General features: G+C 45.8%; 44 protein-coding genes. 16 read left to right on the forward strand and 28 right to left on the reverse strand.

The genetic code is table 11. The features are described from left to right. A partial coding sequence (locus tag QUA54_RS22345) for a cyclic nucleotide-binding domain-containing protein (RefSeq protein ID WP_333416339.1) occupies positions 1 to 386 on the forward strand: 386 nt, incomplete at its 5' end. A gap of 72 nt (positions 387 to 458) precedes the next feature. Here QUA54_RS22345 and rimI read toward each other — a convergent pair. Beyond that, positions 459 to 1,136 (reverse strand): ribosomal protein S18-alanine N-acetyltransferase, encoded by a 678-nt coding sequence (gene rimI / locus QUA54_RS22350; protein ID WP_333416340.1) that lies wholly within the window; start codon positions 1,134 to 1,136, stop codon positions 459 to 461. Between the two features lie 185 nt (positions 1,137 to 1,321). Between rimI and lysA the strand changes: the two genes are divergently transcribed. From lysA to QUA54_RS22365, 3 genes are all read left to right on the forward strand, one after another. Next, positions 1,322 to 2,755 carry a diaminopimelate decarboxylase gene (gene lysA / locus QUA54_RS22355; RefSeq protein WP_333416341.1) on the forward strand — a complete coding sequence of 478 codons (1,434 nt, stop codon included), beginning with the start codon at positions 1,322 to 1,324 and terminating at the stop codon, positions 2,753 to 2,755. A 208-nt stretch (positions 2,756 to 2,963) separates the two neighbouring features. Then, a complete protein-coding gene (gene cdaA, locus QUA54_RS22360) occupies positions 2,964 to 3,857 on the forward strand; it encodes a diadenylate cyclase CdaA (RefSeq protein WP_333191352.1) in 894 nt (297 codons plus the stop codon). A 20-nt stretch (positions 3,858 to 3,877) separates the two neighbouring features. Next, entirely contained in the window at positions 3,878 to 4,624 is a 747-nt protein-coding gene (locus QUA54_RS22365; RefSeq protein WP_172185480.1) for an isoprenyl transferase, read from the forward strand. Between the two features lie 112 nt (positions 4,625 to 4,736). Here the strand turns inward: QUA54_RS22365 and QUA54_RS22370 are convergent, their stop codons facing one another. From QUA54_RS22370 to QUA54_RS22405, 8 genes are all read right to left on the reverse strand, one after another. After that, on the reverse strand, positions 4,737 to 5,009 hold the full coding sequence (locus QUA54_RS22370; protein ID WP_333191356.1) for a DUF3143 domain-containing protein: 273 nt from the start codon (positions 5,007 to 5,009) through the stop codon (positions 4,737 to 4,739). A gap of 571 nt (positions 5,010 to 5,580) precedes the next feature. Beyond that, positions 5,581 to 6,060: a J domain-containing protein gene (locus tag QUA54_RS22375; protein ID WP_333416342.1), complete on the reverse strand. Its 480-nt coding sequence runs from the start codon at positions 6,058 to 6,060 to the stop codon at positions 5,581 to 5,583. A 176-nt stretch (positions 6,061 to 6,236) separates the two neighbouring features. Further along, positions 6,237 to 6,818: an HAD family hydrolase gene (locus QUA54_RS22380; protein ID WP_333416343.1), complete on the reverse strand. Its 582-nt coding sequence runs from the start codon at positions 6,816 to 6,818 to the stop codon at positions 6,237 to 6,239. A 57-nt stretch (positions 6,819 to 6,875) separates the two neighbouring features. Then, the gene (locus QUA54_RS22385; protein WP_333416344.1) at positions 6,876 to 7,772 is read right to left on the reverse strand and encodes an Rpn family recombination-promoting nuclease/putative transposase; all 897 of its coding nucleotides are present in this window, start codon (positions 7,770 to 7,772) and stop codon (positions 6,876 to 6,878) included. 62 nt (positions 7,773 to 7,834) lie between these two features. Next, on the reverse strand, positions 7,835 to 9,418 hold the full coding sequence (locus QUA54_RS22390) for a chloride channel protein (RefSeq protein ID WP_333191360.1): 1,584 nt from the start codon (positions 9,416 to 9,418) through the stop codon (positions 7,835 to 7,837). A gap of 402 nt (positions 9,419 to 9,820) precedes the next feature. Continuing rightward, positions 9,821 to 11,257 (reverse strand): hypothetical protein, encoded by a 1,437-nt coding sequence (locus tag QUA54_RS22395; protein ID WP_333416345.1) that lies wholly within the window; start codon positions 11,255 to 11,257, stop codon positions 9,821 to 9,823. Positions 11,258 to 11,316: 59 nt separating this feature from the next. Next, on the reverse strand, positions 11,317 to 11,832 hold the full coding sequence (locus QUA54_RS22400) for an isoprenylcysteine carboxylmethyltransferase family protein (RefSeq protein ID WP_333416346.1): 516 nt from the start codon (positions 11,830 to 11,832) through the stop codon (positions 11,317 to 11,319). Between the two features lie 155 nt (positions 11,833 to 11,987). Continuing rightward, positions 11,988 to 12,932 carry an aldo/keto reductase gene (locus QUA54_RS22405; RefSeq protein ID WP_333416393.1) on the reverse strand — a complete coding sequence of 315 codons (945 nt, stop codon included), beginning with the start codon at positions 12,930 to 12,932 and terminating at the stop codon, positions 11,988 to 11,990. Between the two features lie 150 nt (positions 12,933 to 13,082). Between QUA54_RS22405 and QUA54_RS22410 the strand changes: the two genes are divergently transcribed. The 3 genes from QUA54_RS22410 (at position 13,083) to QUA54_RS22420 (ending at position 15,652) form a co-directional block, all read left to right on the forward strand. Next, complete coding sequence (locus tag QUA54_RS22410; protein WP_333416347.1) at positions 13,083 to 14,516, forward strand: BCD family MFS transporter; 1,434 nt, start codon at positions 13,083 to 13,085, stop codon at positions 14,514 to 14,516. 72 nt (positions 14,517 to 14,588) lie between these two features. Beyond that, positions 14,589 to 15,422: an inositol monophosphatase family protein gene (locus tag QUA54_RS22415; protein WP_333416348.1), complete on the forward strand. Its 834-nt coding sequence runs from the start codon at positions 14,589 to 14,591 to the stop codon at positions 15,420 to 15,422. A gap of 92 nt (positions 15,423 to 15,514) precedes the next feature. Next, complete coding sequence (locus QUA54_RS22420) at positions 15,515 to 15,652, forward strand: hypothetical protein (protein WP_333416349.1); 138 nt, start codon at positions 15,515 to 15,517, stop codon at positions 15,650 to 15,652. Between the two features lie 196 nt (positions 15,653 to 15,848). Here the strand turns inward: QUA54_RS22420 and QUA54_RS22425 are convergent, their stop codons facing one another. The 8 genes from QUA54_RS22425 to QUA54_RS22460 form a co-directional block, all read right to left on the reverse strand. Beyond that, a complete protein-coding gene (locus tag QUA54_RS22425) occupies positions 15,849 to 16,418 on the reverse strand; it encodes a PIN domain-containing protein (RefSeq protein ID WP_333416350.1) in 570 nt (189 codons plus the stop codon). Between the two features lie 3 nt (positions 16,419 to 16,421). Next, a complete protein-coding gene (locus QUA54_RS22430; protein ID WP_333416351.1) occupies positions 16,422 to 16,892 on the reverse strand; it encodes a helix-turn-helix domain-containing protein in 471 nt (156 codons plus the stop codon). A gap of 151 nt (positions 16,893 to 17,043) precedes the next feature. Further along, positions 17,044 to 17,625 carry an NAD(P)H-dependent oxidoreductase gene (locus QUA54_RS22435; RefSeq protein ID WP_333416352.1) on the reverse strand — a complete coding sequence of 194 codons (582 nt, stop codon included), beginning with the start codon at positions 17,623 to 17,625 and terminating at the stop codon, positions 17,044 to 17,046. Positions 17,626 to 17,962: 337 nt separating this feature from the next. Further along, positions 17,963 to 18,598, reverse strand: coding sequence for a retron system putative HNH endonuclease (locus tag QUA54_RS22440; protein WP_333416353.1), 636 nt, complete (start codon positions 18,596 to 18,598; stop codon positions 17,963 to 17,965). Continuing rightward, positions 18,595 to 19,851 carry an AAA family ATPase gene (locus QUA54_RS22445; protein WP_333416354.1) on the reverse strand — a complete coding sequence of 419 codons (1,257 nt, stop codon included), beginning with the start codon at positions 19,849 to 19,851 and terminating at the stop codon, positions 18,595 to 18,597. The genes QUA54_RS22440 and QUA54_RS22445 overlap by 4 nt, the downstream gene beginning before the upstream one ends. Before the next feature lie 52 nt (positions 19,852 to 19,903). Further along, a complete protein-coding gene (locus QUA54_RS22450) occupies positions 19,904 to 20,779 on the reverse strand; it encodes a ChaN family lipoprotein (protein WP_333416355.1) in 876 nt (291 codons plus the stop codon). A 560-nt stretch (positions 20,780 to 21,339) separates the two neighbouring features. After that, the gene (locus tag QUA54_RS22455; protein WP_333416356.1) at positions 21,340 to 21,702 is read right to left on the reverse strand and encodes a cupin domain-containing protein; all 363 of its coding nucleotides are present in this window, start codon (positions 21,700 to 21,702) and stop codon (positions 21,340 to 21,342) included. A gap of 95 nt (positions 21,703 to 21,797) precedes the next feature. Further along, positions 21,798 to 22,073 carry a hypothetical protein gene (locus tag QUA54_RS22460; RefSeq protein ID WP_333416394.1) on the reverse strand — a complete coding sequence of 92 codons (276 nt, stop codon included), beginning with the start codon at positions 22,071 to 22,073 and terminating at the stop codon, positions 21,798 to 21,800. A gap of 159 nt (positions 22,074 to 22,232) precedes the next feature. On the opposite strand from QUA54_RS22460, the gene QUA54_RS22465 reads away from it, so the two are divergent. The 5 genes from QUA54_RS22465 (at position 22,233) to QUA54_RS22485 (ending at position 25,677) form a co-directional block, all read left to right on the forward strand. After that, positions 22,233 to 22,871: a peroxiredoxin gene (locus QUA54_RS22465; protein ID WP_172185516.1), complete on the forward strand. Its 639-nt coding sequence runs from the start codon at positions 22,233 to 22,235 to the stop codon at positions 22,869 to 22,871. A gap of 127 nt (positions 22,872 to 22,998) precedes the next feature. Beyond that, positions 22,999 to 23,583 (forward strand): Uma2 family endonuclease, encoded by a 585-nt coding sequence (locus tag QUA54_RS22470; protein ID WP_333416357.1) that lies wholly within the window; start codon positions 22,999 to 23,001, stop codon positions 23,581 to 23,583. A gap of 35 nt (positions 23,584 to 23,618) precedes the next feature. Continuing rightward, positions 23,619 to 24,203: a Uma2 family endonuclease gene (locus QUA54_RS22475; protein WP_333416358.1), complete on the forward strand. Its 585-nt coding sequence runs from the start codon at positions 23,619 to 23,621 to the stop codon at positions 24,201 to 24,203. Positions 24,204 to 24,268: 65 nt separating this feature from the next. Further along, positions 24,269 to 25,243, forward strand: a complete 975-nt coding sequence (locus QUA54_RS22480) for a cysteine synthase A (protein ID WP_333416359.1) — start codon at positions 24,269 to 24,271, stop codon at positions 25,241 to 25,243. A gap of 134 nt (positions 25,244 to 25,377) precedes the next feature. Next, a complete protein-coding gene (locus tag QUA54_RS22485) occupies positions 25,378 to 25,677 on the forward strand; it encodes a (2Fe-2S) ferredoxin domain-containing protein (RefSeq protein ID WP_333416360.1) in 300 nt (99 codons plus the stop codon). Positions 25,678 to 25,691: 14 nt separating this feature from the next. On the opposite strand, the gene QUA54_RS22490 is transcribed toward QUA54_RS22485, so the two are convergent. The 3 genes from QUA54_RS22490 to QUA54_RS22500 all read right to left on the reverse strand — a co-directional run bounded on the left by QUA54_RS22490 (position 25,692) and on the right by QUA54_RS22500 (position 28,162). Beyond that, on the reverse strand, positions 25,692 to 26,924 hold the full coding sequence (locus QUA54_RS22490; protein WP_333416361.1) for a hypothetical protein: 1,233 nt from the start codon (positions 26,922 to 26,924) through the stop codon (positions 25,692 to 25,694). A gap of 170 nt (positions 26,925 to 27,094) precedes the next feature. Further along, positions 27,095 to 27,376, reverse strand: coding sequence for an HNH endonuclease (locus tag QUA54_RS22495; RefSeq protein WP_333175565.1), 282 nt, complete (start codon positions 27,374 to 27,376; stop codon positions 27,095 to 27,097). Between the two features lie 162 nt (positions 27,377 to 27,538). Further along, on the reverse strand, positions 27,539 to 28,162 hold the full coding sequence (locus QUA54_RS22500) for a heme-copper oxidase subunit III (RefSeq protein ID WP_333416362.1): 624 nt from the start codon (positions 28,160 to 28,162) through the stop codon (positions 27,539 to 27,541). Positions 28,163 to 28,168: 6 nt separating this feature from the next. On the opposite strand from QUA54_RS22500, the gene QUA54_RS22505 reads away from it, so the two are divergent. Continuing rightward, entirely contained in the window at positions 28,169 to 28,378 is a 210-nt protein-coding gene (locus QUA54_RS22505) for a hypothetical protein (RefSeq protein WP_333416363.1), read from the forward strand. A gap of 52 nt (positions 28,379 to 28,430) precedes the next feature. On the opposite strand, the gene ctaD is transcribed toward QUA54_RS22505, so the two are convergent. From ctaD to QUA54_RS22525, 4 genes are all read right to left on the reverse strand, one after another. Next, a complete protein-coding gene (gene ctaD, locus QUA54_RS22510; RefSeq protein WP_333416364.1) occupies positions 28,431 to 30,236 on the reverse strand; it encodes a cytochrome c oxidase subunit I in 1,806 nt (601 codons plus the stop codon). A gap of 78 nt (positions 30,237 to 30,314) precedes the next feature. Beyond that, entirely contained in the window at positions 30,315 to 31,316 is a 1,002-nt protein-coding gene (locus QUA54_RS22515) for a cytochrome c oxidase subunit II (RefSeq protein ID WP_333416365.1), read from the reverse strand. Between the two features lie 222 nt (positions 31,317 to 31,538). Then, entirely contained in the window at positions 31,539 to 32,300 is a 762-nt protein-coding gene (locus tag QUA54_RS22520; RefSeq protein WP_333197935.1) for a class I SAM-dependent methyltransferase, read from the reverse strand. Positions 32,301 to 32,382: 82 nt separating this feature from the next. Next, entirely contained in the window at positions 32,383 to 33,396 is a 1,014-nt protein-coding gene (locus tag QUA54_RS22525) for an LD-carboxypeptidase (protein WP_333416366.1), read from the reverse strand. Positions 33,397 to 33,469: 73 nt separating this feature from the next. On the opposite strand from QUA54_RS22525, the gene QUA54_RS22530 reads away from it, so the two are divergent. The 3 genes from QUA54_RS22530 to QUA54_RS22540 all read left to right on the forward strand — a co-directional run bounded on the left by QUA54_RS22530 (position 33,470) and on the right by QUA54_RS22540 (position 38,336). Continuing rightward, positions 33,470 to 34,903, forward strand: a complete 1,434-nt coding sequence (locus QUA54_RS22530) for a carotenoid oxygenase family protein (protein WP_333416367.1) — start codon at positions 33,470 to 33,472, stop codon at positions 34,901 to 34,903. Positions 34,904 to 35,616: 713 nt separating this feature from the next. Beyond that, entirely contained in the window at positions 35,617 to 36,438 is an 822-nt protein-coding gene (locus QUA54_RS22535; protein WP_333416368.1) for an SDR family NAD(P)-dependent oxidoreductase, read from the forward strand. 143 nt (positions 36,439 to 36,581) lie between these two features. After that, the gene (locus QUA54_RS22540) at positions 36,582 to 38,336 is read left to right on the forward strand and encodes an asparagine synthase-related protein (RefSeq protein ID WP_333416369.1); all 1,755 of its coding nucleotides are present in this window, start codon (positions 36,582 to 36,584) and stop codon (positions 38,334 to 38,336) included. Between the two features lie 139 nt (positions 38,337 to 38,475). On the opposite strand, the gene QUA54_RS22545 is transcribed toward QUA54_RS22540, so the two are convergent. The 4 genes from QUA54_RS22545 to QUA54_RS22560 form a co-directional block, all read right to left on the reverse strand. Further along, a complete protein-coding gene (locus QUA54_RS22545) occupies positions 38,476 to 39,780 on the reverse strand; it encodes a hypothetical protein (RefSeq protein WP_333416370.1) in 1,305 nt (434 codons plus the stop codon). 20 nt (positions 39,781 to 39,800) lie between these two features. Continuing rightward, the gene (locus QUA54_RS22550; RefSeq protein ID WP_333416371.1) at positions 39,801 to 41,030 is read right to left on the reverse strand and encodes a decarboxylase; all 1,230 of its coding nucleotides are present in this window, start codon (positions 41,028 to 41,030) and stop codon (positions 39,801 to 39,803) included. A gap of 138 nt (positions 41,031 to 41,168) precedes the next feature. Next, the gene (locus QUA54_RS22555) at positions 41,169 to 43,028 is read right to left on the reverse strand and encodes an asparagine synthetase B family protein (protein WP_333416372.1); all 1,860 of its coding nucleotides are present in this window, start codon (positions 43,026 to 43,028) and stop codon (positions 41,169 to 41,171) included. 33 nt (positions 43,029 to 43,061) lie between these two features. After that, positions 43,062 to 43,685: a DUF3859 domain-containing protein gene (locus QUA54_RS22560; protein WP_333416373.1), complete on the reverse strand. Its 624-nt coding sequence runs from the start codon at positions 43,683 to 43,685 to the stop codon at positions 43,062 to 43,064. Positions 43,686 to 44,167: the final 482 nt, after the last annotated feature.

The following is a 44,167-nucleotide window of genomic DNA, read 5'->3' on the forward strand; positions in this document are numbered from 1 at the left end:
AGTTAGGAGTTGGGATTCAATCAACTCTCAGCAAAACTTTTCATTATATCATAAAATTATTTTGCAAGAGGTCTATTATCATTGCGGGTCAGGCTAAGGTCACAGTCACAAACAAGTTGGGCAGGGAGTTGGATGTAATCACTATCTTGCGCGGTGAGTTTTTTGGCGAGATGGCACTGTTTAGTGGGGAACCGAGTCCGGTATCGATCGTCGCCGTTGAGGATTTGCAAGTTATTGTCGTCTATTCAGATGCTGTAAATACGATGATTGAACGTCAACCCAGCTTAGGGCGCGAGATCGGTCAAATTATCGAAGCGCGGAGCAAAGCGGTAAGTATGGCCGCGCAGGCAGATGTTTCTTCCCATGCTGAAGTTGATTCCCTATGAGAATTTTGAACTAAATTGATATCGAGCAACCAATTATTGGTCAATGCAAGTTAAAGCCCCAATAAATTACATTCAAAACTCAAAACCATCGATCGCCAAATACCAGTTTTTCTGATGCAGCCGATCGCAAAATTGCACTTTTTCAACCGCTAAATATTGCTGGAATTCTGGTTTCTCTATGTTGTTGCGCCACATTACCAGAGCATCTTCTCCGGTGTCTTCGTAGTATCGTTTCCGCCGTCCAGCCTCTTTAAAACCAAATTTTTGGTAAAGAGACACTGCGGCTAAATTAGATTCACGCACTTCTAAGGTTGCCCGTTCTAATTGTCTGTAGTGAGCCTTTTTTAGTAAATCCCAAAGCAGAGCTTGTCCTAAACCCTGACCTTGAAAGCGAGGATGAATTGCCAAAATTGTAATGTGAGCTTCTTCTAAAATTGCCCACAGGCAACCCAAACCGATGAGAGTTGGGGTAAGTTTTGAGTTGGGAGGTACTGGCGAGGAACTCTCAACACTGAGCGGTTTTGAGTTGAGAATGCTGTTGGGTTCGATCGACTCGAATTCGCTGTCGAATCTTTCTGATTTGCCGACCTCGGTTTTTGATGCCCACAAACCCAGTAAATCACTGTTAGGACTGTCTAACTCGCGTCTGTAGCCTTCGATCGTCCAAAGTCCGCCAAAACAGAGCCGATCGAGTTCTACTGCACTGTTGAGGTGTTCGGCGGCGAGATGTTTAATTTGTAGAAAACGCACGGCTGTAAATTGTACACTGGAAAACACGGTAGCGATTAGCTGTTTGTTGCTAGTTGTGAGTCATGACTCACAAGTCTCCAGACATTAGTCTACTGCCAACGACTGCTGACTGCTGATTAATGACTGCCGACTGCTGACTGCTGATTAATGACTGCTGACTAATAACCTAGGATAGTTATTGCGCGATGGTATCAACTCAATCTTTCGGGGTGGAATCGGGACTTAAGTATCTGTCTGAGTCTCAACAAGCCCTGCAACATCGATCGCCAAATCAAGAACTGTTACCGCTGACAGCCAGTGTTAACAGCAGCGATCGCTTGGAAATCGGAGGCTGCGAGGTGACAGCCTTGGTAGAGCAATTTGGCTCGCCATTGTACATTTTAGACGAAGAAACGCTGCGGGCGGCTTGCACCCAGTACCGGGACGCTTTCGGGCGTTACTATCCGGGCGAATCTCAAGTGATCTATGCTTCTAAAGCTTGGAGTTGTTTGGCAGTTTGCGCGATCGCAGCTTCGGAAGGTTTAGGCATAGATGTCGTATCCGCCGGAGAAATCCACACAGCACTGCAAGCCGGTGTCAGTCCCGACAAAATCTACTTCCACGGTAACAACAAGTCCCGCGAGGAACTCCAGCTAGCTGTCGAAAACGGCTGCATTACCGTAGCCGACAATTGGCGGGATTTAGAGACTCTAGCAGAGTTGGGAAAATTGGGTGTTAGCAGCCTCACAGGTGAGCCGACACGAGTTATGGTGCGGTTTACTCCTGGAATTGAGTGTCACACCCACGAGTACATTCAGACGGGTCAAATCGATAGTAAATTTGGCTTCGATCCCAACTCGCTCGATCGAGTATTTACTTTCATCAGCCAACAGCTGTCATTATTTTGCGTGGGAGTGCACGCTCACATCGGCTCTCAGATTTTTGAACTGCAACCCCATGACGATTTAGCTGAAGTCATAATTCAGGCCTTGACAAAAGCACTTAGTTATGGTTTGCCAGCGACAGAAATTAATATTGGCGGCGGGTTGGGCATTCGCTATACTGAAGCGGACGATCCTCCCAGCATTGAAGATTGGGCTCGTACAATTTGCTCCGCAGTGGTAGCAGCTTGCGAGCGGCAGCAATTGCCATTACCGAAATTGCTTTGCGAACCGGGTCGATCGCTCGTCGGTACAGCCTGCGTCACTGCTTACACTGTTGGCTCTCAAAAAGTCATTCCGGGAATGCGGACGTATTTAGCTGTAGATGGAGGGATGTCGGACAATCCGCGTCCTATTACCTATCAATCAGTTTATCGAGTCCTGGCAGCCGGTAAAATGTCTGCTCCCTTAACGGAAACAGTGACAATTGCTGGGAAACACTGCGAATCAGGCGATGTTCTGATTAAAGATGCCAAATTGCCAGAGTGTCGGGCCGGAGATGTCCTCGCGGTTACGGCTACAGGAGCATACAATTACAGCATGGCTTCTAACTACAACCGAGTACCCCGACCGGCAGCAGTTTTAGTGAGAAATGGGGAAGTTAACACGATTATACAGCGGGAAACTTACCAGGATTTGCTAAGGCTTGACCGCCTTCCTGAACGACTCGGAGCTCAAAAGTTAAAAGTTAAAAGTTAAAAGTTAAAAGAAAGACAATCCATCTTTACTTAATGATGATTGCTTTTTCACTTTTAAATTTTGCCTTGTTCAGTCACGCGATTGGATTGACACTCCCCGGTCTAAAAACACGGGGATTTTCAGCATATTCCTTATAACAACTGTTCATGGTTCACGGGTTCGAGTGCATCACGGTTCGCGGTTCACAGGCGGTAGCGTTCGATGAACCATGAACAATCAACAATCTGGCTTTGACTTGGCCCTGGTTCAGTCCTTATTGATTCAAGGGATCGATATTGGACTGGTTTTTGCCCTTGCGTATTTGGTGCTCGTCATTGTGGGCGAGCGCAGAACGCTGTGGATGGTACGGGGATTTATCATTTTGATGCTGGCGGCGGCGGTGAGCAACTGGGCTGGATTGAGGCTGTTGCACGTTGCCCTCAACAGCTTGGTGACTGGTTCGGCTGTGGCAATGGCGGTAATATTGCAGTCGGAGTTTCGCCGATTTCTGGAACAATTGGGTCGGGGGGAATTTCGGCAATTGTTTGGACGCGATCGCCGACCAAATCCCGAACCGGACAGCGTAATAGATGAAATTGTGGACGCAGTAAAAGAACTTTCGCAAAACCGCACGGGCGCTTTACTAATTATAGAAACAGATTCTCCGATCGACGATCGAGATTTTTCGGTGCCGGGATTAAAGCTAAATGCAGAAGTTTCTAAAGAATTGTTGCAGACAATCTTTCAGCCGCAAACTTTGCTGCACGACGGAGCTGTTTTGATTCGAGGTTCGCGGATCGTGTCGGCGGGGGTAATTTTGCCTTTGTCCGATCGCAGCGCGTCGCGGCAGTTGGGAACCCGCCACCGGGCGGCGATGGGGATTACGGAACGGGTGCAAGCTTGCGTGTGCGTGGTGGTGTCCGAAGAAACGGGTTCTATTTCTTTAGCCCAGATGGGAATGTTAAATCGACCTTTGACTAGCAGCAAACTTAAGGAATTGCTGGAAGCAAAGCTGTTTCCGTCGGAGGGAGAAAGAGCTGTGGCTCCAATTCCGATCGGCAATCTCGGACGCCAGATAGGATTGAAGGGAGTGACGCTATTAAAACGGATACTGCGCCGTTAGTCGGGTAATCGGGAGAAACCATGAGTCAAGGAATTTGCTTGGAAAAGTTGCCGGAGGATCTGCAACAAGAACTACTGCCTAAGCACATAGCAGTGATTATGGACGGGAACGGGCGCTGGGCTAAGAATAAGGGGTTGCCGCGGATTGCGGGACACCGCCGAGGAGCTAGCACTCTGAAGGAACTGCTGCGCTGCTGCAAAGATTGGGGGATTCCTGCTTTAACGGCCTATGCTTTTTCGACGGAGAACTGGGGGCGGCCGGCTGGGGAGGTGGATTTTTTAATGAGTTTGTTTGAGGGTAAGCTGCGCCAAGAATTGCGGGAGATGGTGGACGAGGACGTGCAAATTCAATTTATGGGGAATTTGCAGGCTTTGCCGAAGTCTTTGCAGGCGGAAATCGAGCGTTCTGTGACAGCAACTCAGCACAATCAGGGAATTCTGTTTACGGTGGCGACGAATTACGGGGGGCGTCAGGAGATTGTACAAGCTTGTCGGGCGATCGCCACTCAGGTGAAAGAGGGCAAGTTGCAGCCGGAGGAGATTGATGAGGTTTTATTTAAACGCTATTTGTATACTGCTGATGTTTGTGACCCGGATTTGCTGATCCGGACGAGCGGGGAAATGCGGTTGAGCAATTTTCTGCTATGGCAAATGGCTTATTCGGAAATTTACATTACTGAGACGCTGTGGCCGGATTTCGATCGATCGGAGTTTCACCGCGCTTTGTCTACTTATCAGCAACGCAACCGCCGATTTGGCAAAGTCTAACGATTTTGGATTTTAGATTTTGGATTTTAGATTAATTTTTCACTTTCCAATTAGGTAGATTCTGAAATGTATTTCTCAATCTAAAATCTAAAATCGCCAATCTAAAATTAAATTAGGGGCCGGAGAAAACGGCAGATTCAATGTCCTGACGCGAGAGGGAGTATTTGAACGCTCGCTGAATATCTTGGCCGTCTGCTCCAGCATTGATATAACGGATGGTGAGTTGGTCGATATCGAGGGAGAGTTCTGCTTTCCAGGTAGGTCGATCGATCTGCCAGGAGTGGAGTTCTTGCCGGTCTTGCTGGCAGCCACGGCTGATGAGCCACTGCTCGATTTCCGGGAGCGGATGGTTGTACAAAGGAGTGTCAGCGGAAGGAAGAGTCATGGGATTTTAGATTTTAGATTTGGGATTTGGGATTTTCGAGAATATTTAACAACTGTTTTAGATGATTTACAGCACTTTACGTGATAATAACATACACTTTTAAACCTAAAACGCTTATACGGCAAATGATTTAAGTCGATTAGTGTGTGTGCTATATCAAGGAAGTGCTGTATCTGATTTTGCAGCTTGGTTCACATCAAAGTATTAGGAGTAAACAAAAAAATCTAACGTGGTAAAACCAGAAGGCTGAAATTAACCACATCCAACAATTAGTGCCATAAAGCATGAAAGCATGGTTGAAAAACTGCCTACTATGTCAATAATAATGCTCACAAGATTAAGAATCGCTATACATCCATCGAAAAAATTCATTTCTTCTGGTGTGTGTTGGATATCTATCGTACCTATAGGCTCCCAGTTTTGACATAAGCAAACTTCAGCAATTAGGAATTGACTGAATTGTAGCGAAAGAGACAGAAGCATATTTTTGAATTAGTTTCGATAGTAAAATCTACACCAGAAAATAAACTAATTTGATTGTGACACTGTTTAGATTGGGGGATTTGAGGCTTTAATTGCCGCGAATTAAGCCGATCGCGATCGCCAGTACCAAACATCCGATTAAGCTAGCTCCCATGATAAACAGAGCGAACATTTCTCCGGGGGAAAGAGGTCGATCCGTGGGATCTAGGTAAGCGGAGTTGTAAGTTTTTTTGCCCGAGCCCGAAACCGGAGTATTGAAGCCTGGGGGCGGCGCAATCACGTTCAGGCGAGAATAGCCTATTTTGAGGTCGTAGGCGAGGCGACGTTCTGGGTTGCTGAGGGTGGCGTAGGCGTTGTTGAGCTGATGAAATTTGGCGGTGGCGGCTGCGGGCGACAGGTCGGTGGTATCGGGATGGTAGAGTTTGCTCAGTTCCCGGTACGATCGCCGAATTTCGATCGCAGAGGCTGAAGGATGCAGCCCTAACAAGCTGTAATGAGTGGAACCCAAGGGGGTTTTTTCGGGTATTTTTTGACTTTTGTTTTTTGCAGTTGCCTCGTTTCCTGCCACCGAAGCCCCTCTCTGCCTATTGTTTATAATTTTCTATCTATTTTAGCCCAGAGTTGAGGCTAGCGCCACTGTCTGCGATGTCGAGGGGTTGAGGGTGGGCGATCGGCGACAGCAAGTAACATCAAACTCAGCACCAAGATATTCATGCCGTCCGCTTCATCGATTTGTTATGCGACTTACTGCGTGTTTGAGATATCTGACTCACCGATCGATTGGGTAAGCCGATTTCGCCAGAACCTTTTTTCGACACTGCGGATATTTTCTTCATATCTGAGTTTATCCAAGTAAAGCAGCAAATACTTCAATTCATTATCCGTCTCATCCCCCTCAAAGGGGTTTACTTGCACCAGATTGCCATAGCTGCGCTCCCACTTTTGAGGCGTATCATCTACTGCAATGATTGACTCTAGACAATACCCTTTGCGCTTGACCTTTTTTAGATTTTTGCGATTGTAATATTCAAACCATTCAAGATCGTAAGCAACTGTGCAGCGATCGCTTGCCCACACAAACGATAAAGTTTTGGGATCTTCAAAGATAGCTGACACAATTGCGATCGCATAAGACGGCGTAGAAGATGTCCAAACTGCAACCTCAAACCAGTCTAAGCAATTTTTCAAAAATACATCAAGAAACGGTCGTTTGTAAATGTGATATGGCTCTACTAAAAAGTCAGCTTGCCGATGGAGAGATGCTTCGGTAGCATAAATTAAAGTTTCATCAAGATCGAGGATCAATAGTTTTTTGGGAGCATCCATAATCAAAAATAGTTCATCACTATGTCTGACGCCAATCCTGTACCAAATTACTTTAAGCTATGAATCGCCCCGCAAATTTTGCACATCCTCAACGCTAAGCCCGGTAACTTGGCCGATCGTGGCATTATCTAGCTGTGAAATTAATTGTCTGGCGATCGCGATCGCCTTTTCTCGCATCCCTTGTTCTCGTCCTTGTTCTATGCCTTGTTCTCGTCCTTGTTCTATGCCTTGTTCTATGCCGTCCTGAACAGCTTTAATAATTGCTCCCTGTTGGTCATAAATAAACTGTTCTCTTCTGTCCAAATCTTCCACTTCCTCTCTGCTCAAACTGGCTTGATTCGCAATATTAAAAGCTTCATGTATTTCTGGTATGCTATCCATTGTTTCTGGAACCGATGTCAGACTTCTCGCATTTTTCATAAAATAAATCCATTTGTCTGCTAAAGTTTCAAGTTCCTCCTGTCCTTTGGTAAACTTTGGCAACTCTACAAACACTAAATCCAGCTCGTTTTCGGGATAAGTCAAATTTGTCTTGACTTCTTTGAACACAAATCGGGAAATAAATTCTGGGCTGTTAGGAAACATTTCAAAATCAGTAATTGTCAGAGCAATTACTGGCTTCAGCATTCGATATCCTTGGGCTGCTTCCAATTGAAAAGCGTAAGTCTTCGCTGCATTGTACAAAACTCGTTTCCCAAAAGACTGGACGTTGAGCACTTGCATTTCAATAATTACTAAAGTGCCATCGTTGAGTTTTGCTTTCACATCCAGATAAGTATCTTTCAAACCTTCAAGTTTTGGAGGAAGATTCGGGTTAATAATTTCTAAGTCTTCAATGGTGGGATTGCCTTCATAAATTAGAGCGTTGAGAAAGCTAATTAGAATGTCTTTGCTTTCTGAGGAACCGAATATTTTTTTGAAGGCGTAATCGGTTTTAGGGTTGATAAATATCATAGTTGTCAGATTTAGCTTTGAGATTATTGGTTTTGTGACGAACCAACGCGATTGGATCGGGGTCAAACTGCTGATTTTGTTTCAGGTAATGGTTTGACATTTTCCTGCAAATGTGCATTGGCGATCGCCAGCACAGGCTCATCGTCCCTGTGTTCGTCATCAATGGGAATTTGGCAAGAAATCAGTTCTGTGACGATGCGATCGCCCAGAACATCTTCCCAATCCTGCAACTGTTCTCTGGCTTTGATCGGTGTATTGATAGCTACGTCTACGCCCATTTGCTGAAGGTTGAGGCTGTGGGCTGTCGATCGGCGGTTGACACACTCCACCAGCCAAACGCTCAATCCGACTGCTGCCATCAAAGGCAAGACAATCCGATAATCGCGGGTTAATTCAAACATCAACAGGATGGCTGTCAGCGGTGCTCTGGCACTGCCGGCGAGCACGGCGGCCATTCCCACCATTGCGTAGGCGGGAGGGCCGGCGACTCGATCGCTCATTGCCGGCAGCATTTCCAAAAAGAGTCCGTAAGCCGAACCCAGGGAAGCTCCCAAAAACATCGCCGGAGCGAAGATACCGCCCACTAAACCGCTGCCTAGGCTGATTGCTGTCATCGCCAGTTTGACAAACAGCAGCAGCAGCAGCAAAGGCAAGGAAAATTTAACATCTTGGAGCATTGCTTGGACTGTTTCGTAGCCGACACCCAAAATTTGAGGAAATTGCAGGGCGACTAAGCCGACGCAGGCCCCGCCGATGATGGGCTGAAGCGGCCGGGGCAGTCGTCCGAGCCAAGCAAATCCTCGGATTTTGCCTTGAAAACAGCGATCGGCTAATTGAATTGCTTCTGTGTAGGCTAGAGACACTCCGCTCGCCAAAAGTCCCAATCCCATGTACAGAGGCAGTTCTAGGGGGCTGCGGACATCGTAGATCGGCAAAGAAAAGGCCGGCTGAGCTCCCAAGCAGATTTGAGCGATGAGCGCGGAAACTACCGCCGAGAGCAAGACAACGCTGACTGACGAAGTGGCAAAGGTGCTGCCGAGCACGACTTCTAAGGCAAAGAATACTCCGGCGATGGGAGAGTTAAACCCGGCGGATAAACCTGCTGCTGCTCCGGCGCCGAGGAGCAAGCGCTGCCGTTCTGGGGAGAGCTGCAAAACTTGAGCCAGCAGCATTCCGAAGTTGGCGCCGATTTCGACGCTGGGGGCTTCCGGGCCGAGGGAGGCGCCGGTGCCGAGGGAAACTGAGGCTGCCACCATTTTGGTGATGGGTTTGAGGGGGGAGAGTTCTTGCAGGCCGCGGGTGGCTGCAATTAAGGAAGACATATTCGGGCCAAAGTCCCGAAACCGCCAGCGCATCAGCCCGATGATGACTCCGCCGAGGGTGGGAATGCAGGCTAGCGTCCAAGAGCCTTTCGAGGCGATCGCCCCCATGAAGTCTTCCAGCATCAGGCTGTGGATGAAGTGGATCAGGTAGTGAAAGGTGACGACGCCTGCGCCCGTAACTCCCCCTATGACTAGGGAGAGGATGAGCAGGAGGGTTTCTGGGCTGGGGTGCAGGCGGTTGAATAGCGGGCTTAGGCGGGAGGCTTGGGGAGTTGCTGCGGTTGGCCCGGGTGGCGGCAGATCCACAGGAGGGGTGACTCTCATTTAGCGGTTAATTCTTCTGTGAGAAGTTAGATAAATATTACATTTTATTTCTTTTTTTAATTTTGAGTGATTTTACGGGAATTGACAAGTTAATTAAGGCGTATTTTAGGGGGGGAATTTTTGGGGCTGGCGGCTGGGGTGGAATGACCGATTAAGAGAGTCAGCACATTGGGCGCAATTGTATTCTCAGTTACATTCAAACTTAGATAGACTCTCGCGATCATGCTAATTAAGTATATTTACAGTGTTGGCGCTTAGGGCGATCGCATGAGCGAACTTGCAATATCGTATAACTCAGTGAAACACAACATTCCGATTAAAGAATTGGTGATTTGAGATTTTACCTTAAAACCACTAATTTCAAACCACAAATATCAAATCTCAAATCCCTCGCGCATAATATCAGATCGGTTGTTGAGTGGGCGGGATTCTTGGTCTGGGTTTGGCGATCGACATTAGCGGATCGCCGATGGTAGCGACTTTCCAGGGAGGGGATTCTAGCTGGCGCGCTGCGATTAAAAAGGGTGCCCCTCGCTTCAGGCGATCGACCATTAATTTAGGCGGAATAAATGCAGATAAAAGAGGTTCATTGACACTGCCAATATATGCGTAAGCACCATTTTGTAGCCACCTTCCGGCAACGGTGTTTGTGTCATCTGGGGCTGCTGCTGACCAACTGTGGATCATGTGGATTGCTGCGGGAAATTGGAGTTTTGGTATGTCCTCGACAGAAGCGTCGCCGTTGCCGACTTGAAATGATTTTGGATAGCCTTTGGAATTCATTAATATTAAGTCAAATGTCCACGGTTTTGAAGCTAAACTCCGCCACTTTTCCAAGCTAGATTCTGGTTTCTGCACTACTTCGACATTCAAACCTATGGTTTTTAGTCCGCTAGCTGCTTCCTCCATTTCATATTTTCCCCAATTTCCTTCCTTGGGATAACTGTCGTAAAGCATGGCGGTTTCGGTATCGAGGAATAACGCGCACATGGCTTGATAGATCGATCGTACTTCCGAGCCGTAAATCCAGCCGACAGCCGCCCAGCGTTCGCCGTTGGGGTGCCTTCCCAAACCATCGGTAACGGCTAGTTGTTCGTCTGGTTTTCCAGGAGATTGATATTTGACTGCTAGTTGGCGTACAATGGTTATTGTGTCGATCGGGTCTGCGAGTTGAGAGTAAAAATATCCGGTTGATTCGACAGCTTTTGTAACTGCTGTTTGCAGAGTTTTCCACTGTGTGTTATTAAGGGTATCGTTGGGTTTTCCGAAGTTGCCTTCTAGAAATACTAAAGGTTGACCGTGAGCGGCTGCTAAGGCAACTGCTGCTGAGCGTGCGGGGTCATTTTCTGATGTGATTACTACTCCTGGGGGTTCCCAGCCGAGTTGCGTCCATTTTGTTTTTAAGGTTTGAGTATCGGTGGCATTCCAGGCTGCTGCTGCGGCGTTCCGCATTAATTGTTGGAGTTTTTGACCTTTTGGCAGTTGCTGTTTGATGCTTGGCAAACGCACTATTTCTTCGGGTTGAAAGCGCTGCAAAAACATGGGCGAATATTTTTTGTCTTCGATGAGAATAGGCCAGTTTCCTTTGAGATTCCATTTTTGGATGGCTGCTAAGAATGTGGCTTCGTCGGGTACTAAAACTATGCGGTTGACTGTTGGTATGTTGTCGCGGAGGATGGCTGCTCGGAGGCCTGTTTGAATTGGCCAGGGTTCTTGTTTGGCTGAGGCGGGAAGTTGAAAGGGTTTTGTGAGAAAGCTGCACGCTGTTAATTGCTGTGACAAGCATAAAAATAGTGTTAATACTAGCAGTATAATTTGTAGTCTTTTGTGAAATTTCATTTTTTAACCGCAGATTGAAGCAGATTAACGCGGATTAACGCAGATGCAGAGGGGTTCTGTTAATAGATTCCGGGAAGTAGTTTTTTGACTCGCTGGCTGTATTGTGAATAGTCTGGATATTTTTCGGTTAACCAGGTTTCTTCGCGGCTGGCTTTGATGTCAAAAAATATTATTAATATTGCGCTGGCTATTAAGTGGGATATGCTCATTTGAAAAAGTGTCCAGCCGAGGGCGGCTAAAATTAAGCCACTGTATAATGGATGCCGCACTATTCCGTAAATGCCTGTTTGGACTAATTCTCCGTTTTCTATGGGATAGGGTAAAGGTGTGAGGTTTTTTCCTAAGTCTATCAATGCTTTGCTGATGAAAATTAATGCGGTTAAGCCGAGAATACTTGCTACAATCCAGGTAAGAGCAAGTAATTGAGTTGATTGAATTTTTAATCCTGGCAGTTGATAAACTGGTAAGATTACAAAAGCTGTGAGCAATCCTCCTTGAAGCAAAACTAAATATTCGCCGCGGCTGTTATTGCGCCAGCCTTCGCGCGTGAAGCCCCAGTCAGTTAAGATTTTCATAATTGAAGGAAGAAGGAAGACGGAAGAGGGAAGAAAGGAGAGGGGAGAAGGAAGAGGTGAGAACAAAGTGAACTGTAGGTTGGGTAGAGTGAAGTAAAACCCAACCTACGGCGAACAGCGAACAGTCAACACTCAACACTCAACAATTAACAAATTTATTCTCGCCAAGGACGTGTCATTAATTCTAATTGGTTGACTTCATCTTGGCTCAAATTCCAGCCTAATGCGCCTGCATTTTCTTGGGCTTGTTTGGCGGTTTTGGCGCCGGGAATGGGAATGACTCCGTTTTGGCAGATCAACCAGTTTAGGGCAACTTGGGCGGGAGTTCGATCGCGCTTTTTGCCCATTTTCCGCAGCGTGGACATGACTAATTCAATTTTTTCGAGGCCGCTTTTGCTGAAGCGGGAGTCCATTTTGCGGGCTCCTGTAGGTGGTTCTTGGGCTGTGTATTTGTCGGTGAGCAATCCTTGGGCTAAGGGGCTGTAAGCTAAAATTGTGACCCCCAATTCGCGGGCTGCACTCACAATTCCTTGTTTTTCTACTTGCCGCGACAGCAAGGAGTACCGGACTTGATTTGTTGCTAGGGGAACGCCTCTGGCTGCTAGTATTTTGTGGGCTTGGCGCATCTGTTCTACTGAATAGTTGCTGACTCCTACTGCTTGAATTCTGCCTTGTTTTACTTCGTCGGCTAAGGCGTTCATCAGGGTTTCTTGACTTAGTAAAAAAGCAAACGGCCAGTGCACTTGGTAGAGGGCTATTTGTTCTACTTGCAAGCGTTTTAAACTGGCACTCAAAGCGTCGGAAACTGATTTTCCTGTAATCCGCCAAGGTAGAGGGCCGAATTTGGTGGCTATTTGCACGGGTTGGCTGGTTTTTTTGAGAAACTGCCCCAGTAATTCTTCTGACAAGCCGTTACCGTAGACTTCGGCTGTGTCGAAAAAGTTGACTCCGCTGTCTAGGGATGTTTTGAATGCTGCTTCGACTTCGGCGGCGCCGTAGTTGCTGCCGTAGTTCCAAAATAGTTTGTCGCCCCAAGCCCAAGTTCCGACGCACAGGGGAATGACGGCTGGGCCGTTTTGTCCTAGGGTAATGGTTGTCACGGTTGGTAAATCCACAGTTATTGATTCTCTTTATTTTTATATGAATTTATACGAATAATCGCGATCGAGCTTCTAGCCGGGGGAGGAAACGCGGCTGGTGGCGATATCTCAGTTACTATAAATGCAAATGCTGTGTTTATTTGAATAGTTATGTCGATCGACCGTTTGCCAGATTCAAGATTAACAGATTCCGCGACTCCTGCTATCAAGAGAGTTACCCTGCTGACTATGTTCCGGTTGGGTTTGTTTCAGATGGGATTGGGCATGATGTCGATTTTGACGCTGGGGGTGCTCAATCGCGTGATGATTAAAGAGTTGGCGATTCCGGCTACTGTGGTGGCTGGTACGCTGGCCATGCACCAGTTTGTCGCCCCGGCTAGGGTGTGGTTCGGGCAAATGTCTGATGCTAAGCCTTTGTTTGGCCATCACCGCACGGGTTATGTGTGGGTAGGAAGCGTTTTGTTTGTGATTTCTGCTTTTTTGGCGGTACAGGTAATGTGGGGCTTGGGCGCTAGTTTGGAGGCTGTGGGGTGGACGACTGCTACTTACGGTTGGGTGGGTTTGTTGGGTTTGATTTTTGCGCTTTACGGTATTGCTATTTGTTCGAGTTCGACTCCTTTTGCTGCTTTGTTGGTGGATGTTTCGGATGAGGAAGATCGATCGAAGTTGGTGGGTGTGGTGTGGTCGATGCTGATGGTTGGTATTATTATCGGGGCGATTATTAGCAGCGGTTTGCTGAAGCAAATTGATGGGGATGTGTCGCGGGAAGTGTTGCAGGCTTCGATTAACGGTTTGTTTGTGAAGGTGCCGGCGCTTGTTTTACTGTTGGTGGGGATTGCGACTTTTGGGGTTGAGAAAAAGTATTCGCGGTACGGGGTGCGATCGAGCGCAGTGAATCGAGAAGATAAAATTACTCTGGGAAGTGCGCTGCGGATTTTGACTGCTAGCCGTCAAACCGGTTTATTTTTTACTTTCCTGCTGATTATGACAATTTGCTTGTTTATGCAGGATGCGGTTTTGGAACCTTACGGCGGGGAAATTTTTAAGATGCCGATTTCTGAAACTACTCGCTTGAATGCTATTTACGGTACTGGTGTGCTTTTTGGTTTGAGCGCCACTGGCTTTTTAATTGTGCCTCGCATCGGCAAGCAAAATACGATTAGGTTGGGCTGTTTGTCAGTGGCGGCTTGTTTTGGTTTAATTATTTTATCTGGATTTACAGGAAATCCAATTGTGTTTAAGTCGGCTTTAATGTTGTTTGGTTTAGCTTCAGGTATTACAACGACTGGTGCGCTGAGTTTGATGTTGGATTTGACTGCTGCAGAAACTGCTGGGACTTTTATTGGTGCTTGGGGTTTGTCGCAGGCGATGGCGCGGGGTGTGGCGACGGTTAGCGGCGGTGCTATTTTGGATTTTGGCAGGAGTTTGTTTGGGGTGCCGATGTTAGCTTACGGGTTAGTTTTTGCTGTGCCGGCTGCGGGTATGATTCTGGCTGTTTGGCTGTTGGGTAGGGTGGATGTTGGGGAGTTTCAGGATAATGCTAAAAGTGCGATCGCAACTATTCTTGAAAATGAATTAGACTGATATTTTGTCAGTTGGCAGTTGCCAGTTGCCAGTTGTTAGTTTCAATAACAAATAACCAATAACCAATAACTAATGAATGATTTTTGGGATTCTATTTTAAGTTTTTCTCAGACTACTGTCCAGACAGTCGGCCAGCAGTTTTTGAAAGATTTCGGTTCTGCACAAGCGGATGAGAAGGATGATGGGAGTTTGGTTACGCAGTCTGACAATTGGGCGGATGCGGAGATTAGAAGTGCGATCGCATCTACTTTTCCCAGTCACGGAATTTTGAGCGAGGAAGGAGAACACGTTTTCCCAGATACTGAATGGTGTTGGGTTGTCGATCCTCTGGATGCTACGACTAATTTTGCTCGGGGAATTCCGATTTGGGGGATTTCTTTGGGTTTATTGTATCAGGGAACTCCTGTTTTTGGCTGCGTGTACTTGCCGCCGGTGAATCAATTTTTTCACGGCTTTTATGCAGGGGATTTGGTGGGGGACAATGTATTGACAAATATGCCTCAAGGTGCATTTTTGAACAATCGGCCGATTTGTCCGACTGCTGATAAAATGAGCGGAAATCATATTTTTAATTTGTGTTCCCGGAGTGTGGGAATCGGGCCTCATCTTCCGAGTAAAATTCGGATGTTGGGTATGGCTAGTTACAATTTTTTGACTGTGGCTTCGGGTGCGGCTATGGGAGGGGTGGAAGCGACTCCGAAAATTTGGGATATTGCGGGGAGTTGGGTAATTGTGAAGGCGGCGGGTGCGGTTTGGCTACCGCTGGAGTCCCAGGCTATTTTTCCGCTGGAAGTGGGGAAGAATTACGGTAGGATTTCTTATCCGACTTTGGTGATGAACCGGCAGGAGTTGGTGTCGGTGTTTTTGCCGTTTGTGGAGGCTTGGAAGAAGAAAAAAATGGGGTAATTTAGGTGAATCGAAGCTATCCCGTAGGAAATCGAACAATTGTTAAATAAAACTGCAGGGCAGGCGTAACGGAGGAGTCTCCCACGCCTGCCGTGCTGTTTGGAAGAAATATACCGACCGATGACCGATGGTTCAAGTATGCCTACTCTCGTCTATTTCTGGCAATCTGCGATCGGGTGGTTTTGTTTTACGTCGATCGGGTGATGCGGTGCTGGTACAATTTGTGGTAACTTTTCCACTAGCTATTATGTCTAGGAAATAAAATTATGCCCGTTTTCAAGTAGAGGCACAATCGAAAATACGTTTACTGCGGTGTTGGAAAAAGTAGATGAGTGGTATATTGGCTAGGTTGAAGAGTTAGCCTCTGGGAAGATACAAGAATAAACCTTGAAAGAAACTCGGAAAAGTCTGCGATTTGCGATCGAACTAATCTCGATAGCAAAATTCTCGCATCCGAGTTGCTGACAGCGGCAGTCCCAATTCTACCAGCGTTTCCAAATACTCGTCAGGCGTTTTTGGCGGATTTTTGAGCCGGATTCTTTGTTTCTCGGCTGCTTTGCATACTGTTTGCCAGTTGAGGTCAAGCAAGTCTAAAATAAAATCATCTGGATGCTGCGCTAAAATGTCGTAAGGTGCAAGAGTTTCTTCAGGAAAATCTCTGAGATTGAAAGTAATAATAAACTTAGAACGAGAGTGAATTGCAGCAGCGAGGACATGACGATCGCCCGGATCTGGAAGTTCTAACTCTTGTATAATTGTCTCATAGCCTTGCACCAAGCAATTTTCAACACTTGTATTCATTAATCTTTTGGTTCGGGAAAGCTGTTCAAATCTTATATCGGGACGGTTTATAAGTATATTTCTCATCCACTCGTCGTGAATTTCTTCAGTCCAACGTGCCTCAACTATGTCGGTAGTTGCCAACTCTACAAAAAAGTCACGAAGAGATGCCGAATACAAAACATTGGCATCGTAAATAACAGTTAAAATTGCCATTTTTTAATGGTACAAACCGAGTGCTTCTGATTCAGATACAAGCAGATCCATAATTTTACTGCTTTCTTCGGAACTTTGTTTCTTATATTCCATTAAATCTTCGTAACGTATCCGGCGACTGTTCCTAACTGTCTTGTAAGGGATTTTTCCCGCATCCAGCAACTCCCGCATATATTTATCGGAAACTCCCAGAAGGTCTGCTGCTTGATAAATATGAAGTTCTTTAGTAATTGGAGTTAGCTTGACAGTATTGCCGCTTCTTGTCTGTTGCAAAATTGCTAATAGCAGTGGCAATGCTGCGGCAGGTATGTCAATTGTCTTTCCCTCTTTTTCGTTTAATATCAATTTTAGGGATTCGCCAGACGGATGATTTTGCAAGTGCGATTCTAAAGCGCGGCTGCTGGTTTTGGCAACCGCTGCTTCTGCTGGTGTCGGCAAAGCAGGTGCTGAGTCGGTATCTCCGGTGAATGTCATGTTAATTTGGGGGTGAGAATAACAGCCAATCGACTACGATCGTAGCAATTTTTTTGCGAGGCGATCGCACTTGATGCAGCCAGCAAAATAACAGATGCTGGGATTGGGACACAACAATGTTGTGTCCCTACTGCAAAATGATTTTATTGCCTCATGCAATTAATTTCGACAGCACATTAGACAACTTAGCACCGAGATTCTCCACAGAGTCCTGCTGTTTGGGATCTTTCATCGTACCGTCAGCATTAAATGCTTCAAAAGCTTGGGGAACTGCTTTCTGATCCGGGAGCACCAATACGTTAATATTCCCCAGGATCGATCGCAAATGAACCAATCCCCGCAAGCCGCCGATTCCGCCTGGGGAAGCACTCATAATTACCGCTACTTTGCCAGTAAATGCCACCAATCCCGGTTCACCCGGTGCTGGGCGCGATACCCAATCGATCGCATTTTTCAGCACAGGTGTAATTGAACTGTTATACTCAGGAGAAGCTATCAAAAACCCGTCATGCGCTACCATCAATTTCTTCAAGTGCCGAGCATTTTCTGGCATTCCCTCTTTTGCTTCTAAATCTTCGTCAAATAGCGGCATCGGCAAATCGCGCAAATCTACATAAGTAACTTCTGCACCCGCCGCCGTAGCCCCAGCCGCCGCAACTTTTACCAGCAGTTTGTTGTAGGATGCTTCGCGGGTACTCCCGGCAAATGCAAGTATTTTTGGTCTATTGTTCACGGTATTTCCTGATATTTTGACAAGATAATCTTGACATTTCCAAGATAAATTTTAGCAAAGGAAGGGGTTCGCTGTCTCTTGCCTTAACATATATTAGTTAAATAAATAATCACCAATAAATAACCGGGCCGGCGTGACTGAGGAGTCTCCCACACCAGGCGCGCTGTTTGTAGTAAATATAACCGACCGATGACCGATATGTAAAGTGTGCCTTGGTGCATCCAGTTTCTGCAATCAGCGATCGGGCAATTTAATTTTGTGCGATCGGGTGATGCGGTGGGGTAAAGTTTATATTAAGTCCGATCGTCGATCGCGCAATCTTTGGGTAACATTAAACTTAAGAAACACCAAAATAATTTTTGAGAAAATACAAAACTGCATTACAAAAAGGCTGGTATCGCCCTTGTGCATTCATTTGTTGACAAACTTGAGCTAATAATTCGGCCTCTTGCTGTGTCATGATTCCTTGCAATGCTTCAAGTGCTTGAATTCGTCCCTGCATTAAGTCATAATGATTGAGTCCCAAAACTTCAATGGTTGTTTGAGCATCTTTTTGCTGAGCTAAATTATTGGCAGTTGGCAGTATCTCACCAGTGCTAGAGTAATTAAAAAATTCTTCACAGTTGGCTTGTAGTGGCGAAACCCCAATCGCAAGATTCTTCTTCTTATTGCCACAATACTCTGGCCAATCTGGATCTCTGCCACAAGAAGCTAGCATATTTGTGTAATCAACAGATAATTCTAAATCAGTCTTGCTCTGAGGGGCTAGATGTTCAATATGGCTATTACTTTGCTCAACTTTCTTACAGCAGTAGCAGCAAATATAGCCTTGTTCACTTAGCAAAGAAATGTGTACCGCTCCTTTCTCAGGGTTGGAAAGACTTTTGTAATCATAGTTGACACCGATAGACTTCTGTGTAGCCTTCCAGTCGGAAAAATTTTGAGGTTCTTTCCCCTTTTGAATATATTTCATTTATTGAGAATTTCTTTGCGTTGAATTAGCCAATCTGCTCTCACAAATTCAGGATCTTCTTCTCCCATTCTGTGTGCTAATTCTTGGCGAAATTGCCGTGCCTTTCCGAGTTCGCCCTTGTCTATCAAGCGAAACAATTCACGTAAATCTTCCTTAATTTCCTGCGGACGTTCTGGAGTTCCCATAAGCGTTTCTAGAATCCGATTGCTATCTTTCCCAAAGGATGGTACTCGCTCGATCGCAATTCCTTCAGATGTTGACCTCAAAAGATGAACCCATTTGAGATCGCTGATTACCTGTGGCGAATGAGTCGTAATTATAAACTGGCAATTTGGGAATGTTTTTTTCAGGTTCGGAATAATCGCCCGTTGCCATTTTGGGTGCAAGTGGAGCTCAATCTCGTCAATCAAAACAACGCCGGAACCCTCAAGCGGATTGCAATCTGGATTCGGATTTGCGATCGCCAAACGCCTTGCTAAATCTCCTGCTAGTGCTAACAAGCATTTTTCACCATCGGATAGTTGATTGACGATCAGTTCATCGCCTTCTTTGTTTACAGTCATTCGCAACAAAGGCGATCGCCTAACCCGTAAATTTGACCAGCCGTCTAGTAAGTTAGCGATCGCATATCTGACTGCTTCTAGTTCGCGATCGCGATACTCATTAGTATTATTTAGTCGTAATTCGTTTTCTAAATCTTCCCGCTCTCTAAACCATTCAAAAAAGCGCCTAAAATCGATCTGCCCTCCCGTGAGAGCCTCGTCATAAACAGTTATCTTCTCAAACGAATGTTTCGTCCTAATCTTCAAAGGAATATCAAGTACGGCACGGTTAGTTGGGTAGTAAACAGCCAGAGGCAATGCTGCGTAAGAATTAGCATCTAACTGACTGTATATGTGCTCAACAACTCTTTTTAAGTCCCCAATGTTGCTGCTAGTATCCTGGCTTCGCCCTTTCCTGACCTTGGTTAAAGACCATACCACTTCCGGCCAGTCATTGATTGAAATTGTAATTTCGTTGTGAGTTTCTTTGCATCCTTTTTTGATATCATCTTCGTTGAAAAAACGTCCATGAATATTGGAAGTTTGAATTCGCTTGGTCAGCAAATAGAGAAGAACAGCCAAACACTCAAGTATGCTGGACTTCCCCACACCGTTGATACCGATGAACACAGTCGGCTCATCTGTATCAAACTCCAGGGTCAAATCGCTGATGCCTCGGAATGAGTTCATTTTTAGACGCTTGACTTTCACGATTTGGTTCTCGCTCTGGCTGAGTGGGTTATATTTTTGAGATCATATCAAATCAATGCTTCCAAACAAAGTCAGCAATGGGTCTATCTGCCGACAAAACAGGATTGTCACTGGAATTGAATAAAACCGATCGCATTTTTACATTCCCGACTCCCAAACGCCTCTCGACGCGACTGGGAATGCCGTAACCGTAAATAATGTGTCCTTTCCCCGCCAACACCACAACTTGATAGTCGGGGTTTGCTTTGACAAATTCAGCTATTTTTTCCGCCATAGTTTCGTCCCACAAAACTTGGGCTTGCAAGAATCTTTCAAAAGCCGTACTATTTCCCTGTGCTGCCTTTTGGTGTTGCTGGTAAACTTCTAGCAGCAGTTGCCGATATTCGGCGTTGTCCGTGCGAATTTCGGATATTGGCGGAATGTGCTTTTTTTCCTCTGCAGTGAGGCTTTCTAAACCTTGACTGGCAACTTTTCTCGTTACTTCGGATGGTGTATTTAAGGCGAGGACAGGTAGTTGATTTTCTTTGGCAAACCGCAAAATGGGGGCGTAAGATTCCCAGGGAAAACGCCACCTGCGATCGTACTCTGTTTGCTCGACTAATTGTTCTTCAGTCAGTTTACCTGCTAAGTAGTTGTCGATCGCGCTTTGAAAGGGACGCTGAAACATTTCTAGGGCGATCGCAATTTTCCGATTTTGCCGCTGCATTTCTCGGATAATCTTTAGTTGAGCTTGATGGTCTTCCGCGCTATCGTGGGTTTCTCCCAGATACACGACTTTCGCGTTTACCAACTGTTGCAAAATCTCTTGGTTAGTGTAAGTTTGCGGAGGTTGAGGGTTCGCCGTCGTTTGCGCTGTCACTGCACTGCTGCACAGCAGAAAGATACTCAGCGATAAGGCGCACAGTTTGATGAGTTTGGTTGTTTTCATATTGATATTATGCCGTTTCTCGCAGCAGCAAGCACAGCCGAACTCTACTATCTAGCTGAGCAGCTAGAAAGCTCAATGCTTAATTTAACTTCATAATTATCCGCAGTTGCTTCTAAAAATGTAAAGTTTAGTTGCAGGTACTTGCGCTTCTAGAAGAAGGTGATAAATTAATAATATGAAGCGAACAAAAAGCTTCTCCGACAGATACAACCTCTAGATACCACAGCGAAGTTCACAATAGAATCTAAGGAGTAAAAACGCTGTTTAATCTCACATCTGTCTCATTAAAAACCAATAGCAGCACCCACCAACAAAGCTGATAATTCCTCAACTAATTAGAGGGGAGCAATGCAACTGAATCCGAGGATTATTGCAACTCCACATCGAAGTTGAAAAAAGAGGAAATCACTCGGTACATATGGCTGGGTGCTGTTGTTGTTAAAGTTGTTGTTAAAAGAGATTTTCGGTTTGTGATGTTTTTTTCAGTAGAGGCAGAGCCTCTAGATATGCGTTACCGGGCAGAGCCGGGTAACAAGCATACAAGGAGAAAAACTAGAAAATTACTGGAAAATTGTCTCGTCTTCCTTTCGCCACGCGGGATCGACGATACAAATAAATATTAGCGGCTCTGTGCCGCAGTTGTAAATAAACTGCTTGGCGTTTGGAGGAATGTAAACTGCATCTCCGGCTTCCACGAATTGATTTTCGTCGTCGATGTGCATTTCTCCAACGCCGCTGAGGATGTAGTAAACTTCAGAAGTTGTCAGGGAGTGCAGCACAGAAGTTTGTCCCGGTGGCAAAGCGGCGTGCGCTAAACTGTAACGCAAATCCACAGCTTGTTTGTCTGGATGCAGCAATTCTCGCAGTTGAGTACCGTCGCCAGCAATAAACTCCTCGCAGGCATTTAGCTTTTGAATTAGCATTCTTTCCACACTCCTGAAAATCTCTTTACCACAACTTAAGTTTAATTGAAAGAGCCAGAAATGTTAAGAAATATGTAAAGTGGCGACCGGATTTTTTAACCGTAAATTCCCGAATGCGATCGATAATCAGGACAGTCGATCGCATCTTCAGATAAAGCTATAGTAGGCTGAACGGGACACTTGAGGTGGTAGTCGCCGGTGAAAAATACGCAGTTAGCACAAGGGATTTGGTGCATCCTCTGAGCTCGACGCATCGAGTCGGTAACAGTACGCCCGACACTCAAACACAGCAAAAAAACTAAGCCCCAGGCGGACACAAAACACAGCGGGACTAAAACAGGCTGTATTGCCTTAAGCAAAAAGTAAAGCATAGCAAGAAAATTCAGCGTTAGAAGCCACACATACATTACAGTAGTGGAATTGCCGATCGATCGACCAAAAAGTTTAGAATCCTTTACAGCTCGATCGAGAAACCGGGAATTATGGCATGATAAGGAACAGTCCTTAAATAAAATTAGAGGAAATCAGCTATGACTCTGCGATTAGGCGATACAGTTCCCAACTTTACCCAAGCTTCGTCTGAAGGGGAAATCAATTTCTACGACTGGGCTGGGGATAGCTGGGTCGTGTTGTTTTCTCACCCGAAAGACTATACTCCAGTGTGCACCACAGAACTCGGTGCAGTGGCCCGTCTAAAGTCTGAATTTGAAAAGCGGGGCGTCAAAACCATTGCCCTCAGCGTCGATGATGTGGATTCTCACATGGGCTGGATTAAAGATATTGAGGAAACTCAAAATGTCACCCTCAATTATCCGATTTTAGCAGATGGCGATCGTAAAGTCTCCGACATTTACGACATGATCCATCCCAACTCGCTGAACAACTTAACAATCCGCACAGTTTTTGTAATTGACCCGGAAAAGAAATTGCGTTTGAGCATTACTTATCCGGCTAGCACTGGTCGGAATTTTAATGAAATTTTGCGAGTAATTGATTCCTTGCAACTTACAGACAAATACAGCGTTGCGACTCCGGTTGATTGGAAAGATGGCGACGATTGCGTCATCGTACCTTCGATTACCGACCCCGCAGAGTTGGCAGAGAAATTTCCCAAAGGCTACACGCCTGTTAAGCCTTATTTGCGGATGACTCCTCAGCCGAATAAATAGGTTAAATTTACGCAATGTTTGCAGTCAGGACTTCAGTCCTTCCCTCTTTTTTGAGGACTGAAGTCCTCACTACCAACAGAGAAATTATGCAATCTTGTTTGAGACTTTAGATTTCAGGAAAGGCAAAATGCTGTCATCTCCGATCGTATTGCGAATGCCGCCAGAAATGCAAATGACAGACGACGAGTTTTTCGAGTTCTGTCAATTAAATCGCAACTTGCGAATTGAACGCAGCCAGGAGGGAGAAATACTATTATTGACTCTCGTTGGGGGAATCAGCAGCAACCGCAATGCTATTTTAACTGGAGAATTGGGAATTTGGACAAAGGGAGATGGAACTGGCATTGCTTTTGCTTCTTGTACGGGATTTACTTTATCGATCGACTCCGTGCGATCGCCTGATGCTTCCTGGATTAAACTGGAAAGGTGGAATGCTTTATCAAAAGCACAGGCAGAAAAATTTGCACCAATTTGCCCTGACTTTGTAGTTGAACTCAGACCCGATTTTGAGGACTTAAAGCCATTGCAAGAAAAAATGCAAGAATATATGAGAGAACCAGGAGTGCAGTTAGGCTGGTTGATTGACCGCAAAAATCGCAGAGTTTATATTTACCGTCCCGGTTTGCCAGAGGAATGTTTGGAGAATCCGGCTACAGTTAGCGGCGACCCCGTTTTGCCGGGATTTGTTCTGAATATGAGCGAGATTTGGTAAGCTTAATATAGGAGCAACGATCGAGGAAATCAATTATGTTGACATCAACAATTGTGTTGCGAATACCACCAGAATTGCAAATGACAGATGACCAGTTTTTCGAGTTCTGTCAAATCAATAGTGAGTTACGCATTGAACGCAACAAATCGGGAGAATTGCTAATTATGCCCCCTACTGGTTCGGAGACGGGAAACCGAGAAGGTAATATATTTGGACCGCTGTGGGTTTGGGCAGAACAAAATGGTACTGGTTTAGCGTTTACTTCGAGTACAGGATTTACTCTGTCAACAGGTGCAGAAAAGTCGCCGGATGCTGCTTGGATAAAATTGGAAAGATGGAACGCTTTGTCACCAGAACAAAAGCAAAAGTTTGCCCCGATTTGCCCGGATTTTGTAGTAGAGCTCAGGTCTGCTTCTGACAATCTCAAGCCATTGCAAGAAAAAATGCAAGAATATATGAGAGAACCAGAAGTGCAGTTAGGCTGGTTGATTGACCGCAAAAATCGCCGCGTTTATATTTACCGTCCTGGTTTGGCAGAGGAATGTTTCGAGAATCCGGCTACAGTTAGCGGCGACCCCGTTTTGCCGGGATTTGTACTCAATATGAGCAAGATTTGGTAAAAGTGGTAGCAATAAATATCAACTTATTGTAAAAATTAATAAGAGAATGCAAACAGGCAAAAAATATGGATATCAAAAACGGCTTTGTAGGCACAATCGGCAACACGCCACTAATTCGCTTAAACAGCTTCAGCGATGAAACTGGCTGCGAAATTCTTGGCAAAGCAGAGTTTCTCAATCCCGGCGGTTCCGTTAAAGATAGGGCTGCTTTATACATCATCAAAGATGCAGAAGAAAAAGGCTTGCTGAAACCGGGCGGCACGGTTGTTGAAGGCACTGCCGGCAATACTGGCATCGGTTTGGCACACATTTGCAACGCTAAAGGTTACAAATGTTTGATTGTGATTCCCGATAACCAATCTCAAGAAAAAATCGATGCTTTGAAAACCTTGGGCGCTGAAGTTCGGACTGTTCCCGCTGTTCCTTACAAAGACCCAAATAATTATGTCAAATTGTCGGGAAGATTGGCTGCGGAAATGGAAAATGCAGTCTGGGCAAATCAGTTTGACAATTTAGCCAATCGCCGAGCTCATTACGAGACAACTGGCCCGGAAATTTGGGAACAAACAAACGGTAAAATTGATGCTTGGGTAACAGCTACGGGTACCGGCGGTACTTTTGCTGGGGTAGGAATGTTTTTGAAAGAAAAAAATCCTGCTGTGAGAATTGTCTTGGCAGACCCGATGGGCAGCGGGCTTTACAGTTATTTCAAAACAGGGGAAATTAAGACTGAAGGCAGTTCGATTACTGAGGGAATTGGCACCACTCGCGTGACTGCAAATATGGAGAATGCCCCGGTAGACGACGCCATTCAAATTGACGATACTGAGGCGGTCCGGGTGATTTACCAACTGCTGAGAAAAGAAGGGCTGTTTATGGGCGGTTCTGTGGGGATTAATGTGGGGGCGGCAGTGGCTTTAGCGAAGCAAATGGGGCCTGGACATACGATTGTTACGGTACTCTGCGACGGCGGGGCTCGGTATCAGTCGCGTTTGTTTGATCGACAATGGTTGACTTCCAAAGGCTTGTCACCAGATTAATTGTAGGGTGCGTTCCGGCGCACCTTAAAATCTGGGCATATATCAAATTAGAGTATATATTTAGAGTATATATGCGCGCACATATTCCCATGATAAAAAATAGCATATAGGTGGCAGACTGTCAAGTAAAAAACATGAAAATCATCGAATATTCTAGGCGAGTTCTTGTTTGCCAAAACCGCACTTGTCGCAAGCAAAGTGCAGCAAAGGTACTGGCAGCTTTTCAGAAATTGTCGCCCTCAGAAGTCGAAGTTGTTGCTAGCAGTTGTTTGGGACAGTGCGGCAACGGGCCGATGGTGTTGGTGCTGCCAGAAGAGGTTTGGTACAGCGGTGTTTGCCAGGAGGAAGTTGCGACAATAACTGAGCAACATTTGCGAGGAGGAAAGCCAGTGGAGAGGATGCTTTACCGCAAGTTTCACGAGCTTTCTCATTAGTCGATCGCCCGCGTTTAAAATTCTTCCGCAAACAACCGGCGGAGAATTTCCGTGACTTCGGCGCAAAATCTGGCATCGAGTTCGATCGCCAAGCGATCGACACTGCTGGAAGCGCCTACAGCTTTTTCGGCCCGCAAAGTCATGGCTAAAGTTCTGAGTTTTGCCGGCTTTCCCGCCGCCTTCGGCCGTTCGTCAACAAACCGCACTAAAGCCACATAAACTGTTTCTAGGGTTCCCCTGATCGCGCTCAGTCCGTAACCCAATTTTGAGATAATTACTGGAGAAGTGATGAGGCTATCCATCCCCAAAGTTTTAATTGCTACGTCCACATATCGAGCGCTGTCATGTCCCATTGCTCTGACAATGCTTTCTAAGCTGTTCCACTGAGATGCTTTCATGCGCGATCGCTGTTCGATATGGAAGTGCCATCCTAACATAGAAATTAGCCTGGTCAAGTCATAAGCAGATACGGAATTACTTTGTTTGGTGCTGTTTACTGCGGCATTTAGCAGCACTTGTTTTTTGCTGATATCGAATATTTTTGGGTTGTTGAGATAAGGGATTTCGCCGTAATCGCCGCGAAAAATTAGATCGTGATTGCCAGTAGCGCTCTTCAGCCATTGCTCTAGTCCTATGCGAGTATCGAAGCGTTTGAACATCGCGGCTAAGGAGTTTGAACTTGCTATATTTGAGGCATAGCTAATCATATCTTTTGCTACATCGTAAAAGTAAAAATCGTGTTTTTGCCCGTTGCCATCTCTAACAACGCAGTTGTCAATGTCGCAGTCTGGATATTTGCTATTTATTTGACTGACGATATTAAGGAGTGCGATAATTTTAGTGGCACTCCACTGCTCAGCATTGGTAAGTGCGTTTTTTCCCAGCCACTGTGCCTGAATTTTGCCGTCTACAAAAGTACCAATGCAAACGCAGGCTTGTTTGATTTCTTCGTGGAGAAAACTTAAAGCTTGAGAGTTAATTTGAGGTAGTTCTCCCAGGCTGGGAAACGGGGTAAGTTTGAGGGGATTATTGGGTCCGGGAATATAGCTAATTACTTTTAAGCCGTCGGGTTTCTGTTTGAGATAATCGGGATAGTTTTTTATTGCTTGTTGGTAAGGGGAGTTTTCAATGCCCCGGTCTAAAAAGGCTAGTTTGTTTATATTAGATTTGGCATCTATTTCCATTTGAAGGTAGTTTTTGAAGATGCGCGCTCGGTCTTTTGCGAGTTCGAGGGAGGTGAGGTTCATGATAATAGTTGGCAGCTTGTTACCAATAAGTAAATCACTATACTAGGATTTACGCAAACAAACCGGGTTGCTATGCAAAAATTTGGTTTGGAAAACGAAAATTTTATGAATAACCGGGTTTCAGAGAGTAACTGCGTCCAGGACTATATATCTGAGCTCGGGCATTGCGCTCAAGCTTTTTTACCGCGTACTTGAATGCGTTTGTCGGTTTTTTGTTTCTTAATCCAAGAGACAAATTTCTGGAGTTCAGGGTCATTTTTGAGCTTTTCCAGGGTGTTGAGCTCTTGGGCGAGGTGTTTGTTGTCAAATAGAGAGTGAATCTGGCGGTGACAAGCGGAGCAAATGTCGATTGTCGGGCTGGGATCTTCGTTTTTCCGCTTGGTGTTTTGTTTGGGGATGAGGTGATGGGCGGTTAATGCTTCCATTTGTCGATCGCACAATTCGCACTGCATAATTTTCTCAATGCTGCTGGATAGGAGAATTGCTACTTTTAGTTTAGCGCGATCGGCTTTGATTCATGTGAATGAAGCTCGATCGCACTCTCCAAACAATAAAAAACCCCCAAAAGGGGATCATACAAATCTCTTGCGGCAGAGGCCAAAAAGCCTCTGGCATCACAAAATATACAGCAACAAAAACAAAACAATCCAAATCACATCCACAAAGTGCCAGTAAATCTCAGTCGCTTCGATTCCGAAGTGGTGCTCGCTAGAATAGTGACCTTGCGCGCGCGATCGCCACACCACCGCCACCATCAGCAGCACTCCCAACGTAACGTGCAAGCCGTGAAAAGCAGTCAAAACGTAAAAGCAACTGGCATACAAATTCGTCGTCAAGCCAAACTCTAAATGAGTGTATTCGTAAACCTGACCGAACAAGAAAACTGCGCCCATAGCAATAGTTACGAGCAGCCAATTCCGCATTCCGGCGGCATCATTTTTTTTGATTGCAGTATCCGCATTGTGAATCACAAAACTGCTAGCAATCAAAATCACCGTATTAATTCCCGGCAGCAATAACTCTCGCGCCGGCGTACCTTCAGGAGGCCACACGGGGGCCATCGCCCGATAAATCAAATACGCGGCAAACATACCGAAAAATATCATGCCTTCAGCGCACAGGAACACAATTACACCTAACATTCGGTGGTCGGGATGCTCCACACCGTGTGCTTCTACCTCAGCCTCGTGGTGGTAATTCAGGGCTGTTTTTGCCGGATCGATCGCTGGACTTTGCATAATAAATTGCTAGTTGGTAATGGGATGTTGAAGGAAGAAGGAAGTTCGGCAACGGATTCTGTAACGGATGTAACGGATGTAACGGATGTCAGTCCGATGGAAGTCGGAAGAAGGAAGAGGGAAGAGGGGAAACAATTTATCCCTACATTGCGGGTGTGCTGTTGCTGTCAAAAGTCATTTGTCCCAAGTTCTCATATTGCGACGAGCAATAACTAATAACTAATGACTAATGACTTTTGACTGGTGACTGATGACTGATGACTAATAACTATTCGCCATCTTGACTTTCATCAGCAGGAGAATCATCATCTATCTCTGATTCAGGAGCGACCAAAGTTGCAGTACCGCCAAAGAAAGTTGAAGCTTGAGCCTCCGCAATAGGAATACCTGTTTTCTGGGCGTTGCGGGTGGCATTTTCCCTCAGTTTGAGCCTGAGACGTTCCCCTGTATTCTGAATTTTCTCCATGCCGTAATCGTAAGGGCCTGTTGCCAATACCGGCACTCCTTCAAAATTTTCGATCGGGGGCGGCGAAGTCGTCATCCATTCCAAACTCAAAGCTTGCCAAGGATTGTCACCTGCTTTCGGGCCGTACCTCCAGCTCCAAATCACATTAATGATAAAGGGGATTGTAGACACTGCCAGCATATAAGCACCGACAGTACAAATGACATTAATTGTGGTAAATTTCGGGTCGTACATTGCCACCCGCCGAGGCATTCCTTGCATCCCCAAAGCGTGCATCGGCAAGAAAGTTACAGTAAAGCCAACATAGGTTAAAACAAAGTGAACTCTACCCCAAAATTCATTAATCATCCGCCCCGTCATTTTGGGGAACCAGTGGTAAAAAGCAGCGTAAATTCCAAACACTGAGCCGCCAAACAGCACGTAGTGCAGGTGAGCGACGACAAAATAAGTGTCGTGAACGTGAATGTCGAAAGGTACGGAAGCTACCATGATCCCGGTGATGCCGCCGAGCACAAATGTTGAGATAAAACCCATCCCAAATAGCATCGCGCTGACAAGCCGGAGTTTTCCTCCCCAAATAGTTGCCAACCAGCTAAATATTTTAATCCCAGTTGGTACGGCGATGATCATAGTCGTGATCATAAAAAACATCCGCAGCCAGCCGGGAGTGCCGCTGGTAAACATATGGTGCGCCCACACGATCAAGCCCAAAAAGCTGATCGCGAGACTGGAATATGCGATCGCCAAATAACCAAAAATTGGCTTGCGGGAATGCACCGGCAAAACTTCTGAAATTACCCCGAAAAAGGGCATAATCATAATGTAAACTGCCGGGTGCGAATAAAACCAGAATAAATGCTGGTAAACGATGGGATCGCCGTTGCCGGTCGGGTTAAAAAATGCCGTCCCCGCTAACAAGTCAAACGACAGCAAAATCAAAGCTGCGGCTAACACTGGAGTAGCAATCAAAGTCAGCGCTGAAGTCGCAATCATCGCCCAGCAAAACAAAGGCATTTCATTGAGACTCATGCTCGGAACGCGCATGGTAAAGATGGTAACGGCAAAATTCACCGCCCCCAAAATCGAAGAAGTTCCGAGAATCAAAACGCTGAGAATCCAAATTTCTTCCCCGGCTTGAGCAGTAACTAAGCTCAAAGGGGGATAGGAAGTCCAACCCGCCTGCGGAGCTCCTACCAAAAAACTGCTCAACAGCAACACGCCGCCTACGGGAATGAGCCAAAAGGCGATCGCATTCAGCCTGGGAAATGCCATGTCTTGTGCCCCAATCATTAAGGGGATCAAAAAGTTAGCAAATCCGGCTCCGGCGGGTACGATCCACAGGAATATCATCACCGTCGCGTGAACAGTAAATAAACTGTTGTAGAGTTCGGGGGTGACAAAATCGGCGTCGGGGGTGGCGAGTTCTGTTCGCACCAAAGTTGCCATCACGCCGCCGATTAGATAGAAAATAAATGTTGTTACCAGGTATTGAATACCGATGACTTTGTGGTCGGTATTAAAAGTGAAGTAGTCGCGCCAATGTCTATCGGCGGGAGCTGTTCCGCGAGCCTCAGTGTTGGCACTTTCTTGGAACTGTGCTTGTGTCATAGTTATTAGTCATTAGTTATTAGTCATTAGTTATTAGCTCAAGATAAAAGGCCAAGTGCCAGGAACTAATGACTATTTTTAGTGATGAGTTGGGTGAAGTTGTTCTAGGGTTTCGGAATTAATTTTTATTTCCCTGACGTAGGGAGCCAAAAATTCACCGTCTGACAATTCCCCAGGATTGAGTGCAACTGCTTGCTCTAAGTTTTGACTGCTAGCAACTTGCTGGCTTTGCAGCCAACTGTCGAATTCTTCGGGCGCGTGAACGACTGCTAAAGCTTTCATCGCTCCGTGATAAGCGCCGCACAATTCAGCACAAACAACCCGGTATTCGCCGGTTTTAGTTGGTGTAAATCTCAGTTCGCTCGGCCGCCCGGGAATTGCATCTTGTTTGAGGCGAAATTCCGGCAGCCAAAATGCGTGCAGCACGTCTTGAGCTGAGATATTTAGCTGTACGTCGCGGTTGACTGGCATATGCAGTTCGCCAGAACTAACACCGCTTTCTGGATAGCTAAAAATCCAGGCGTACTGCAAACCTGTGACATTTACAACTAAGTCTGCTGGTTTGTCTTCATTTTCTGGGGAAGCGCCTACGCCTAAAGCATAGAGTTTTTGAGACGGAATTTGAGGGGCGTTTTGCGGTGTATCTGAGAGTGTGGCTGCGATCGCACTTCCCCGCATTTTAGAGTGCGCTTGCATGGTGCCGTGGTCGTGATTGCCCATCGGATCGAGGCCTCCCATTGAGTTGTAAATCTCAAAACTGTAGACTCCGATTCCTAAAATAATCACCGCCGGCACGGCTGTCCAAAGAATTTCTAAGGGAAAGTTGTCATGCCAAGGTGGGCCATCTGTGTTGTCTCCTTGACGACGGCGATATTTAATTGCAGCAACGATGAGAATTCCTTGGACCATGATAAATAGTCCAGTGGAAATGGTCATCATTGTATTGAAGAGCGCGTCTATGTCGGATGCTTCGTCAGAGGCGGCGATCGGCATCAAACCGTGATTCTGCCCGTACCAGAGACTGATCAGAGTCACTCCGATGCCGGCGAGCATGGTGAGGATGGAACTTGGAATGTTCACGCTGGTACTTCTTAATAGCGACACTTCTTCGCTTGAAAAATGAAAGAAGCGCCTCTGGGTTATCAATTTTTAATTGTAAATGGTATTTTTAGTAAAAAGTCTATCTTAAGGGTTACTTAAGGCTTAGTATGTTTGACTGACCGATCGCCCGTACACACAAATACGTCTTTTGTACCTTGACAAAAGTGATAAAAAATGGTAAGCAATCGCTTTGTTTGGCTGCTAAATTTGAGATTGTTTCTCAAACACCATCAAATGCTGCTGGGGCAAGATATCTTTTGTCTCTTTCCATACTAAACCGACGGCTGCCATTTCTTTTTTCACCTGCTTCTGCGTCATTTTGTGCAAACCTTTAATGGGAATCATCGGGTTTTCGCCCCGATACTCGATCGATACCGTGCGGCCTCCCGGTTTGAGTGCTTTCACAATTCCTTGCATCATTTCTCTGGGATATGCAAATTCGTGATAAGCATCCACCATCACAACTAAATCTACACTGTTTTCGGGCAAATTCGGATTGTCAATACTTCCCAAAACTGGCTCAACGTTAGCAATATTTTTTTCTTGTTTATTCAAATTAATAAAATTAATCATTTCCGGCTGCACGTCAACTGCTAAAACCTTTCCTTGTGGAACTAAGGGAGCGATGCGAAAGCTAAAATATCCCGTTCCCGCTCCTATGTCGGCTACAATATCGGTTGGTTTTAAATCGAGATTGTTCACTAATCGAGCTGATTTGTCTTCCATGCCGCGAGACGGTCTTTCCAGCCAACTAGCGCCTTGATATCCCATGACTTGGGCAATTTCTCGACCCATGTAAAATTTGCCTGTGCCGTCGGGATTGTGGACGGTTCGCTGCTGATAAATGGTGTCGCCATTTGCGGTTTTACTTGCTGCTGCTGTGCAAGCGTTCTGCGATAACAAGCAAATTATTGTTAAGAGAATTGCTGTTAAGGGTTTAATTAATTGTGCGGCTTTTTTCACGATATTTCTGATTTTGTGTTTAATTTTTTCTCGTTTCTCGTTCCCTGGATATGCCTCGATAATATCGAGAATAGTTCAATATTTAGCTGACAGCGGATTCTAACAGTTTGATTGTACCCGAATTTGAGTCGATTTCGACTTGTTTGCCGATCGGCAAAGTGAACTGCTCCCGAATGTGCCCCACCATTGAACCATACCACGCAGGAATCTTCAAGGGGCGAATCTGGTCTGACAATACTTGAGGTAAGCTTAGGGACTCTTGGGGTTTTTCAGCTTCGCACTTGGTACACTGTCCGAAAATAAAACCTGATATTTTATCGAGAATGCCCGCTAATTTGAGCTGCGTCAACATTCTATCGATGCGATAAACCTCTTCGCCAACTTCCTCGACAAACAAAATACTGTTTTCCCATGTCGGTAAATATGCAGAACCCACCATTGCTGCTATTACTGATAAATTGCCGCCGATTAGTTTTCCCCTAGCTGTGCCGCGCCAGATTGTTTCAACTTGCAGGCTTTTGGAGTTTTGCAGCGTAACAGAGCCTCCCTCAAACAAAACTTTTTTGACGCAATCTACTGTAAAGGGACTCCAACTTGAGGCACCTAAAGGGCCGTGAAAAGTAACTATATTAGTTTTAGCATAAATCGCCAATAACAGCGCAGTAATATCGCTGAATCCCATAATAATTTTGGGATTGTTGCGGATAATATTGTAATCTAGGAGCGGCAATATTCTACCGCAGCCCCAGCCGCCCATCCCGGTAAAAATAGCTCGCACTGAGTCATCAGCAAAGGCTGCGTTGACATCGGCGGCGCGATCGGCATCCTTGCCTGCTAAATAGCCGTAGCGGTCGTAAAAATGCTCTCCCAATTTAACTTTTAAACCCAGGTTATCCAGAACTTTGAAAAATGGCTGCACTTCTTTTTCGTAGTTGAAAGCGGCAGGATTGATTAAGGCTACAGTATCGCCGACTTGCAGGCGGCGCGGCTCGATCGCAGTTTTGGGAGATAGGTTGGTTTGGGCGATCGGCAAAAGCTGAGTACCAATAGCAGTCAACCCAAAAGTTCTGAGCAGAGCGCGGCGGCGGAGAGTCATAGCTGTTAGTTAATTTTTGCTATAATTGTATAGCAAAAATTATGTCATATCAGTTAAAACTTGCGAGTTTCAAATGAAAACCGACACTCAAATCTCAGCTAAAAAATCTTGGGCTCAAGCTTTAGCCCGTCCGGCTGCGGAATTTCCGCTGACTCAGCTATTGGTTAAAAGCGGTAAAATTCCCGCAGGATTGCGGGGAACTCTCTACCGCAACGGGCCCGCACGTTTGCAACGCGGCGGCATGAATGCGGGACACTGGTTTGACGGCGACGGTGCAATTTTGGCAGTACATTTTACCGATGTCGGTGCTGCTGGTGTTTATCGCTACGTGAAGACAACGGAATATCAAGCTGAGGAAAAAGCTGATAAATTTCTCTACTCTAATTACGGCATGACAGCACCGGGTCCTGCGTGGTTGCGCTGGACTAAATCTGTTAAAAATGCTGCCAATACTTCAGTTTTAGCTTTGCCCGATCGCCTTTTAGCTTTGTGGGAAGGCGGCTGGCCTCACAGCCTCGATTTGCAAACTCTGGAAACTCAGGGAACGGACGATTTAGGAAGTTTAGAGAGTGGATCTTCTTATTCCGCTCACTACAAGCGCGACCCGATTACTGGCAATATTTTTAACTTTGGAATTACACATGGTGCCAGTACAAAGTTGAATCTGTATAAAAGCGATCCTACAGGCAAAATTGTGCAACAAGCAACTGTTGCTTTAGATGGACCTCCGATGCTCCACGATTTTGTTCTGGCTGGAAAGTATCTAATATTTTTTGTGCCGCCAGTACGAGTAAAATTTTTGCCAGTGTTAGCTGGAATCAGGAGTTACAGCGACTCTTTGGAATGGAAACCAGAGTTAGGAACGCAGATATTAGTAGTTGACTCTGAAACTCTCTCTTTAGTTAGTCGCGGCGAAACCGAACCTTGGTTCCAGTGGCATTTTGCTAACGGTTTTGTCAAGGAAGATGGTTCGGTGGCCGTTGATTTAGTGCGCTTGGCTGACTTTCAAACTAATCAGCGCCTGAAAGAAGTAGCGGCGGGTGAAACTCGCACCGATGCAGAGGGGACTCTGTGGCGGGTGCATCTCAATCCTCTGACGGGCAAAGTGACAGCAACAGAAGAATTGTTGGATCAACCTTGCGAATTTCCGACGGTACCTGCTTCAGAAATAGGGCAAGACTCGCGATATATTTATCTGGCAATGTATCGGCCTGACATTGATATTGTAGCGGAACGTTACGGTACGATCGCCCGTTTTGACACGCAAAGCCGCCATCTCACAATTGCCGACTGTGGCAAAAATCGCTATCCCATAGAACCCATCTACGTTCCAGATATTTCCTCGGAGAAAGGTTGGATAGTAACAGTTATTTATGACGGCAATTCTGATAGCAGCGAAGTCTGGATATTTGACAGCGACGGACTTTCCCGCGAACCTGTTTGCCAGCTAGAATTGCCCGGAGTCATACCTTTGGGCTTTCACGGCACTTGGAAATCTGCCGTATGAGAATTGTGTAAAGAAGTGTTGCGGAAGATTTATTAAAAATTGTTGCCGCTTTAACTTCTAGTTGTTAAGGTGTGTGTAGATAGGAAATTCTCATATCTAGGAGGTGTGGAATTGATCATCTGCATTGCTCAATTATCCTGTGCCGATTCGCGCGAATCCCCGGCGATTGTAAGTCGCGACTGCACAGGATATCGTCTGCCTCTGCGGACTAAAAAAAGAGGGCTAATTAAGCCCAAACGAATAACCAATCCAGGCGAATATTCCCGGCGAATTTATTCGCGGCTACACAGGCAAAGTCCGCCGACGCGGACTGAATAAAACCAATCCCCGGCGAATTTATTCGCGGCTACACAGGCAAAGTCCGCCGACGCTAACTGAATAAAGAGCGGTACTAAAGCCAGCTTTGGCATGATTCCCGACTAGGTTTTCTCATCTCACGTTTGTCTGCTTGCATGAGGTTAAGTGACCAGATATTTGACTGATTCCTGGCAAACTAAAAGTTTAGTTCAACTCACGCGCACGTTAGCGATTCAACAGTTTTTGGTTTTGAGTTAACCCCACAAGTAAATGAGGTCTATCGAAACAAGATAGCCTTTCCCAAAATTATGGATTATGAGTTGTTACCGCCAAAACATTCAACTCATAACTGATAATTCACAACTCACAACTCATAACTCCGTGCCGCGGTGAGCATCAACCAAAAGGTTTAATCTATGCAACTTCAAGGAAAAACAGCTCTTGTTACAGGAGCTTCGCGCGGAATTGGGCGATCGATCGCCCTGGAATTAGCGAGACAAGGAGTCAAACGTTTGTTGATTGTGGCGCGCAACCGCAAGCAATTAATTGAACTGGCAGAGGAAATCGATGTTTTTGGCACCGAAATAGTGCCGTTAGCTTTGGATTTAACTCAGTCAGTAGCGGTGAATATTGCGATCGCCCAAGCTTGGCGAGATTGCGGCCCGATTCACCTGCTAGTCAACTGTGCGGGCGTCGCCCACCAAGCATCTTTCTTGCGTTCCCCACTCCCATTAATCGAGGAAGAAATCGCCTTAAATTTGCTGGGAACCTACACAATTACCCGCTTGATAGCTCGGCGAATGGCGACTCAAAAAGAAGGAACAATTGTCAATGTTTCGAGCTTAATGGGAAAAATTGCCGCTCCCACAATGGCGACTTATTCTGCTACCAAATTTGCCATTTTGGGATTCACCCAAGCTTTACGCAGCGAGTTAACTCAGTACAATGTTCGAGTGACAGCTTTATTGCCCTCTCTAACAGATACCGACATGGTGCGAGACTTGGAACAATTTCGCTGGGTAGTACCCACAACTCCCGAAAAAGTTGCCCTAGCACTTGTCGCGGGATTGCACAAAGATGCGCCAGAAATCTTAGTAGGATATCAAAGTCATCTAGCAGTTTGGTGTCACCGAATTGCTCCTTGGCTGCTGGATTTTGTGTTGCGGATGGCGACTCCAGAACTTCGGGATAAATCGCGCGATCGCAAATTGCGGGAGGCTTTAGCTAGCGGGCGATAAACCCTTTTATGGGCGGGCTTTCCGGCCCACCCCACAAGAAAACTCATTCTTTGTGGAACGGGCTCTGGGGCTTGTTCCACAAAGAATGGTGCCAGATGTAAGTTATAGTTGATAATATTTAAATTTATCTTGAGTTGCCAAAAATGAGCGATAAAAAATCATTTATCAATAATAAAGGTAGCCAAAAACAAAAATCCTCTCTACCTCCAAATTCTCTGGTTGAATTAGCCTCAAATTGGCGGATAGCTTGGGGGAAAACAGACGCGATCGCAGATAATACAGCGTGGCGAGAAGGTCAAATTGCTATTATTTGCTCAAACCCAACTGTTCAGAAAATTCTAAGTCCCTCAGAAAAATTTGCAGTTGTCGGCGATATTTGGCTGAGCAACCGATTAGAATTGCTGGAAAGAGTGGGGATTACTGCTAATAGTTGGCAGGGCTGCGATCGCCAATTAGTCGCTCAACTGTGGGAACGCTGGGGAGTTGAATGCTTGCCGCTGCTGGCGGGTATGTTCGCGTTTGCGGTTTGGGACAGAGAAAGGCAAGTTTTGCGGCTGGTACGCGATCGCGCGGGTGCGCGAACTCTTTACTACACTGATGTTGGCGCGACTCGCTGGATTGCTCCTCAACTGCGGGCGATCGCACCCTACCATTCAAGGGCGATCGACCTCGTAGCGCTGCGAGATTACCTCTGCTGCTCCTTTGTTCCGGGCGATCGTACCCTCTGGCAGCAAGTGCGAGAACTGCGCCCAGGAACCGTTTTAAGCTTCCCTGACGAGACAATTTCCGCTTACTGGGAACTCCGAGAACAAGTTGTCGAGGCCGAACAATCTTTAGAATGGCACGGCGCAAGATTGCGCTCTCTTTTAGATGAAATTGTCCGAGAATATTTGCCTGCAAATAAAGCTGTAGGCGTCTTTCTTTCCGGCGGGTTAGACTCTAGCTGCATCGCCGCTTTAGCTGCTAAATTTCACGATCGACCGGTTCACACTTACTCAATTCATTTTGGTGCAGAATGCGCCAACGAATTAGAGTTTTCCAGTCTAGTCGCCCGACACTGCCAAACTCAACACCACATTTTAGAAATTACCTTTCGGGATATGTGGGAAAAATTGCCAGAAACGATGAGCTATTTAGACGATCCGATCGGCGACCCCCTGACAGTGCCAAACTTGCTATTAGGAAAATTGGCGCGAGAATCTGTCGAAATTGTCCTCAACGGCGAAGGTGGCGACCCCTGTTTTGGCGGACCAAAAAATCAACCGATGCTAATTAACAGCTTGTACAATTCTCTCACTAATTTGGATGCGCTGCCAGCATATTTGATGTCCTTTCAAAAATGCGCTGCGGATTTGCCTCAACTTTTAAAACCGGAAATTTTAGCAGCGGTAAAAACAGAACCTTCGGTATTTAGCGCTGATTTGAATAGCAGCGGCAGTTATCTAAATCGATTAATGGCATTAAATATTAAATTTAAGGGAGCCGACCAGATTTTGACGAAAGTTAACAACTTGACTCAAGCTGCTGACTTGCACGGGCGATCGCCTCTTTTCGACCAGCGAATAGTTGACTTGAGCATGACTGTGCCGCCGGAATACAAACTCTCGGGAGTTGTGGAAAAAGCTGTATTAAAACAAGCGGTTGCAAACCTTCTGCCCGCTCAAATTTTAGACAGGCCCAAAAGCGGGATGCTGGTTCCAGTACAGTTGGGATTTAAGAAGTTTTGGCAACGAGAGGCTAAGGGTTTGCTGCTGTCGAAAAAAGCTGCGATCGCTCCTTATTTCAACCAATCTTTGATAGGTCAATGGCTAGACTATGAAGGAGATACCTGGGGGCGTTACGGCGTTAAACTGTGGCTGTTGGCGAGTTTAGAAATTTGGCTGCAAGGTAATAAGTAATATCAAATCGGCTTAATTGCGCATTATATCTGTAGGGATACGGCAGTGCCGTTTCCTTATCTGCACGGAAACGGCAATGCCGTTTTCCTACCTCACAGGATATTTGCGCGGACACGGCATTGCCGTTTCCCCACAAACCTCAACCAAAACTGTCAACAACATAAATAGAACTATCCGTGCCGCCTAGCAGAATCAAACTGCTGTCATCACTGCCTAAATCTCGACTGCCGGCAATTCCTCGATTCAAAATTTGAATCAGTTTTTGAGGGCTAAACGATTCCAATTCTACATAATTACCTAATTCCAACCACTCCAATTCTTCAGCGGATAAATCTTGGCGAATTGCTGGCGGCAGTTGTACAGCATCTCGTGCCGAACTCTCAGAACTTAGAACACACATATTGTCGCCAGCCGCCATAATTTGCCTGGGCAGCAGTCCGATATCAATAATTAGCGCGCTGCTATCTGGGAACCAATTAGGACTGGTGCGCAGTTGGTTAACTAAACCAATTCCTCTGGGAGTGCAATCGTGCAAAGCGTACACTTTTAAGTCGGGATTTCGGCGCAGCATTTCCATAGTTGTGTCGAAGATACTTTGCGGATATCCGGTAATGCTGAGGACTGCACAGTTGTTTTCAAAGTGAAAATTGTTGGCGATTAAAAATTGGGCAATTTCCGGGCGATCGCACACAACTAATCTATCAAAACTGTAAGCGCTGACATCGGGACTAACGGCGGTATTTCCATTTAGAGCGCGGGGAGGCTGCAGCAATTTAGTCATAGAGTTAATTGCTGTCCAAGTATTAAGCCAACCTTGAAACTGATTTAACTCAATAGTAAATTCTTGACTATTTGCAGGTTTTTTGTCAATTTTTCTGCTTCCAAAATAGATAGATAGCAGTCCGATAGCGCAGCTCGCTAAAAACAGTGGGAAGGAACTTGATAACAGACTTACACCAATTCCGCACACCAGAACTATTCCTCCCCAAACTTGCAAAGTATTTGCAAAGTTCTGGCGTTGTTTGTACGGATACTTCCTAGAACGGCTAGCCGTAAAAGTTCCTGCAATTAATAAACAATTGATCGCAAACATTACCAAAATGAAAGCTATACTCCCTCCCGAAAATAGATTGGGTGTTAAGATAAGAACAAAGATACCCGAAACTATATTAATAATTACGTATCCTGGGATTGTGTAGAGCAGTTCATCATTTTTTGGTCTCGATCGCTTGTCTAAAAGGTAAAATAACTGCTTAGGAGTAAAAAACAGCGTATCATTAACCGAAATATCTGCGATCGCCTTGGCAAACATGGGGTCAGTTATTTTGACACCAGTCATTGAAGTCGGTTCAAATGCAAACTTATGCCTGCATCGTACACAGCGGCCGCTATTTGCCGTGCGATCTTTTAACTTATTGTCAGTATGGCAGTTAATGCACTTCATAAACGTCTCCTAATGATGATTCAAAAAACTTGATTTGCTAACAAAATGCTGTAACCTTCTCTTTGGCGAATCACGCGATGCTGGTTATTTTCTAACAGCACTTCCGCAGGTCTGGGGCGGTGTAAAAAGTGCGATGACATGGCATAGCCGTAGGCTCCCACATCTAAAATAGCAACGATTTCCCCGATCGCCAAAGCCGGCAGTTGACAGTTTTTCCCCAAATAATCCCGCGAATAAGTAGTATTGCCACAAACATCAGTAAGATGTAGAGAATCCCGGCAATTCCAGGTATAAATCTCTCGATATCCGCCGTGAACTGACGGCACTGAAAGATTAGCAACAGTAGTATCCACGCCGACAATTTGTTTGGCTTCTTGCCATTTTGTCGAAACAACTTGAGCGAGCAAAGTAGCACATCCTGCTACAACCGATCGCCCTGGTTCAACTATTAGCTGAATTTCGCGATCGAGTTGGCTAATTTTGCTGGTTAATTCTGCTCCGAACAGTTCCCAGTCAAAGGCTGTACCCCCGCTGCGGTAAAGATAGCCAAAACCGCCGCCAAAATCGAGATATTCCCAATCTGGCAATTGCTGGGCTGCGGCAATTATAGTATCAATTACTTGAGTAAAAGCTGCGGTAGAATTAGTGCCGGTACCGCGATAAAAATGCAATCCGCTAAGCTTTAATCCGGCTTTTCTAGCGAGGGCGATCGCCCCTGGGAATTCAGTCGATCGCACTCCAATTCGACTCTCTCCCGTTAGTTCGGGCAAATTCAGTCTCAAACCCAAACTGGGCGGTTCTAAAATCTGTTGGTTTTCCCTGAGAGATTGATAAACTTCACAGCACAACTGCAACTGAGCAAGACTGTCGAAATTCAGAGTTTTGACACCCCATTTGAGAACTTGTGCCATCTCATTTCGGTGCAAATTGCTGCCGCTGTAAACAATGTTGTTGGGCGCAAAACCTGCCTGACTTCCTAAATAAATATCTCCCGGTGTATTGGCGTGCAGTCCCCACCCGCAAGCTTGAAAAATTTGCAGCAGTGCGATGTTGCCGTTCGTCACGCTGGCAAAACAAAATTGAGTTCGCGGATAGGAAATTGCCTTAGTAATGCGGGCGATAGTCCGGCGCAAAATATCGCTTTGATAAACGTAAAGCGGCGAACCGTAGGTAGCTAATAACTCTTGGGCTAGGGAAAGAGTAAAAGGCGGTTCTTTGAGAATTGATTTGCGATCGGCGATTGTTGACATAATGGTAAAGTAGATGTTTGTTTAATTAGCAATTATCCCAAATCCAGCTTTCATACCTCACTTATTCTTTAGTCCGCGCAGGCTGAATTCGTTTGTGTAGACGCGGTTTCAACCGCCGAGGAATAAAGGTAGTAGCGTTTATTCTGCCCACCGCTGGCGGTAGTTCCAAACCGATCGAGGCAACCAAAACGGATGATTCCAAGATTTGTTTTTCACTTCCTCGCCTAAGATTTGCGCTCGCCAAATTTGCCACATAATTAACAGCCAAATAATTTCGCCAATGCGGCGGCCTTGAATTCCCGCTGCGAATTTGCCGGACACAATTTGAGCTGCTAAATCGGGTTGCCAGCGTTTCTCTGATAGCAGCACGGCAGGGTTCAACCAATCGCCAATTTGATGCCAAAATTCATTAAAACACCAAGAGGTTAAGGGAACCCCCATACCCCGTTTTTCCCGCCAAACTATTTCCGCAGGCAGCCAATTTTCTACGGCTCGTTTGAGGATGTATTTCTCGCAAGCACCCCGCAAACACAATTCTCCTGACAGTTTAAACGTCCAGTCTGTTAAAGCAAAATCGCAAAAGGGCGATCGCACTTTCAGACCAAAAGCTAGAGCTAAATTAGCAGCGCGGGGATGGATGTTCTGCGCGCCTTTGAGCATCAACCCCGCGCGGCGGAGGCGGTGCAGTAAAGACCCGCCTAAAGCAGGATTAAGAGCCTCTAGCAGCCAATCTTGAGGGTGCAAATTCTGAATTTGAGTGTAAATTTGCGGCTGGTAAACTTTAGTTTCGTATCCCCACATCCGGTGAAAAGTTCGCAGGTATTGCAGGGCAAAAGCTTCGTCTCCGGCTGGATTTGCAGCTTGATAAATACCCGCTGCAATCAGGGGTTTATTCGTCCATCCCGCAAATAACTGATCGCCGCCTTCGCCGTTGAAAACGAGATCGGTTTCTTGACTCGCAGCTTCATTTAAAAGGTACAGCGGCACTGTAACTCCGTCGCCAAAAGGCAAATCTAAAGCTTTCACAGCAGAATGCAAAACTTGTTTAATCCGGTGCGGCCTGGCATCTACTTTTACTAAGGGAATTTTCAGCGAATAGGCAACTTGTTCTGCCCAAGGATATTCAGGAATTCCCGCTTCGCCAAAGTCGAGAGTATAAGCGCGCACTTTGACTCCGGCTTTTACTAATAAAGCTGCGACAACTGAGGAATCTAAACCGCCTGATAGAAATACTCCGACTGTTTCACTGCTGTTTATATCGGCAATTTGACGGTGAACGGCATCTTTAAGTAAGTTTTGTAATTGTGCGATCGCTTCTGCTTCGTCTTGTATTTTTTCTGAACTTTCTCCCCATTCCAACAAGCGTTTTGATTGGGTTTCAAAAATGACACCAGTATCTCGATCGCACTCCCAAGTCAATTCGGTTCCTGCGGGAACTGCGAATACATTTTTGACCGGAGTTAAAGGAGTTGGGACATAGGAAAAACAGCTATAGCCGTACAAACCGGGAATGCTGACATCTGGCTGTTCGCAAATATTTAACAGCAGTTGCAATCTCGATGCAAACCAAATACTCTGCCCGATTTGCGTCCAGTAAAGCGTTACTCGCCCGAAGGGTTCCCGTCCTAAAATCAGGCAATTTTCTCGAACGTTTACCCAGACATCAGGTAACAGCAAACCGTTAGCTGATGGATATGTAGATAGTCCAGATGCTGAAAGGGCGGCGATTTGCAAAGTACGTGAAGCGTAGCTATCCCGCAGGGAATCGCTCTTTTTGGTCGGCAACCTTGGCGCGCCATCGAGTTCGGTACTAGCAACATTCCAAATTGGATGATTTTCGCTGCCTGCGGTGGAGAAACTGGAATAATCCTCGACTTTTTGAACTGGAATTTCTCTGGCAGACTGGCTGATAATTTTCGCCAGCAGCGCGTCTGATTTGTGGCGAGAGTCGCAGCCCCAGTATCCTAAAAATTGACGCGGTTTGTTGGTAATTTCCATATTAAAATCTATCCATAGGCGAGTTTTTTATAATTATTTAACTTCAAAGGATGCACTGCCGATCGCACGACTTTCAACGAACATTTTAACTTGCCAATTTCCGGTAGCAGCAGCAGTACCAATTTGGTAGCGGCATTGAGTATTCCAGATAGGTTTGTCGATTTCGCGAGTCTGATAGCGGTTTTGTTTGACAACTTGACCGCTGGGGTCAATCCAATCGCAAGATAACGACAGTTTTTTCCCTATCGGTGCATCTTTCAAGGTAGTACGATAAAATATTTCAGGATTATTTTGGCGGGAAATAACTGTCAAATTGCCACCATCATCCTGCACCGAAGTTATGCGGTTTTCTTGAATTGAAACGCGATCGATCGCTTGTCGGTTTTGCTGAATGTAGAATCCGGTAATTGCGATCGCCCCCGCAGCAGCCGCAGCCAATCCTCCTGCAATCCACCGATTTCGCCGCTGCTGCTGGGCCAGTGCTTCCCGACGCTGCAACTGGATTAAAGCTTCATTTAGCAACTCTGGAGGCAAGCCCAACTCCTGCAAAATTTCTTTGACTTCTTCGGAATCAAGTTCAGATTGCCGGAGGTTAGAAAGGCGTTCTACTTCAGCTACTATTTGCTTTAGTTGAGTTTGAGTCAGTCGATTTTCCATATATTAAGACGCGGTAGGAGTTTTTTATGCGACTTACTGACCCCAGTTAATTAACATTTTAAAACTGGCTGAGCTTCAAGTCAATTCATAAGTTTCATAATTTTGAGTTCATAAAAGTCATACAGCAGATTCCACGTTTATGAAATACACCCCGATCGCTCTTCGATCCCCGTAGGGACACTCCAAGATCCCATTGGTGTCAACTTAAGCTTTTAGTCCATCAGTCCTCCCGCCTACCCGGCAGTCCGCCAGGGGTTGAAACCCCTGTCTAATAGCTAAAGTCCTCTGAAGAGGACTCATGAGTTTAAAAATTCTTCTTCTCAGTCCTCTTTAGAGGACTTTAGCTTTGAGGCAGGGAATTCATTCCCTGTCGGACTGTCGGACTACCGATTGAACGTTAAAATTAGTTTAAAAATTCTTCTTCTCAGTCCTCTTTAGAGGACTTTAGCTTTGAGGCAGGGAATTCATTCCCTGTCGGACTG

The organism is Microcoleus sp. MOSTC5, from assembly GCF_036701825.1.
Taxonomy (GTDB): domain Bacteria; phylum Cyanobacteriota; class Cyanobacteriia; order Cyanobacteriales; family Microcoleaceae; genus Microcoleus; species Microcoleus asticus.

Bases quoted from the DNA above. Each gene is read 5' to 3' on its own strand.
- cdaA (WP_333191352.1), top strand. From the start codon at position 2,964: ATGAACAATCAACAATCTGGCTTTGACTTGGCCCTGGTTCAGTCCTTA.
- QUA54_RS22500 (WP_333416362.1), bottom strand. From the start codon at position 28,162: ATGCAAAGTCCAGCGATCGATCCGGCAAAAACAGCCCTGAATTACCAC.
- QUA54_RS22525 (WP_333416366.1), bottom strand. From the start codon at position 33,396: ATGACTCTCCGCCGCCGCGCTCTGCTCAGAACTTTTGGGTTGACTGCT.
- QUA54_RS22455 (WP_333416356.1), bottom strand. From the start codon at position 21,702: ATGCTAATTCAAAAGCTAAATGCCTGCGAGGAGTTTATTGCTGGCGAC.
- QUA54_RS22480 (WP_333416359.1), top strand. From the start codon at position 24,269: ATGGATATCAAAAACGGCTTTGTAGGCACAATCGGCAACACGCCACTA.
- QUA54_RS22545 (WP_333416370.1), bottom strand. From the start codon at position 39,780: ATGAAGTGCATTAACTGCCATACTGACAATAAGTTAAAAGATCGCACG.
- QUA54_RS22400 (WP_333416346.1), bottom strand. From the start codon at position 11,832: ATGAAAATCTTAACTGACTGGGGCTTCACGCGCGAAGGCTGGCGCAAT.
- QUA54_RS22495 (WP_333175565.1), bottom strand. From the start codon at position 27,376: ATGCAGTGCGAATTGTGCGATCGACAAATGGAAGCATTAACCGCCCAT.
- QUA54_RS22380 (WP_333416343.1), bottom strand. From the start codon at position 6,818: ATGGATGCTCCCAAAAAACTATTGATCCTCGATCTTGATGAAACTTTA.
- QUA54_RS22450 (WP_333416355.1), bottom strand. From the start codon at position 20,779: ATGAAAACAACCAAACTCATCAAACTGTGCGCCTTATCGCTGAGTATC.
- QUA54_RS22485 (WP_333416360.1), top strand. From the start codon at position 25,378: ATGAAAATCATCGAATATTCTAGGCGAGTTCTTGTTTGCCAAAACCGC.
- QUA54_RS22410 (WP_333416347.1), top strand. From the start codon at position 13,083: ATGTCGATCGACCGTTTGCCAGATTCAAGATTAACAGATTCCGCGACT.
- QUA54_RS22460 (WP_333416394.1), bottom strand. From the start codon at position 22,073: ATGCTTTACTTTTTGCTTAAGGCAATACAGCCTGTTTTAGTCCCGCTG.
- QUA54_RS22490 (WP_333416361.1), bottom strand. From the start codon at position 26,924: ATGAACCTCACCTCCCTCGAACTCGCAAAAGACCGAGCGCGCATCTTC.
- QUA54_RS22540 (WP_333416369.1), top strand. From the start codon at position 36,582: ATGAGCGATAAAAAATCATTTATCAATAATAAAGGTAGCCAAAAACAA.
- QUA54_RS22390 (WP_333191360.1), bottom strand. From the start codon at position 9,418: ATGAGAGTCACCCCTCCTGTGGATCTGCCGCCACCCGGGCCAACCGCA.
- QUA54_RS22365 (WP_172185480.1), top strand. From the start codon at position 3,878: ATGAGTCAAGGAATTTGCTTGGAAAAGTTGCCGGAGGATCTGCAACAA.
- QUA54_RS22550 (WP_333416371.1), bottom strand. From the start codon at position 41,030: ATGTCAACAATCGCCGATCGCAAATCAATTCTCAAAGAACCGCCTTTT.
- QUA54_RS22535 (WP_333416368.1), top strand. From the start codon at position 35,617: ATGCAACTTCAAGGAAAAACAGCTCTTGTTACAGGAGCTTCGCGCGGA.
- QUA54_RS22470 (WP_333416357.1), top strand. From the start codon at position 22,999: ATGCTGTCATCTCCGATCGTATTGCGAATGCCGCCAGAAATGCAAATG.
- lysA (WP_333416341.1), top strand. From the start codon at position 1,322: ATGGTATCAACTCAATCTTTCGGGGTGGAATCGGGACTTAAGTATCTG.
- QUA54_RS22370 (WP_333191356.1), bottom strand. From the start codon at position 5,009: ATGACTCTTCCTTCCGCTGACACTCCTTTGTACAACCATCCGCTCCCG.
- QUA54_RS22530 (WP_333416367.1), top strand. From the start codon at position 33,470: ATGAAAACCGACACTCAAATCTCAGCTAAAAAATCTTGGGCTCAAGCT.
- QUA54_RS22425 (WP_333416350.1), bottom strand. From the start codon at position 16,418: ATGGCAATTTTAACTGTTATTTACGATGCCAATGTTTTGTATTCGGCA.
- QUA54_RS22475 (WP_333416358.1), top strand. From the start codon at position 23,619: ATGTTGACATCAACAATTGTGTTGCGAATACCACCAGAATTGCAAATG.
- QUA54_RS22440 (WP_333416353.1), bottom strand. From the start codon at position 18,598: ATGAAATATATTCAAAAGGGGAAAGAACCTCAAAATTTTTCCGACTGG.
- QUA54_RS22430 (WP_333416351.1), bottom strand. From the start codon at position 16,892: ATGACATTCACCGGAGATACCGACTCAGCACCTGCTTTGCCGACACCA.
- QUA54_RS22555 (WP_333416372.1), bottom strand. From the start codon at position 43,028: ATGGAAATTACCAACAAACCGCGTCAATTTTTAGGATACTGGGGCTGC.
- QUA54_RS22465 (WP_172185516.1), top strand. From the start codon at position 22,233: ATGACTCTGCGATTAGGCGATACAGTTCCCAACTTTACCCAAGCTTCG.
- QUA54_RS22560 (WP_333416373.1), bottom strand. From the start codon at position 43,685: ATGGAAAATCGACTGACTCAAACTCAACTAAAGCAAATAGTAGCTGAA.
- QUA54_RS22415 (WP_333416348.1), top strand. From the start codon at position 14,589: ATGAATGATTTTTGGGATTCTATTTTAAGTTTTTCTCAGACTACTGTC.
- ctaD (WP_333416364.1), bottom strand. From the start codon at position 30,236: ATGACACAAGCACAGTTCCAAGAAAGTGCCAACACTGAGGCTCGCGGA.
- QUA54_RS22395 (WP_333416345.1), bottom strand. From the start codon at position 11,257: ATGAAATTTCACAAAAGACTACAAATTATACTGCTAGTATTAACACTA.
- QUA54_RS22385 (WP_333416344.1), bottom strand. From the start codon at position 7,772: ATGATATTTATCAACCCTAAAACCGATTACGCCTTCAAAAAAATATTC.